This window comes from Synechococcus sp. Minos11 (genome assembly GCF_014279855.1).
GTDB lineage: Bacteria > Cyanobacteriota > Cyanobacteriia > PCC-6307 > Cyanobiaceae > RCC307.
Genome location: NZ_CP047953.1, coordinates 1,139,921 through 1,194,729, shown reverse-complemented (window position 1 = coordinate 1,194,729; position 54,809 = coordinate 1,139,921). Strand labels below are relative to the sequence as shown.

At 60.1% G+C, this 54,809-nt stretch carries 57 protein-coding genes and 2 pseudogenes (2 of these 59 running past the window's edge); 38 read left to right on the top strand and 21 right to left on the bottom strand.

Annotated elements, in window-relative coordinates; translation table 11 throughout:
• The 4 genes in view from secD to SynMINOS11_RS06620 are tightly spaced (each overlapping or abutting the next) and all read left to right on the top strand, a layout consistent with a single transcriptional unit that may run on beyond the window.
• Positions 1 to 1,287, top strand: partial view of a protein translocase subunit SecD gene (secD, locus tag SynMINOS11_RS06635; protein WP_186547446.1) — the 3' portion only. It extends 186 nt beyond the left edge of the window; only the last 1,287 of its 1,473 coding nucleotides appear in the window; its start codon lies beyond the left edge, outside the window; the stop codon is at positions 1,285 to 1,287.
• Complete coding sequence (gene secF, locus SynMINOS11_RS06630; protein ID WP_186547444.1) at positions 1,284 to 2,243, top strand: protein translocase subunit SecF; 960 nt, start codon at positions 1,284 to 1,286, stop codon at positions 2,241 to 2,243. Before secD ends, secF begins: the two co-directional genes overlap by 4 nt.
• Positions 2,240 to 2,446, top strand: a complete 207-nt coding sequence (locus SynMINOS11_RS06625) for a hypothetical protein (protein WP_186547442.1) — start codon at positions 2,240 to 2,242, stop codon at positions 2,444 to 2,446. The genes secF and SynMINOS11_RS06625 overlap by 4 nt, the downstream gene beginning before the upstream one ends.
• Positions 2,443 to 3,459, top strand: coding sequence for a Zn peptidase (locus SynMINOS11_RS06620; protein ID WP_186547439.1), 1,017 nt, complete (start codon positions 2,443 to 2,445; stop codon positions 3,457 to 3,459). The genes SynMINOS11_RS06625 and SynMINOS11_RS06620 overlap by 4 nt, the downstream gene beginning before the upstream one ends.
• On the opposite strand, the gene SynMINOS11_RS06615 is transcribed toward SynMINOS11_RS06620, so the two are convergent.
• The 5 genes from SynMINOS11_RS06615 to mnmH form a co-directional block, all read right to left on the bottom strand.
• Positions 3,445 to 4,191, bottom strand: a complete 747-nt coding sequence (locus SynMINOS11_RS06615) for a hypothetical protein (RefSeq protein ID WP_011935724.1) — start codon at positions 4,189 to 4,191, stop codon at positions 3,445 to 3,447. The two genes, SynMINOS11_RS06620 and SynMINOS11_RS06615, sit on opposite strands and share 15 nt — an antisense overlap.
• 198 nt (positions 4,192 to 4,389) lie before the next feature.
• Complete coding sequence (locus SynMINOS11_RS06610; RefSeq protein ID WP_011935723.1) at positions 4,390 to 5,427, bottom strand: AI-2E family transporter; 1,038 nt, start codon at positions 5,425 to 5,427, stop codon at positions 4,390 to 4,392.
• Complete coding sequence (locus SynMINOS11_RS06605) at positions 5,427 to 6,440, bottom strand: AI-2E family transporter (RefSeq protein ID WP_043738077.1); 1,014 nt, start codon at positions 6,438 to 6,440, stop codon at positions 5,427 to 5,429. Before SynMINOS11_RS06605 ends, SynMINOS11_RS06610 begins: the two co-directional genes overlap by 1 nt.
• A gap of 7 nt (positions 6,441 to 6,447) precedes the next feature.
• Positions 6,448 to 6,786 carry a photosystem II reaction center protein Psb28 gene (gene psb28 / locus SynMINOS11_RS06600; protein WP_011935721.1) on the bottom strand — a complete coding sequence of 113 codons (339 nt, stop codon included), beginning with the start codon at positions 6,784 to 6,786 and terminating at the stop codon, positions 6,448 to 6,450.
• Positions 6,787 to 6,813: 27 nt separating this feature from the next.
• A complete protein-coding gene (gene mnmH / locus SynMINOS11_RS06595; RefSeq protein WP_255445331.1) occupies positions 6,814 to 7,833 on the bottom strand; it encodes a tRNA 2-selenouridine(34) synthase MnmH in 1,020 nt (339 codons plus the stop codon).
• On the opposite strand from mnmH, the gene SynMINOS11_RS06590 reads away from it, so the two are divergent.
• Positions 7,832 to 8,617 (top strand): GUN4 domain-containing protein, encoded by a 786-nt coding sequence (locus SynMINOS11_RS06590; RefSeq protein ID WP_255445330.1) that lies wholly within the window; start codon positions 7,832 to 7,834, stop codon positions 8,615 to 8,617. The two genes, mnmH and SynMINOS11_RS06590, sit on opposite strands and share 2 nt — an antisense overlap.
• Entirely contained in the window at positions 8,568 to 9,050 is a 483-nt protein-coding gene (locus tag SynMINOS11_RS06585) for an ATP-binding protein (protein WP_255445329.1), read from the top strand. Before SynMINOS11_RS06590 ends, SynMINOS11_RS06585 begins: the two co-directional genes overlap by 50 nt.
• Here SynMINOS11_RS06585 and SynMINOS11_RS06580 read toward each other — a convergent pair.
• Entirely contained in the window at positions 9,047 to 9,310 is a 264-nt protein-coding gene (locus tag SynMINOS11_RS06580) for a DUF6439 family protein (protein WP_186547432.1), read from the bottom strand. The two genes, SynMINOS11_RS06585 and SynMINOS11_RS06580, sit on opposite strands and share 4 nt — an antisense overlap.
• Before the next feature lie 44 nt (positions 9,311 to 9,354).
• On the opposite strand from SynMINOS11_RS06580, the gene SynMINOS11_RS06575 reads away from it, so the two are divergent.
• Complete coding sequence (locus tag SynMINOS11_RS06575; protein WP_186547430.1) at positions 9,355 to 9,600, top strand: hypothetical protein; 246 nt, start codon at positions 9,355 to 9,357, stop codon at positions 9,598 to 9,600.
• On the opposite strand, the gene SynMINOS11_RS06570 is transcribed toward SynMINOS11_RS06575, so the two are convergent.
• From SynMINOS11_RS06570 to glnA, 3 genes are all read right to left on the bottom strand, one after another.
• Complete coding sequence (locus SynMINOS11_RS06570) at positions 9,562 to 9,912, bottom strand: hypothetical protein (RefSeq protein WP_186547428.1); 351 nt, start codon at positions 9,910 to 9,912, stop codon at positions 9,562 to 9,564. The two genes, SynMINOS11_RS06575 and SynMINOS11_RS06570, sit on opposite strands and share 39 nt — an antisense overlap.
• Positions 9,913 to 10,015: 103 nt before the next feature.
• Positions 10,016 to 11,065 (bottom strand): class I SAM-dependent methyltransferase, encoded by a 1,050-nt coding sequence (locus SynMINOS11_RS06565; RefSeq protein WP_186547426.1) that lies wholly within the window; start codon positions 11,063 to 11,065, stop codon positions 10,016 to 10,018.
• Positions 11,066 to 11,172: 107 nt separating this feature from the next.
• Positions 11,173 to 12,591 (bottom strand): type I glutamate--ammonia ligase, encoded by a 1,419-nt coding sequence (gene glnA / locus SynMINOS11_RS06560; RefSeq protein ID WP_011935713.1) that lies wholly within the window; start codon positions 12,589 to 12,591, stop codon positions 11,173 to 11,175.
• Between the two features lie 189 nt (positions 12,592 to 12,780).
• On the opposite strand from glnA, the gene SynMINOS11_RS06555 reads away from it, so the two are divergent.
• Complete coding sequence (locus SynMINOS11_RS06555) at positions 12,781 to 13,299, top strand: allophycocyanin subunit beta (protein WP_186547425.1); 519 nt, start codon at positions 12,781 to 12,783, stop codon at positions 13,297 to 13,299.
• An 81-nt stretch (positions 13,300 to 13,380) separates the two neighbouring features.
• A complete protein-coding gene (locus SynMINOS11_RS06550; protein WP_043738070.1) occupies positions 13,381 to 14,541 on the top strand; it encodes a pyridoxal-phosphate-dependent aminotransferase family protein in 1,161 nt (386 codons plus the stop codon).
• On the opposite strand, the gene SynMINOS11_RS06545 is transcribed toward SynMINOS11_RS06550, so the two are convergent.
• Positions 14,486 to 14,980 carry a nucleoside deaminase gene (locus tag SynMINOS11_RS06545; protein ID WP_186547423.1) on the bottom strand — a complete coding sequence of 165 codons (495 nt, stop codon included), beginning with the start codon at positions 14,978 to 14,980 and terminating at the stop codon, positions 14,486 to 14,488. The genes SynMINOS11_RS06550 and SynMINOS11_RS06545 overlap by 56 nt on opposite strands.
• Before the next feature lie 5 nt (positions 14,981 to 14,985).
• On the opposite strand from SynMINOS11_RS06545, the gene SynMINOS11_RS06540 reads away from it, so the two are divergent.
• Positions 14,986 to 16,407 carry a pyridoxal-dependent decarboxylase gene (locus SynMINOS11_RS06540; protein WP_186547421.1) on the top strand — a complete coding sequence of 474 codons (1,422 nt, stop codon included), beginning with the start codon at positions 14,986 to 14,988 and terminating at the stop codon, positions 16,405 to 16,407.
• 45 nt (positions 16,408 to 16,452) lie between these two features.
• Here SynMINOS11_RS06540 and SynMINOS11_RS06535 read toward each other — a convergent pair whose 3' ends face one another.
• From SynMINOS11_RS06535 to SynMINOS11_RS06520, 4 genes are read right to left on the bottom strand one after another with little or no spacing between them, the layout of a single operon-like run.
• Positions 16,453 to 18,060: a YcjF family protein gene (locus SynMINOS11_RS06535; RefSeq protein ID WP_186547419.1), complete on the bottom strand. Its 1,608-nt coding sequence runs from the start codon at positions 18,058 to 18,060 to the stop codon at positions 16,453 to 16,455.
• Positions 18,057 to 20,183 (bottom strand): transglycosylase domain-containing protein, encoded by a 2,127-nt coding sequence (locus tag SynMINOS11_RS06530; protein ID WP_186547417.1) that lies wholly within the window; start codon positions 20,181 to 20,183, stop codon positions 18,057 to 18,059. Before SynMINOS11_RS06530 ends, SynMINOS11_RS06535 begins: the two co-directional genes overlap by 4 nt.
• Complete coding sequence (lspA, locus tag SynMINOS11_RS06525; RefSeq protein ID WP_011935706.1) at positions 20,180 to 20,635, bottom strand: signal peptidase II; 456 nt, start codon at positions 20,633 to 20,635, stop codon at positions 20,180 to 20,182. Before lspA ends, SynMINOS11_RS06530 begins: the two co-directional genes overlap by 4 nt.
• Positions 20,636 to 20,638: 3 nt before the next feature.
• Positions 20,639 to 21,217, bottom strand: coding sequence for a biotin transporter BioY (locus SynMINOS11_RS06520; RefSeq protein ID WP_011935705.1), 579 nt, complete (start codon positions 21,215 to 21,217; stop codon positions 20,639 to 20,641).
• Between the two features lie 102 nt (positions 21,218 to 21,319).
• On the opposite strand from SynMINOS11_RS06520, the gene SynMINOS11_RS06515 reads away from it, so the two are divergent.
• Entirely contained in the window at positions 21,320 to 21,511 is a 192-nt protein-coding gene (locus tag SynMINOS11_RS06515; protein ID WP_370586197.1) for an NAD(P)H dehydrogenase assembly family protein, read from the top strand.
• On the opposite strand, the gene SynMINOS11_RS06510 is transcribed toward SynMINOS11_RS06515, so the two are convergent.
• Positions 21,480 to 22,733 carry a M16 family metallopeptidase gene (locus SynMINOS11_RS06510; protein ID WP_186547415.1) on the bottom strand — a complete coding sequence of 418 codons (1,254 nt, stop codon included), beginning with the start codon at positions 22,731 to 22,733 and terminating at the stop codon, positions 21,480 to 21,482. The two genes, SynMINOS11_RS06515 and SynMINOS11_RS06510, sit on opposite strands and share 32 nt — an antisense overlap.
• Entirely contained in the window at positions 22,730 to 23,986 is a 1,257-nt protein-coding gene (locus SynMINOS11_RS06505) for a M16 family metallopeptidase (RefSeq protein WP_255445325.1), read from the bottom strand. The genes SynMINOS11_RS06510 and SynMINOS11_RS06505 overlap by 4 nt, the downstream gene beginning before the upstream one ends.
• Before the next feature lie 77 nt (positions 23,987 to 24,063).
• On the opposite strand from SynMINOS11_RS06505, the gene SynMINOS11_RS06500 reads away from it, so the two are divergent.
• From SynMINOS11_RS06500 to SynMINOS11_RS06435, 14 genes are all read left to right on the top strand, one after another.
• Positions 24,064 to 24,801 carry a phycocyanobilin:ferredoxin oxidoreductase gene (locus SynMINOS11_RS06500; RefSeq protein WP_255445324.1) on the top strand — a complete coding sequence of 246 codons (738 nt, stop codon included), beginning with the start codon at positions 24,064 to 24,066 and terminating at the stop codon, positions 24,799 to 24,801.
• A 5-nt stretch (positions 24,802 to 24,806) separates the two neighbouring features.
• Complete coding sequence (locus SynMINOS11_RS06495; protein ID WP_370586196.1) at positions 24,807 to 25,721, top strand: efflux RND transporter periplasmic adaptor subunit; 915 nt, start codon at positions 24,807 to 24,809, stop codon at positions 25,719 to 25,721.
• Entirely contained in the window at positions 25,718 to 26,890 is a 1,173-nt protein-coding gene (gene devC, locus SynMINOS11_RS06490; RefSeq protein WP_011935699.1) for an ABC transporter permease DevC, read from the top strand. Before SynMINOS11_RS06495 ends, devC begins: the two co-directional genes overlap by 4 nt.
• A complete protein-coding gene (locus tag SynMINOS11_RS06485; protein WP_186547409.1) occupies positions 26,890 to 27,597 on the top strand; it encodes an ATP-binding cassette domain-containing protein in 708 nt (235 codons plus the stop codon). Before devC ends, SynMINOS11_RS06485 begins: the two co-directional genes overlap by 1 nt.
• A 33-nt stretch (positions 27,598 to 27,630) precedes the next feature.
• A complete protein-coding gene (locus tag SynMINOS11_RS06480; RefSeq protein ID WP_011935697.1) occupies positions 27,631 to 27,786 on the top strand; it encodes a hypothetical protein in 156 nt (51 codons plus the stop codon).
• Positions 27,787 to 27,897: 111 nt separating this feature from the next.
• On the top strand, positions 27,898 to 28,497 hold the full coding sequence (locus tag SynMINOS11_RS06475; protein WP_186547407.1) for a MotA/TolQ/ExbB proton channel family protein: 600 nt from the start codon (positions 27,898 to 27,900) through the stop codon (positions 28,495 to 28,497).
• Complete coding sequence (locus SynMINOS11_RS06470) at positions 28,490 to 28,891, top strand: biopolymer transporter ExbD (protein ID WP_186547405.1); 402 nt, start codon at positions 28,490 to 28,492, stop codon at positions 28,889 to 28,891. The genes SynMINOS11_RS06475 and SynMINOS11_RS06470 overlap by 8 nt, the downstream gene beginning before the upstream one ends.
• On the top strand, positions 28,888 to 29,253 hold the full coding sequence (locus SynMINOS11_RS06465; protein WP_186547403.1) for an ExbD/TolR family protein: 366 nt from the start codon (positions 28,888 to 28,890) through the stop codon (positions 29,251 to 29,253). Before SynMINOS11_RS06470 ends, SynMINOS11_RS06465 begins: the two co-directional genes overlap by 4 nt.
• Positions 29,254 to 29,970: 717 nt before the next feature.
• The gene (locus SynMINOS11_RS06460; protein ID WP_186547401.1) at positions 29,971 to 30,903 is read left to right on the top strand and encodes a glycosyltransferase family 2 protein; all 933 of its coding nucleotides are present in this window, start codon (positions 29,971 to 29,973) and stop codon (positions 30,901 to 30,903) included.
• Positions 30,904 to 31,038: 135 nt separating this feature from the next.
• Complete coding sequence (gene rpsB, locus SynMINOS11_RS06455; RefSeq protein ID WP_011935691.1) at positions 31,039 to 31,746, top strand: 30S ribosomal protein S2; 708 nt, start codon at positions 31,039 to 31,041, stop codon at positions 31,744 to 31,746.
• 55 nt (positions 31,747 to 31,801) lie between these two features.
• Positions 31,802 to 32,455, top strand: a complete 654-nt coding sequence (gene tsf, locus SynMINOS11_RS06450) for a translation elongation factor Ts (RefSeq protein WP_011935690.1) — start codon at positions 31,802 to 31,804, stop codon at positions 32,453 to 32,455.
• Positions 32,452 to 33,537, top strand: a complete 1,086-nt coding sequence (locus SynMINOS11_RS06445) for a hypothetical protein (RefSeq protein WP_186547399.1) — start codon at positions 32,452 to 32,454, stop codon at positions 33,535 to 33,537. Before tsf ends, SynMINOS11_RS06445 begins: the two co-directional genes overlap by 4 nt.
• Positions 33,495 to 36,005 carry an ATP-dependent DNA helicase RecG gene (gene recG / locus SynMINOS11_RS06440; protein ID WP_370586160.1) on the top strand — a complete coding sequence of 837 codons (2,511 nt, stop codon included), beginning with the start codon at positions 33,495 to 33,497 and terminating at the stop codon, positions 36,003 to 36,005. Before SynMINOS11_RS06445 ends, recG begins: the two co-directional genes overlap by 43 nt.
• Positions 36,005 to 36,658 (top strand): M15 family metallopeptidase, encoded by a 654-nt coding sequence (locus tag SynMINOS11_RS06435; protein ID WP_186547397.1) that lies wholly within the window; start codon positions 36,005 to 36,007, stop codon positions 36,656 to 36,658. The genes recG and SynMINOS11_RS06435 overlap by 1 nt, the downstream gene beginning before the upstream one ends.
• Here SynMINOS11_RS06435 and SynMINOS11_RS06430 read toward each other — a convergent pair.
• Positions 36,649 to 38,385 (bottom strand): NADPH-dependent assimilatory sulfite reductase hemoprotein subunit, encoded by a 1,737-nt coding sequence (locus tag SynMINOS11_RS06430; RefSeq protein ID WP_186547395.1) that lies wholly within the window; start codon positions 38,383 to 38,385, stop codon positions 36,649 to 36,651. The two genes, SynMINOS11_RS06435 and SynMINOS11_RS06430, sit on opposite strands and share 10 nt — an antisense overlap.
• 44 nt (positions 38,386 to 38,429) lie before the next feature.
• Here SynMINOS11_RS06430 and glyS point away from each other — a divergent pair, with 44 nt between their 5' ends.
• Positions 38,430 to 40,643, top strand: coding sequence for a glycine--tRNA ligase subunit beta (gene glyS / locus SynMINOS11_RS06425; protein WP_186547393.1), 2,214 nt, complete (start codon positions 38,430 to 38,432; stop codon positions 40,641 to 40,643).
• Here glyS and chlP read toward each other — a convergent pair.
• On the bottom strand, positions 40,633 to 42,036 hold the full coding sequence (chlP, locus tag SynMINOS11_RS06420; protein WP_011935684.1) for a geranylgeranyl reductase: 1,404 nt from the start codon (positions 42,034 to 42,036) through the stop codon (positions 40,633 to 40,635). The genes glyS and chlP overlap by 11 nt on opposite strands.
• A 117-nt stretch (positions 42,037 to 42,153) precedes the next feature.
• Here chlP and SynMINOS11_RS06415 point away from each other — a divergent pair, with 117 nt between their 5' ends.
• The 8 genes and pseudogenes from SynMINOS11_RS06415 to SynMINOS11_RS13130 form a co-directional block, all read left to right on the top strand.
• The gene (locus SynMINOS11_RS06415; protein WP_011935683.1) at positions 42,154 to 42,888 is read left to right on the top strand and encodes a M15 family metallopeptidase; all 735 of its coding nucleotides are present in this window, start codon (positions 42,154 to 42,156) and stop codon (positions 42,886 to 42,888) included.
• A gap of 64 nt (positions 42,889 to 42,952) precedes the next feature.
• The gene (gene typA, locus SynMINOS11_RS06410) at positions 42,953 to 44,761 is read left to right on the top strand and encodes a translational GTPase TypA (protein WP_011935682.1); all 1,809 of its coding nucleotides are present in this window, start codon (positions 42,953 to 42,955) and stop codon (positions 44,759 to 44,761) included.
• A 2-nt stretch (positions 44,762 to 44,763) separates the two neighbouring features.
• Positions 44,764 to 45,132, top strand: coding sequence for a DUF309 domain-containing protein (locus tag SynMINOS11_RS06405; protein ID WP_370586159.1), 369 nt, complete (start codon positions 44,764 to 44,766; stop codon positions 45,130 to 45,132).
• A gap of 38 nt (positions 45,133 to 45,170) precedes the next feature.
• Complete coding sequence (locus SynMINOS11_RS06400; protein WP_255445323.1) at positions 45,171 to 45,638, top strand: LptA/OstA family protein; 468 nt, start codon at positions 45,171 to 45,173, stop codon at positions 45,636 to 45,638.
• Entirely contained in the window at positions 45,635 to 46,363 is a 729-nt protein-coding gene (gene lptB / locus SynMINOS11_RS06395) for an LPS export ABC transporter ATP-binding protein (RefSeq protein WP_011935679.1), read from the top strand. Before SynMINOS11_RS06400 ends, lptB begins: the two co-directional genes overlap by 4 nt.
• A complete protein-coding gene (locus SynMINOS11_RS06390; protein ID WP_186547389.1) occupies positions 46,360 to 47,571 on the top strand; it encodes an LptF/LptG family permease in 1,212 nt (403 codons plus the stop codon). The genes lptB and SynMINOS11_RS06390 overlap by 4 nt, the downstream gene beginning before the upstream one ends.
• Positions 47,572 to 47,604: 33 nt before the next feature.
• Positions 47,605 to 48,534 carry a c-type cytochrome biogenesis protein CcsB gene (ccsB, locus tag SynMINOS11_RS06385; RefSeq protein WP_186547387.1) on the top strand — a complete coding sequence of 310 codons (930 nt, stop codon included), beginning with the start codon at positions 47,605 to 47,607 and terminating at the stop codon, positions 48,532 to 48,534.
• Positions 48,535 to 49,102: 568 nt separating this feature from the next.
• Positions 49,103 to 49,513, top strand: a pseudogene (locus SynMINOS11_RS13130) (hypothetical protein); the annotation flags it as partial.
• A 5-nt stretch (positions 49,514 to 49,518) separates the two neighbouring features.
• On the opposite strand, the gene SynMINOS11_RS12945 reads toward SynMINOS11_RS13130, so the two are convergent.
• On the bottom strand, positions 49,519 to 49,659 hold the full coding sequence (locus tag SynMINOS11_RS12945; protein WP_255445321.1) for a hypothetical protein: 141 nt from the start codon (positions 49,657 to 49,659) through the stop codon (positions 49,519 to 49,521).
• On the opposite strand from SynMINOS11_RS12945, the pseudogene SynMINOS11_RS13125 reads away from it, so the two are divergent.
• Both SynMINOS11_RS13125 and SynMINOS11_RS06380 read left to right on the top strand, forming a co-directional pair.
• Positions 49,616 to 49,972, top strand: a pseudogene (locus tag SynMINOS11_RS13125) (hypothetical protein); the annotation flags it as partial. The gene SynMINOS11_RS12945 and the pseudogene SynMINOS11_RS13125 sit on opposite strands and share 44 nt — an antisense overlap.
• Before the next feature lie 6 nt (positions 49,973 to 49,978).
• Positions 49,979 to 52,117 carry a YadA-like family protein gene (locus SynMINOS11_RS06380; protein WP_255445319.1) on the top strand — a complete coding sequence of 713 codons (2,139 nt, stop codon included), beginning with the start codon at positions 49,979 to 49,981 and terminating at the stop codon, positions 52,115 to 52,117.
• A 61-nt stretch (positions 52,118 to 52,178) separates the two neighbouring features.
• Here the strand turns inward: SynMINOS11_RS06380 and SynMINOS11_RS06375 are convergent, their stop codons facing one another.
• Positions 52,179 to 52,478, bottom strand: a complete 300-nt coding sequence (locus tag SynMINOS11_RS06375; RefSeq protein ID WP_186547384.1) for a hypothetical protein — start codon at positions 52,476 to 52,478, stop codon at positions 52,179 to 52,181.
• Positions 52,479 to 52,532: 54 nt separating this feature from the next.
• Positions 52,533 to 53,216: a ribulose-phosphate 3-epimerase gene (rpe, locus tag SynMINOS11_RS06370; RefSeq protein WP_043736891.1), complete on the bottom strand. Its 684-nt coding sequence runs from the start codon at positions 53,214 to 53,216 to the stop codon at positions 52,533 to 52,535.
• Between the two features lie 129 nt (positions 53,217 to 53,345).
• Between rpe and glpX the strand changes: the two genes are divergently transcribed.
• Both glpX and SynMINOS11_RS06360 read left to right on the top strand, forming a co-directional pair.
• On the top strand, positions 53,346 to 54,350 hold the full coding sequence (glpX, locus tag SynMINOS11_RS06365) for a class II fructose-bisphosphatase (protein WP_186550593.1): 1,005 nt from the start codon (positions 53,346 to 53,348) through the stop codon (positions 54,348 to 54,350).
• Positions 54,351 to 54,412: 62 nt separating this feature from the next.
• Positions 54,413 to 54,809: the 5' end (the start) of a glutamyl-tRNA reductase gene (locus SynMINOS11_RS06360; RefSeq protein ID WP_186550591.1), read on the top strand. 932 nt of this gene lie beyond the right edge of the window; the window shows 397 of its 1,329 coding nt (coding positions 1-397); the start codon lies at positions 54,413 to 54,415; its stop codon lies beyond the right edge, outside the window.

Sequence of the window (54,809 nt, the reverse complement as noted above, 5' to 3'; positions counted from 1 at the left end):
GTTCTTGAACGCCGCGTCAATGGCCTGGGTGTTTCGGAAGCCAGCGTCACCACTTCCGGCAGCGACCGGATCGTTGTGCAGCTGCCTGGGGTCCAAGATCCACGCCGCGCTGCTGAGGTGCTTGGCACCACGGCCCGCCTTGAATTTCGCGCGCAAAAGCCCGAGACCCAGCAAGAGCTCACCAACCTCACGCGCTTGAAGCGATTAATCGTGGCGCGCCAAGAGCAAATCGCTGGCCGCACGCAAACCAGCGATGGTGAGCAAGCTCCCGATGTCAGCGGTCCTCTCACCGACCTGCTGAAGCAACAGGGCATTGAGGCTCCAGCCAATGCCAGCGAAGAAGAGCAGCTCGAAGCGCTGTTAATCGAAACCGAACGGCGCATCACGCCATTGTTTGGTGAGCCTGAGCTCACCGGATCAGACCTGGTGGATGCTGGCCGTCAGCAACAACAGGGCAGCCAGAGCTGGGAGGTGACGCTGCGCTTTAGCCAGGCTGGTGGCGAGAAATTTGCAGACCTCACCAAGAGCATTGCCGGCACCAACCGCCTGCTGGGAATCATGTTGGATGGCCGCTCCATCAGTGAAGCCAGCGTTGGCCCGCAGTTCGCCACAGCTGGCATCACCGGCGGTGCCGCCACCATCACCGGTCGCTTTTCCGCCGATGAAGCGCGTGATCTAGAGGTTCAACTGCGTGGCGGTGCCTTGCCGCTCCCGGTTGAAATCATCGAAAACCGCTCGGTTGGTCCCACGCTCGGAGCCCAGAACATCCGCAACAGCCTGATTGCCGCCGGCTCGGGTACGGCGCTGGTGGGTGTGTTCATGGTGATCATCTACCGCCTTCCAGGAGCGGTGGCCCTGTTGGCCCTGTTGCTGTATTCGCTGTTCAACCTGGCGCTCTACGCCCTGATTCCCGTGACACTCACCCTTCCTGGGATCGCCGGTTTCATCCTCTCGGTGGGTATGGCTGTGGATGCCAACATCCTGATTTTTGAGCGCAGCAAAGAGGAGCTACGCGATGGCAACACCCTGTTCCGCTCGGTGGATACAGGCTTCTCCAGGGCGTTTTCCTCGATCTTTGATGGTCACCTCACCACCTTGATCAGCTGTGCTGCTTTGGGTTGGTTGGGTAGCGGCTTGGTGCGGGGCTTTGCGGTGACCCTGGCCATCGGCGTGCTGCTCAGCCTGTTCACCGCTTTGACCTGCACGCGCACCTTGATGCGTCTGGCCCTGAGTTACCCCGCCCTGCGTAAACCCTCCCTCTTCCTCGCCGCGTCTTCCCAGCCATGACTTCCTCCAGCGGCGCCATCCTGCGTGAACCCAGGTTGCGCATCAATCGCCATCGCCGGCTTTGCCTCAGCATCACCGCGGTTTTGGTGGGGCTCAGTGTTCTCGGTTTGGTGCTCTCATGGCTGTCTCCGATCAAGGCTCCTCTGAAGCCAGGCCTTGATTTCACCGGTGGAACCTCCATCCAGGTGGAGCGCAATTGCGGCGATCGCTGCGCTGAACTCACTGTCCAGCAAGTGCAAGACGCCTTGCCCGCTGCAGCGGTGGTGCAGCTTCTTGATGATGGCCAGGCCGTCAGCGTGCGCAGCTCAGCGCTGAGCCCTGCCGAAAGTGGCGCCTTTGTTGACGCGCTTGAGCAGGTGGCGGGTCCGCTGATCGCCACCGACACCCAGATCAACACCATCGGACCTGTGTTGGGCAAACAGCTGCTCTCCAGCAGCGTGTTGGCCTTGACCGTCAGCTTTGCGGCAGTGGCGCTTTACATCTCAGCTCGCTATGCCCGCCTCTATGCCGCCTTGGCCCTGTTGGCGTTAGCCCATGACGTGCTGATCACCAGTGGCTTGTTTGCTTGGCTGGGTTTGTTTGCTGGCGTGGAGGTCAACAGCCTCTTTGCCGTGGCGTTGCTCACCTTGGCCGGCTATTCCGTCAACGACACCGTGGTGGTGTTTGACCGTATTCGGGAACAGCAACGGCTCTTGCCTGATTTGAGTGTGGAAGACCAGGTGGATCGCGCCGTTGATGGCACCTTGACCCGATCGATCTACACCTCGCTCAGCACGGAGATCCCCATCTTGGCGTTGATCCTGTTTGGCGGCGCCAGCCTGCAGTGGTTTGCCGTTGCACTGTTTGTTGGCATTGCTGTGGGTGCATGGTCGAGTGTGGCGGTGGTGCCGCCGCTGTTGCCCTTGATGGGCGGCCGTTTGCCGCAACGGGCAGCAAGCTCTGGCGTGGTTGCATGAGAATTCCCGCTGCGGTGTTCTGGGTGGTGTTGGTGCTCGCCCTGTTGGAACTTCGCAGCGAGGTCAAGTTGTTGGCGCAGCACTTCACCTGGACGGGCCTGTTGTACGCCGTTATTCACCACAAGCTCGCCTGTCTGATTGTGGTGCTCAGCCCCTGGTGGTTGCTGAGCTCAACCCGCCATTCCGGTAGCCGATTCCCATGATTGGCGCCTGGTTCGCCTCGGCGGTGATGGTGCTGGCTGATCCGGCCCCGCCGCCCCCTTTGCCGTCCACAACCGCTTTGCTTGAGGAGCTGAACCAGAGCCCTGAGGGATCGGCCCAGCTGGCGATTCACCACCGCTTGCTGGGCCACTATTGGCGTGATGTGGCCAGTGATGGCGATCAGGCTTTGCCGGAGGTGGAGCTGCTCGCGCCTGGTGCGCGTTTCTCGGCTTGCGGTAAGGCACCAGCCAGCAATGCCTACTGCCCTGAATCAGCTCAGATCGGCATTGATGCCCGTGGCTTGCTATCCCGCTTGCGGCTGCAATCCTCACCAAGCACTGAGCTCACGGCGCTCACCGTGCTCGCCCATGAATGGGGCCATCACGTCAACCAAGCGATCGATCAAGGCCCCTTCAAGGGCCGGGAAGAGGATGCCGCTGACTGGCGCGCAGGCCGATATCTCGGCTGGTTGATGGCCAATCAGGCGTTGAGCGTTGAGCAGTTCACCGAAGCCGCCAACATCTTGTTTCGCATTGGCGACTATCACCAGCTCTCGCCGCATGGCTACCCCTTAACGCGCTACCGGGCCTTCACCGATGGGGTCAATGGTGAAATCACTCCTGGCACGCAATTCGACAGCTGGATGATGGACACGCCGGAGACGTTCTCTGAAGTTGTCGACTTCAACCCGCAGGAACCCTGGGTTGATGCGGTGATCAAGGTTTATCGCTTTGAGGTGGAGCGCGGCGGCCAGATTGCTGGCAACTTGTTTAGCGCCGCTTTGGGCGTGTTGAACTGCGGATTCGGCGGCTCTTCAAGAGCATGCGCCGGGGCTCTGACACGCCAAGGTCAAGCCAAGCCCGATGGTTGGTTTCGGCTGCGCAAGCTGCAGCTCAATTGCTACAACGGCGTCTTCGACATCCTTGGCGACGGCATCAAGAGGCAGCGGATTTCAGCGGATCGAAAAGGACAAGCTCAGCGGATTGCCCAACGCCTCTGTTCAGCTGCCCAGTAGTTGCTGCTGATCGGCATCAATGATCTCCTGCCGGCGGCGGCAGATGGGTTCGACAATCCCCTTGATGGTGCGTGGATTGCGCACGGTCCCCACCGTGTATTGCTCGGATCCTTTGATCAGCCACAGCGGTTGTTCAAAGCTGATCTGGCGGCGACTGAGCTCGTCTTCTACCCCCAGCATGCGAATCGCTTGGCTGTTGTTGTCGAGATCGATGATCAGCGGTGATCCCTGCGGTAGGGCGATCAGGGTGAACAGCGGCCGCCGCGTTTCCTCTTCGGTGTCGCATGTGATCCCCACTTCAGCGAGGGTGTATTCGACGGCATAGCCCTTGAGATCGGGCGGGCGATCAGTGCGATCACTGAGGTCACCCCAGCCAGCGGTGAGTTCAAAGACTGAGCCACCGGTGCTGGTGGGGAGCAATGAACTGGGAACAATGCAGCTGGAGCGTTTGAGCTTCATCAATTCATCACCGCGCCGCTTGATCTCCAGACCATCGGCGTATTGCTCGGTGAGGCCATTGATTTGGCAGTTGGGCTGCTCAAACGAGAGCCGTGGTGCCCAATAGCGCCAGTTTTCATAGAGCTGGCGATTTTTAGCGGTGGTGGCCAGTGCTGCGCGCAGCTGGGCCTGCGTTTCTGCTGGCTCCTTCTCCTGTTGCCATGGCGGATTGCCCCAGCTGCAGCCTGCCAAACCAGCGGCTAATGCCAAGGCGGCCCATCGGCTGCTGCGCACGGTTCATCCACAAGTTCTGCCCAGCCTGCCAGAAGTTTTGCTTGGCTTTCGCAGATGATGGACGCTGCAGAGCGAGCAGCTGGGCGGGCGCTAATGCCGATGTACCTGGGAGTGGTGTTGATCGGCTTGAGCATTGGTACAGCTTTGGCGATCGCTGCTGTGGTCGGATTTGAGCGCTGGAAACGCCGCAACGACTAATCAGCCGTTGCTGCTCTTCAGGGTCCAGCGGTCCATGATCTCTTTGACAAAGACCTCCTGCAGGAGCACTTGCAGCACCACCACCAAAGGCAGGGCCAGCAGCACACCGGGCAGACCGAGTAAGGCGCCCAGGCTCAGCTGCGCCATCAAGGCCACTGTGGGCAGCAGGTTGACCGTGCGCGAGAGCAACAGGGGCGTTAGCAAAAACGCCTCACCGTTTTGAAGGATCAAGCGCAGCACGATCACCTTCAAGCTCAGCTCCGGTGACACCACCAACGCCAGTGCGGTGGGCAGCAGCGTCGCCACCGTTGGGCCGATGGTGGGAACGAAGGTGAGGAGGCCGCAGACCAAACCACTCAGCAGGGCCAAAGGCACCTGCAACCAGGCCAGTCCAGCCCAGGTGAGCAGAAACACGCTGATGGCGGAAATGGTCATGCCCGCTAGCCAGCCACCGAGGGCATCACGGCATTGCTGCAGCAACCGGCGGCCTTGCGGGCGATAAAAGCGTGGTGTGGCAGCGATCAGCAGATTGATGTGGTGTTGCGGATCGAGGCACAGCAGCAACGCCAACAGCGCCATCAGCAACACCTGAATTGAGCTGTTGGCGGCTCCGCCAGCCAGGCCCAGCAATTGACTGCCCAACGGTTGCAGGGCTGAGAGACCACCAGAGGATTCGAGGCTGCTGCCAAGGGGGCCCACGCCGCGGATCTCCGAGAGAAAAGCACCCACCCGCTGCAATAGCTGCGGCAGTAACTCATTGAGGGTGGCGACCTGCTGCACCAATTCCGGCAACAACAAAAACCCCAATTCCCAGCCCAGCAGGACCAGCAAGCCAACCACCACCACCAGGGCCTGCGGACGATGCAGGGGAGTGCGCCGCATCAAGACCTGCACCGGTACATCGAGGGCCACGGCGAGCACCACAGCGCCAAAGAGCACCAAGAGGACCCAGCGCAGCTCCCACGCCAAGAGCCCAAGCACCACCAGGGCCAAGGTGCCGAGAATCGCTGGCCAGCTGACCAAGTTACGGCCTTCCATCAGCAGAACCTCCCCGGGCGCTTCCAGGTGTCGAGCACATCGCGAACGACGAGCTCACGCACCACCACCTGCAGGCAGACCGCTAAGGGAAGCGCCAACAGGAGTCCCTTAAAACCAAAGATCACCGTGAAGATCCCCTGTGCAGCCAGGGTCAACCCCGGGAGCAACTTGACCTGGTGATGCATCACCGACGGCGTGATGACGTAGCTCTCGAAGTTTTGGATCACCACATAGAGCGCCAAGACCGCCAGCGACATCCAGGGGGTGTCCAGCAGAGCCACGGCCATGGGGAACACCACACTCAAGGTGGGGCCAACGTTGGGGATCACATTGAGCATTCCCGCCAATAGGGCATTGGCGGTGGTCAGCTTGACCCCCAACAGGCTGAGGCCAACAAAGGCCATGAAGCCAACAGCAACCGAGCTGATCAGCACACCCACCATCCAACTGCTGAGTGCTTGCCCGCAGCTATCGAGCACGCCAGCAATTCGCCGGCGCAAGTAGGAAGGCGCCATCAACACGGCGACTTGGCGGTAATCCTCTGGCTGAACACTGAGCATCAGAGCGACTGCCACCACAAACACCAGCTGCACCAGGCCAATGCCGAAGTTTCCGGCCAGCTCCACCACACGGCTGAAGCTGTTGGCGAGATTCCACTTCTCTGGATTGGAGATATTGCTCTGGATTGCTGAGCTCAGATCACCACCAATGAGTTGTTGCAGTGCCTGAGCAGCCTGCGGCAATTGCTCGATCAGCTCTCGAAATTGCGCACTGAAGGGGGGGACCAGGGCGACCACCACAACGATCACCAGCACCACAACCAGAAGCAGCGAGAGCGCTAGCGATGGCCAGCGCCGCCAACCCAGGCGGCTCTGAACAGCGCGCACCAAGGTGCAGAAGGCCACAGCCAGAACAACCGAGCCAAACAGGTCTATTAGGACAAATCTCAGATCCCAGAGCAGAACCACCGCAGCGATCAGCGCTGCGAATCCAACCCAGCGACCAAAGGCTATTTGGCCGTCAGCTTTGGCTGAATCCAAGGTCGTGGCTGGCTGCGTAGCGCTCAGCAAAGCGCATGAAACGCTGGAAGTCAGCCTCGCTCTTCCAGGTGTAAGTGGCCTCCAATGCAAAGGCGACGCCGTTGACAAAGCGCGCGTTGACATCGCGGCTGGTCAGTTCGCCTTCCTCATCGACCATGAACATGCCGGTGATGTCGCCCATGGTTTCCGGGGCCAAGGCTTGAGGCTCCTCAAACACAAACTTGGCCTGGCCGGTCATCCCATCGCGCGAGCGGGTCAGCTTGATGTCGGGAATAACGGGCTCGTCAACGCCACGGAAAAACTGAATGGCTGCGCCCATCGCTGACTGCCCCGAAAGAGGGAGAGCTTACGCAGATTTCAGCTGCAATAGCTGGTGTGCCACGGCAGACGCACTTAAGCCCTCCACCGCCAACCTGGTGATGGGAGTGGAGCGCCGATTCAGCTCATAGCTGTAGCAGCGGTCGTAGTAATCAAGAATCACCGCGCAAGCGCTGCTGAGATCTCCAGATCGGATGCTGTCGGTGGCGTCTTTCGTTCGTTGCGGTCCAAGTCGCCGTTGTAATCGCTGGGTGGCTTCCAGCAATCCTCCATGGGCTTCGGCGCCGTAGAGGGCCACCAGCGCATCAATCCGTTCCTTCTGCGGCCGCTCCAACACCACCACAGGTGCCTGCTGCATTTGCTGCCAGAGCCCGTTGGGTAGGCGGCAACGGCCGATTTGAACGCTTTCGGCCTCAAGCCACAGAGGCGCTTGGCCTTCTAGAGCCACCAGCGCCACAGCGAGCTCGTTTTCAAACATCTCCGTGCTGGGTTGTTCAGGCTGCCCCAGCCCGCCAAAGCTGCTGCCGCGGTGATGCGCCAGCCCCTCGAGATCCACCATGGCCCCGCCCTGCTGGGCTAGGGCCAACAAAACGTCGGTTTTTCCGCTGCCGGTGCCGCCTCCGAGCAGTTGAACCGGCCAGGGCCTCTCGAATTGGCCGAGTACCCAGCGGCGAAAGCTCTTGTAGCCGCCCTCGAGCACCACGACATCGATATCCAGGGTGGAGGCCAGCCAGGCGACGCTGCCGCTGCGCATGCCGCCGCGCCAGCAGTAGATGCGCAAGGAACCGGGACCTTGCTGGGCGATCTGCTGCAGCTTGTGGCCCATGGCAGCGAGCTGGGGACCCACCAGTTCCAATCCCCGTTGGATGGCCTGCTGACGACCTTTTTGCTTGTACAGGGTGCCCACCTCAGCGCGCCCCTCGTCATCAAAAAGGGGCAGATTCACAGCGCCAGGCCAGTGCGCTTTGGTGAATTCACTGGGGCTGCGCACATCCACCAGAGCACCGGGTGAATGCATCAAGCTGTCGATGGCAAGCCGGTTGGTCATGGCTGCACTGCGATACTGGCGACTGGCCCCATCCGCCATGTTGTCTGGTTCACCCTCATCTGCTGCTTCCGGAGGTTCGGAGCAGGCCGTTGTTGAACCGGCCGCACTGTTGCAAGAGTTCCTCAAAGGCAATAGCCGCCAGCGACAGCGGCTCTGGAAGACATTGCCGGCCCAGGCGCCTGAACTGGTCGAGTCGATCTGGGATCTGCTGACCAACCAGAGCCGCCAGCCCGACGATTGGGCCATTGGCAGTTTGCTGCGCCTGCTGGCCGCTGATCCCGATCAGCTCGCCAAGCTGCAAACCACCTACCCCGTCGGTTGGCTTGTTGCCCCTGGGATTGGTGCTGACCGCTGCGCAGAACTGCAGTGTTGCCTGATGTGCGGTGAGCTGGAAGAGGCCGACCGCCTCACCACAGCCCAGTTGCGCGCCTTGGCCGGGCCAGCGGCCGAAGAGCGTGGATACGTGTACTTCAGTGAAGTGCCTGGCATGCCCATTGCTGAGCTCGCCCACCTCGATTCCCTCTGGTGGTTCTACAGCGGTGGCCGCTATGGATTCCGCATTCAACGCCAGAAGATTGAACGCTTGCGTTGGCGCTGGGAGCAGCTCTGGCCCCAAATCGGCTGGAAGAACGAAGGATCCTGGACCCGTTATCCCGGTGCCTTCACCTGGAGCCATGACGCCCCGGAGGGGCATATGCCCCTGGTCAATCAATTGCGTGGGGTGCGCCTGATGGATGCCTATCTCCGCCATCCAGCTATCGACCAAGCCCTCGAGGCTCCATAAGATCAGAACTCGGGAACCAGGCGGCAGGAACGTGCTCTTGAACCTGACAAAGCGATGTCGCTGGTTTGAGTTCATCACCCCATCCACCTTGGCTTTGCAGCCCTTGCTGGAGCTGCTGCTGCAGCCAGCGGCCAATGAGCATCGGGAATTGCTTCAGCTGGGCTTGCAGGAGGCGCTGGTCAACGCTGTGCGCCATGGCAACGGCAACGATCCAGCCAAGCTTGTGCGCATTCGCCGCATCCACAGTCCGCAGTGGTTGATTTGGCAAGTGCAAGATCAAGGCCCTGGGCTGCAGCCTGAGCAGCGTTTGGCCTTACTGCCGGATGAATTGGACGCCATCTCCGGTCGTGGGCTGTTTTTGATGCATCAATGCTTCGACGATGTGCGCTGGAGTCCGCGCGGTAATCGCGTGCAACTGGCGAAGCGGCGTTAGGACGAGCGCCTGCCGTGATCTGGGCAGCCGGGGTCCCGTTGCTCCCGCTGGATCCAACGCTGCGCACTCTCCAGCAAGGCCACCACATCCCCATCCGCCTGGGCGCCATTGCGCAGCAGCAGCAATAGCGCTGCTGAGAGCTGCTCAGCAGCGCGCCGGTGACGGTCGCTTTTGAGGCGATGCCAATCCCGTTCCTTGATGGCGAGATGGCGTTGCAAGGTTTCGGCCAGCTGCACCTGGTCTTCGCTGAGCCCTTGCATGGAGAACTGGCAACAATGGGAATTGTCCTGCTTGGAAGCACGCCGTGCCCCGTCCGCTGCGCTGGATGCATCACCTCAGCCCAGTGCTGCAAATCAGTTTGGCCAAAGCGGAACGCCAACCATCGGTTGCCGGGCGCCGACAACAGCAACGCCAACGGCTTCTTTTAGAGCTGCTCAGCTCGGCTGAGCTTCCCCTCACCGGTGGGGATGGTCGCTTCTGGCGTGCTTTGCGCTGGGGAGGTGCTGGATTGCTACTGGGACAGGCCCTGCATCACTTCCTCCCGCGGTGAGATGGCGGGCTCCAGCTGCTGAGCGCTGCGGATCAAGTTGTCCTGCAGCGTCAGCTCTTCGCCGCGTTCAACATCAAGCACGGTGTTGAGCAGATGCATCGGGCCACGCTTCCAGGCATTGCGCAGCGACCGCCGCAGCCTGTCTTCTTCGAGCACCAAGCGATCGGCTGCTTCGGTGGGGGATTCGCCCTGGACAATCACAGCCCGCAGGCAAACCCCGAAGCCATAGGCCTCAATCGTCGGTTGTCCCCCTTGCAGAACGGTCTGGAAGGTCCAACCTTCGAGCCATCGCACCCGAAATGGGTTAGTCATCAACGGCCCCTGTTACAGCCCCATTGGAGCTAAGAATCGTTCAAGTTACAACTTTCTTCCACTTTATGTTGCGATCTGAATATCTACCGCATATAGGTTTATATCAACCAGATTTACGAGCTGTCCAAACTCTCGTCATAAAATAAGATTTGGCTTCAATGACCTCAAAGCCACTGCGCTGCAGCCTTTCTGGAATGTTATCGGCAATGTAATCGCGGTAATAAGGCTCATGGAAAACGCGCCTGAAGTTCTCCATCACGGCGCCAAATGTAGGGCTGTCATCCAGCTGAATCGAATCCGCTAGCACCAGCACACCACCGGGCTCCAGCACGCGCCAAGCCTCATCCAGCACCTTTTGGCGGGCCTCACCAGGAAGCTCATGGAACAGGAACACACAGGTCGCCGCCTGCATCACCTCGTTGGCGAAGGGAAGCTCCTCACCATTGCCTTGGACCAGCTGCGGTAATTCGCCAGGAATCTCTGACAGCCAACGGCTGGCTTGACGCAGGTAGGAGGAGGAGAGATCCAGGCCCACCAACTGCGCTTTCGGCAACGCTCCCCGCAGCTGGCGCAAGGTGCGACCGGTGCCGGTGGCAATGTCCAGCACGCGAATGGCATCGTCACGACGGCCACCCAGCTGATTGATCAATGGGCGGATTAGGCGACGCCGCATCGCATCAGCAGTGCCATTGAACAGAATTTCCACCTGCAGGTCATACAGCTCTGCTGAGCGATCACTCAGGTAGCCATCGGTTTGGTGGTGGAAGTTTTGGAGGTAATAGTCCGGGTAATCCTTGGGGTTGATCTCCACCGGTAGATCGGTCACATCCCGCCGCGTGCGGCGCTGCCAGATGGAGGGCAGATCCAGCCAGACCAGGGGGTATCGAACAGCCCAATCGAGCCAGGGAGCGTCAAACAGCAACGAAGTGGGATAGAGACCCTGCTGCGCTTCTTTCCAATCCAGCTCCAGCAGCTCGTTCATGCTGCTGCGCAGCTCCCCCAACATTTCGGGGGGCACAGGCACTGTGCTGGCGCTGGCCTGGGGAGCGACCAGATCCATCAGGCGAGTGCTCACCTCTTTATGGGCCAAACCCAGCAGGCTTTTGCCCTGCTGCATGGTTTGGTACGCCAGCTTGGTGACGGGGTCGCTCATGGCCCTTTCTGGGGATCACCCATTTCAACCGATCCAGACTAAAAACGTGGCCTAGACACAAAAAAAGGGGGCCCTTCGGCCCCCTTGGGATGAAACGTCGCCAGTGATCAGGCGTCGTAGTACATGGTGAACTCGTGGGGATGCGGGCGCTGACGGAGTTGCTGGACTTCCTCGTACTTGAGATCAATCCAGTTCTCGATGAAGTCTTCAGTGAAGACGCCACCGGCCAGCAGGTAGTCCTTATCGGCATCGAGAGCCTGCAGGGCCCCATTGAGGGATGAGGGCACTGTGGAGATCTTGGCCAGTTGCTCGGCGGGCAGTTCGAACAGGTCGACGTCGGTGCCGTCACCGGGATCGATCTGATTCTTGATGCCGTCGAGGCCAGCCATGAGCATGGCGCTGAAGGCCAGATAAGGGTTGGCCAGGGCATCGCCGGAGCGGAACTCCAGGCGCTTGGCTTTCGGGCTGGGGCCGGTGAGTGGGATCCGCACAGCAGCGGAGCGGTTGCCCTGGGAATACACCAGGTTCACCGGGGCCTCAAAACCGGGCACCAGGCGCTTGTAGCTGTTGGTGGTGGGGTTGGTGAAGGCAAGGAAGCTGGGGGCGTGCTTGAGCAGGCCGCCGATGTACCAGCGGGCGGTTTGGGACAGGTTGGCGTAGGTGCCCTCACCGAAGAACAAGGGCTGGCCACCTTTCCACAGGCTCTGGTGCACGTGCATGCCGCTGCCGTTATCGGCAAAGACAGGCTTTGGCATGAACGTGGCGGTGCGGCCGTATTTACGGGCCACGTTGCGCACGACGTACTTGTAAATCATCACGTTGTCCGCCGCGCTGATCAGATCGGCGAACTTCATGCCGAGCTCGTGTTGGGCGGTGGCCACCTCGTGGTGGTGCTTCTCAATAGGGATTCCCAGGTTGGCCATGGTGAGCAGCATTTCGCTGCGCATGTCCTGCATGGTGTCGTTGGGGGCGACGGGGAAGTACCCCTCTTTCAGCTGGATCTTGTAGGCCAGGTTGCCGCCTTCTTCTTGGCGGGCACTGTTCCAGGGAGCCTCAACTGAATCGCAGCTGTAGAAGCTGCTGCCGTTGCCGGAGTTGTAGCGGACGTCATCAAAGATGAAGAATTCTGGCTCGGGGCCAAAGAAGGCGGTGTCAGCCAGGCCGGTGCTTGCCAGGTGATTGATGGCCTTCTGGGCCAAGGCACGGGGGCAGCGCTCATAGGGCTGGCCGCTGCGGGGCTCCTGAATCGAGCAGATCAGGCTGAGGGTTTTTTCGCCATAGAACGGATCGACCCAGGCGGTGCTGGCATCGGGCACCATCGCCATGTCGGATTCGTTGATGGCCTTCCAGCCGCGGATGGAGGAGCCGTCAAAGGCCAGGCCTTCGGTGAAGGATTCCTCTTCAACGAGGTCCTTGTGCACAGTCAGGTGCTGCCACTTGCCATGGACGTCGGCAAATTTCAGATCAATGAGTTCGATTCCTTCGTCCTTGATCTGGCGAAGGATGTCCTGCGGTGTCTTGGCCATGGACGACGTAGTGGACGAAGAGCAGAAAGCTGAACGTACGGAGCACTTTGGACCCTCTGTGTATCAGCTGATACAAAAAAACGGACCTTCCGTTCAGGTGACGGTTTCTGTCAAATCGTGGGAATCCAATTGGGAACTGGCTTTGCGCTGGTTCAGAAGTGCTAGTTTCCGCCCACTACCCAGGGATGCATGCAGGACGCAGTCACCGGTCTGATCGGTCGCTACGACCAGCAGGGTCGCTATCTCGATCGCTTGGCGATTGAGCAGATCGATGCCTACTTCGTGGAGGCTGACCTTCGCTTGGCGGCTGTTGCGTTGATCAATCGCGAAGCGGCAGAGATTGTTCGCGAGGCCAGTCAGCGCCTCTGGCTTGCCGATCCGGAATTGTTGTTGCCCGGCGGCAATGCCTACACGACCCGCCGTTTGGCGGCCTGCTTGCGCGACCTCGACTATTTCCTTCGTTATGCCTCCTACGCCTTGGTGGCGGCTGATTGGAAAATGCTGGATGAGCGGGTCTTGAACGGACTCAACGACACCTATAAGAGTCTCGGTGTTCCGACAGGCCCCACGGCACGGGGCATCTTGCTGCTTTCTGAGGTGGTGCAAGAAATGCTCTCTGCTGAGGGCGTGCAGTCGGCCGACGTGGTTCGTGCTCCCTTTGAGCACATGGCCAGGGCCTTGGCGGAAACGAATATCAGCGGTCGCTGATTCCGACTCCACGAACTTCTAACCTCTGCACATCAAACCTTTTCTCGTCACGTGACTGTCTCGTCGCTTTCTTCCGCAGCACTGTCCGTGAACGAGGCTCATCGTCTGCGCCTGGATCCCATCGCAACGCCTGATCGGTTGCTGCTTGGTCCCGGTCCTTCCAATGCTGATCCGCGGGTTCTGCAAGCCATCGCGAGGCCTCCGCTCAGTCACCTTGATCCGCTCTATCTCGAGCTGATGAATGAGGTGCAGGAAATGCTGCGCTACGCCTGGCAAACCGATAACCGCTTCACCATTCCCGTGAGCGGAACCGGCAGTGCCGCCATGGAGGCCACCATCGCCAACACCGTGGAACCCGGCGAAACGGTGGTTGTCGGCGTGATCGGTTATTTCGGCAAGCGCCTGGTCGACATGTGCGGCCGCTACGGGGCCAAGGTCGTTGAGGTGTCGGCTCCTTGGGGTGAAGCCCTCAGCCTTGACACCCTCACCCAAGCGGTGGAGCAGCACAAGCCTGCTGTGCTGGCCTTGGTCCACGCTGAAACCTCCACCGGCGTTCAGCAGCCCCTCGATGGCATCGGTGATCTCTGCCGCGCCCACGACTGCCTCTTGCTGCTCGACACCGTCACCTCTTTAGGGGGTGTTCCGCTGAAACTGGATGAGGCCAAGGTTGATCTGGCCTACAGCTGCAGCCAAAAGGGTCTGAGCTGTCCTCCAGGACTGGGTCCTTTCACAATGGGTCCTCGGGCGGAGGAAAAGCTGGATCGCCGCAGCGGCAAGGTGCCCAACTGGTACCTGGACATGTCAGGTCTGAAGTCCTATTGGGGCAGCCAGCGCACTTATCACCACACGGCGCCGGTGAATATGAACTATGGATTGCGCGAAGCGCTTCGGCTGCTGTGTGAGGAAGGTTTGGAAAATTCCTGGGCCCGCCACCGCCGCAACAGCGAGGAGCTGTGGGCTGGTTTGGAGCGCATGGGTCTTGAGCTGCACGTGCCCCTCTCCCACAGGCTTCCCACCCTCACCACTGTGAAGATCCCTGATGGTGTCGATGGCAAAGCCTTCGCGACCCATCTGCTGAACAAGCACGGCGTTGAGATCGGTAATGGCCTTGGTGATCTGGCTGGTCGCGTCTGGCGTGTTGGCCTGATGGGCACCAATTCCAAGCCTGAAAACGTTGAGCGCCTGCTCAACCTGTTGGATCTTGAGCTGCCAGCTTTCCGTCAGGGTTCCGCTGCTGCCTAAACCAGGCCTGTAGCTGTTCACGGCAGGCTTCGCCGCGCACACCGCCGATCACCTCCATGTGGTGATGGGCAGAAGCATCGGTGCTGAGATTCAGGCATCCGCCCAGAGCCCCGCGCTTGGGATCCGATGCGCCGAACACCACGCGGCCCATGCGCGCCTGGACCAAGGCGCCCGCACACATTGGGCACGGCTCAAGGGTGACCAGCAGGGTGTGCTGATTGAATCGCCAGTCACGGCGCAAGCTGCTGGCTTGGCGGAGAGCCACAAGCTCCGCATGCCCGAGGGGATCTTGTGCAGCCTCGCGTCGGTTGCTGCCCCAGCCAATGGCTCGACCGCGTGGATCGAGCACGACCGCCGCCACAGGCACTTCGCCCCGCTGCCCCGCCTTGGCGGCCAGCCGCAGCAGGCGATCCATCCACGACTGATAGAGGGTTTCCATCAGCAGTGAGAATGACCCATCAACGGACGCGCTGCTTGCAGGTCCTTTCCAGCCCATTTCCAGAGGGTCTCCCCCTGTTCCCTGGCCCTGGGGCGGTGGATCCCAAGCTGCAAGCGGTGTTGAAGCACAGCGTTGAGTTGCTTTGTCGTTGGTATGGGGACTCCCATCAGCATGGTCCTCGCCCCCATCTGAGTTTGGTGCCTGGGGCTGCACCGCTTGAGCAAGGGCGCTCTCCGGACGCCTTGCTCGACGATTTGCGCACGGTGATGGCGGGCGCCTTCCGGCCCAACCATCCCGGCGCCTTGGCCCACTTGGATCCGCCGCCGTTGGCGATCTCGGTGGTGGCTGATTTGGTGGCCTCAGGCCTCAACAACAATCTGCTCGCCGAAGAGCTCTCGCCTTCGCTCACCCGCTTGGAGCGGCAATTGTGCCGCTGGCTTGCTGATCGCATTGGGCTCGGCCCTGACGCCGGTGGTGTTCCTGCCAGTGGCGGCAGCCTCAGCAACCTGATGGCGCTGGTGTGTGCCCGCAAGCAAGCCGGCCTGCAGACCAGAACGGATGCGGTGGTGTTGGCCGGCTCTGCAGTCCATGTGTCGTTTCTCAAGGCCCTAACGGTGATGGGCTTGCCGCCTGAGGCCCTGCGCACGCTGCCGCTGGATCAAGCCGGGCGCCTTTGCCCTGACACGCTGCGGCAGGCTCTGCAGCTGGCCCAACAGCAAGGGCGGCCTGTGCTGGCCGTGGTGGGTGTAGCTGGCACCACCATCCAAGGGGCCATCGATCCGCTTGCGGAGCTTGGCGCGCTCTGCCGTGAGTTCGGCGTGTGGTTTCACGTGGATGCGGCCATCGGCGGGGTTTGCGGCCTCAGTGATCAGCACCGCTGGCGGGTGGCTGGCTTAGAGCTAGCCGATTCGGTTTGCCTCAATCCCCAAAAGCTCCTGGGAATCAGCAAACCCTCCTCGGTGTTGTTGGTCCGCCGCAGCGAGAGTCTCGCCGACACCTTCTCCACAGCGCTGCCCTACATGGAGGAAACGGCGAGTCCCCAAGGTGGTGATTTGGGTTTGCAGGGCACCCGAGGCGCTGAGGTTTTAAAGCTCTGGCTGGGGTTGCAGCATCTCGGCCTGGAGGGCATTGATGCGGTGATTTCTGCTGCTCTTGAGCGCCGCCAGTGCCTGTTGCAGTTGCTGGAGCCACTGCAGCTCACGCTGCTCCCTGGCGATCTGCACCTGCTGAGCTTCCGCCATGCCTCGCTTGCTGGCGAGGCGGCCATGGGCTGGCGGGATCGCGTCCATCAGGCCCTGCTCGAACACAACCTCTGGCTGTCGAAACCAAACCTCAATGGCCAACCCTTGCTCAAGGCCGTGCTGGGCAATCCATTCACAGGTGAGCGCGAGTTGCAGCAGATTGCTGCGGTGCTCCAAGCCTCATGAGTGAGTCCTCTCCCCGTGGTCGCTGGGTCGCCATTGCGACCGGGGTTATTTCGGTGCTCTTGGCCTTGGCCTATTTGGCCCTGGTGATGGTTCTGGATCGTCAAGGTCCACTGCGTCCACCACCGCCTGAGGCCTTTGCGGCGGCAGGCGCCGTCCCCGGCGCAGCGGCTCCACCACCTTCGCCAGAGCTTGCTCCAGAAAACGGCTGAGATCGAGGTCGCGACGATCCAGGTCGTATTGACGTCGCACCACTTCGCCGATACCGCCATCACCCCAGGTCTGCTGCTGGCTGAAGTAGGTGATGAAGCTTTTGCCCGCCAGTCGTGTCAGCCAGGCGGCGGTGACCGCTTGAATCGCTTTGCCCGCAATCAACGTGGGCAATTGGCTGCTGAGTGCAGCCCCCAGCAGGCTGGCTCCCCCTTTGACAACGCCCAAGCTGGCCAAGGTGCGTCCCAGGGAGAGGGCCAATTGCTGCCCTTGCTCGCGGGTGATGCTGACGCCATAGACCTGAGCAATCTCCACCACCATCTGCGCGTTGACGGCGGCGGTGGCCAGAAGATCAACCCCGGGCAGTGGCGTGACGGCGATCACCCCAGCGCCGATCCAGCCGTAGCGCTCTACCACTGCCATTGCCTGCAAGCCCCGTTGACGATCCAGCAGGCTTTGGGAGGTTTCGGCCAGGCGGCTGCTTTGCAACAAGATGTTGTCGGCCAGGAGTTCTTCACCGTCGGCGCGCAAAACAGCGGCCAGCCGGCGCAGCAACCGCTCAATCTCGGCTGGTGGTTGCCATGGCCGCTCGCCCGGCCTGGGCACGCTTTGCGGTGCAGCGCTGGCACTGACAACGTCTTGGGACTCCACCAGGCCTGTGCAGCGGCGCCGCAACAGCTGCAGCAGGCGTTGCTCTTCGGTCTCACCGCGCAGGTCGCATTTGTTGAGCACCAGCAGGGTGCGTTTGCCTACTTCGGCCAGGCTACGCAGCACGCTGAATTCGCTGCTGCGTAGATCGCCGTCCACAACAAACAAGATCAGATCGGCCAGCACGGCTTCCGAGCGAGCATCCCGTTCACGGTCGCTGCCCTGCTCACCGGCTTCGAGGATTCCTGGGGTATCGCGCAATTGGATCGAGCGACCCAGACCGGCCAAGCGCAGCCGATAGCTGTTGGTGCTGGTGGTGGAGCCCATCGCTGCGCCCACCGAACCCACTTGGTCATTGAGGAGGGCGCGAATCAGCGAGGTCTTGCCGCTGGAGCCGCTGCCAAAGACCACCACCCTGAAATCACCCCGCTCCAAGGATTCCTGTACCTGTTGACGCTGTTGTTGCAGGGCTTGACGCGCGACGTCATCACTGAGTTGCGCCAGTTGCTGATCAATGGAGTCGAGATTGCGGCGGGCCGCTTCTTGACGGTTGCTGGGTGGTGCAGGTTGGCCCGCTTTGGCTTGGCCTCGTTTCCCGCGGATCAACGGTTCCACCAGCGGCAGCAGGGCCAGCACCAGGGCGCCAACCAACAGCAACAGGATGGGGCCCACCAGCCATCCAGGTAGCCAATAACTCAACTGCCAAATCAAGCTGTTGATCGCTTGCATCACGATCGACAGCACCACAACCACCACCAGCAGACCGCCAAGAATCAGCCAGAGGCGCGTGCGTTTCATGGCCGGCCCTCCGCATCAGCAGTGCCCTGGCCTGCAGTCCGCATGATCTCCCACCACAAACCAGCAGCGGCGGCGCTGGTTTGGCCCGTGGGGCTGTTGTCGTCATTGCCTAGCCAAACGCCCATCACCCAATGGCGCTTGGGTTCGTAGCCAATAAAGGTCAAATCGCGACCTTCATTCGTCGTTCCCGTTTTTCCTCCCTCGTTGCCGCCCAGGTAGGCAGCACGGCCCGTGCCGGATTGGATCACCGATCGCAACAGTGTTTGCATCACCAAGGCTTGATCGGTGGGCAAGACCCGGCGGCTGCGTTGGCTGGCCAGGGAGCGCTGGGCACAATCGCTGGGATCGAGTGGACAGGTTTCGGTGTCAGTGAGTCGGCGAATCGTGCTCGGTGAGGTCCAGATGCCCCCATTGGCCACGGCCGCATAGGCCGCCGTGAGCTCCAGCAACAGTGTTTCTGATTGCCCAAGCACCAAACCCGGGACCGCTGCCATCGGTGTCGTGATGCCGAAGTCGCGTGCTTTGCGAACCACAGCATCAAGGCTGTAGCGGCGTGCCAGATGCAAGGCAGCACAGTTGTCGCTGGATGCGAAGGCCTGCTTCAGGCTGCTGCTGCCGCGGCAACCTTGGCTGTAACGCAGGCCCCCCCACTCGATTGGCGATGCCGAGACAGGTGTTGTTGGCCTAACGCCTCGATCAATGGCCACTAAATAAGGGAAGAGTTTGAACACGCTTCCGGGCTGCCTCAGGGCTTGGCTGGCGCGGTTGTATTGGCTGGTGCTGTAGTCGCGCCCCCCCACCAGGCTGAGGATTCCGCCGGTGCGGCTATCGAGCACCACAACGGCCCCTTGGTTGATGCCGCTGGTGCTGTTGGCTCGTAGAAATCGCTGCAGGGTCACTTCAACGACCTCTTGCAGCGTTGGGTCGAGATGGGTTTCCACGATGAAGTTCCCCTCAGCGGCCACATCGTCACCAACGAGCTTCTGCAGATCGCGCTCCACTTGATCGCTGTAGAAGGGAGCTGGTCTGCGGGCGACACCGGTGCAGGCTTCAGGCGCCAGTTGAATCGGAGTTCGCCGGGCGATGCGTCCTTGATCAGCCGAGAGGCGACCTTCCCGCACCATTTTGTTGAGCACACCATTGCGTGCCGCCAGCGCAGCTTCCGGATAGCGGCAGGGGTCGTGGCCATTGGGCGATGGCAGTAGCCCCACCAGCAGCGCCGCCTGCGGCAAGGTCAATGCACTCGCTGAGTGGTTGAAGTAGGCCTGCGCGGCATCTTCAAAGCCCCACCCGACGCCGAGATACACCCGATTGAGGTAGCTCAACAGCAGCGTTTGCTTGCTGAAGCGCGCTTCCAATTGCAACGCGACCAGCAGTTCATTCCATTTGCGCTGCAGCGTGTCGCCCTCGCCCACCTCGTTGGGATAGAGGCTCCGGGCCAGCTGTTGGGTGAGGGTGCTGCCGCCCTCCAGCACTTGGCCGCCAGCAATGTTGACGAGCAAGGCACGGGTGATGCCAATCGGATCGACCCCTGGATGCCACCAGAAGCGGGTGTCTTCGCTTGAAAGCAAAGCCGCCCTAAGCGATGGCGCGAAATCGGCAACACGCTCCTTTTCGCGGTGGTTCGTATCAAAGCCACTGTTAATCGGTGTGCCGCTGCGGTCGTAGAGCACCAAGGGCCCGCGCACTGGAGCCAAACTGCCGCGCACCGGCACGCTGACGGCGCCGAAACCGAGCACCAACAGACCAGCCCCGGCCAGGCTCAATAGGCCTGAACTGAGTGCCTTCCTCCAGGGGAGCCGTTGACGGCGGGAGCTGGGCTCAAGGAACTCCAGCACTGGTAGCGATGGATCAGCCTCTGGTCCAAGGCGAATGCGATCCCCATCGCGTAGGGCCAAGAGCTGCACCGATCGGCCCTTCCAGCTCAAGCCATTGGTGGAGCCTTGGTCCCTGAGCTGCCAGTGGCCATGGCGGCGCTCCAGCAAGGCATGGCGCTTGCTGATCGCAGGGTGCTGGATCACGATTTCGGCGTCGGGATCGCGCCCCAGTCGATACACCTCCCCCAGCAGCTGGATCTCCCTGCTGGGTTCACCGTTGATGTGAAGGCGTAGGGATGGGCTCATCGCTGGCGGATGGCTTCGATCAACAGACACAACACGGCCAAGTTGATCGCAACGTCGGCCAAATTGAAGACGGGAAATGAGAATGGCACCAGTTCAAGGCCATCGATCACCGCTCCATAGCGCCAGCGATCGATGCCATTGCCGACGCTTCCTGCCAGCAGGAATGCGGCAGCTGCGGCTTGCCAGCGGGACCACTGCCGCCCACGGCGCCCAATCCAGATCAACAGGCCAACGCTGACTAGCAGGCTGATCCAGCCCAGCCACTGCGAGCCACTGCGAAACAGGCTGAAGGCGGCGCCATCGTTCCAGACCAGCCTCAGGTTGAGTAGTCCAGGAATCCAGCTCTGGCTGACGCCAGGTGGCAGGTTTTGCAGCCACCACTGCTTGCTGAGCTGATCCAGCAGCAACAGCCCAGCAGCACTCAGCAGGATCCAGAAACGTTTGCCAGCCATGACCTAGTGGTTGACCGTCAGCAGTGGTCGCAGCAGCCGGCTCACCACAGCAACGACTGCGCAGAGCAAGATCTGGCCTCCCAGGGGAAGCAGTCCATAACTGAGCAGCAGCTGCGGTAATGGTTCGGCCCAGCGGCCTGCCCAATGGCCCACCACCAGATTGAGGCCGCCGCAGAGTTGAACGGTCAATACCCCCAACAGGGCAATGGCCATCAAGTGTTCGAGTTGATTGACGTCATCGCGTTGGGCCAGCCGGCCGCAGAGCCAAGCAGCTGGCAAGAAGCCAGCGATGTAGCCAAAGGCCGGAAGCTGCAGGTAGCTCAAGCCCCCTCCGCTGTGGAACACCATCAACACGCCGCTGAGGCCGAGGGCGAGGTAGGCAATGGCAGCCATCAAGGCTGGGCGCGGGCCGCAGATCAGGGCTGTCAGCAACAGAGCGGGGAGCTGCGCTGTGACGCCCAAATTGATGCTCTGCCATCCGCTGGTGTCACTCCATTGCAACCAAGCTGGATGCAGCAGTCCCCCAGTGATCAGTAGCAGCAGGCCGGCCAGGGCACCACTCCAGTTCAACAGGGCCCGCACTGCTGCTCTTGTGCTCTCTGGCTGTCATCCTGCAACACGTTCCCCAGTCCAACAACGGTGTCTGAGCCAGCTTCAAGCGCGTGCCCTGTTGGCGCCAGTGTGGTGTTGTCTGAACAACAGCCTTATCTGAAGACGGCCGATGCCATGCCGATGTTGCGGCCTGGCGATCTGGTGAGTGCCGGAGAAGAGGGGGAAGTGATTTCCCTGCTGCCCAAGGATCAGCGCGGCGTGCGCTTTCGGCGCGGCAGTTTTGTGGTGCCGCTTAGTGCCCTGCAGGAGATAGGCAGCGACTGAGCCGCTGCTGCCAACGTTGCTCAACCCTGTGCAGGCTGGCCGCTGGACCACTGCCACTGAGGCACGGTTGCTGCAGCCAACGATGAGCCACCTGCTGCAACTGCATCGCGCTGATGCTGTCCAGTTGCTTCATGGCCTGGGCATGGAAATCGCTGGGCAGCCCATAGGCCTGGCAAAAGGCCTGCCGTTCTGCCCGCTGGGCACCGGTTTGCCGGCCCATGGCTTCTTGGCCGCGCAATTTCGCTTTGGATAACTCAAGTTGGCTTGTTGCCAGGGGTTCATCGAGCAGCCGTTGCCATTCATCCAGTAAGGCCTCAAGGGCACTGCTGGCTTGATCGGCACTGGTGGAGAGATGCCAGATGAATGGAGAATCAAACCGGCGCATGGCCAGCTCGGCGCCAACGTCGTAGACGAGTCCCAGCTCTTCGCGCAGTCGCAGAAACAGCCGGCAACTCATGCCCAAGCCGAGATGCACCTGAAGCAGCCTCAAACCCAAGGCATCGGCATGCTGAACGGGCAGGCTGCGAAACCCCAACATCAGCACGGTTTGCTCAGTGTCGAGGGGATCAGCGCTCCAACCGCAATCGCCCTGCGCCAATGGCTGAGGCGCTTTGACGCTGTCGTGGGCAAAGCGCTGCAAACGTCGCTCAAGACCATCGGCTAAGGCTTGATCGTGGGCCGCGCTCACCACCAGAAACGCCTGGCGATTGGCTAACCGCGGCCGTTGGTTGACGACGTCTTGGCTGCTCAGTCGTTGCAGCGATGCGGTTGTCCCTAGGGGGTCATGGCCGTAGGGGCCATCGCCAAACATCAGCTGCCGCAGACGGTCTTGGGCGCGGCTGAAGGGGTCTTCTTCCAAGCGCTGCAGGGTTTGAAGGTTGAGGTCCCGCTCGAGCTCGATTTGGTCATCGCTGGCAGCGGGCTGCTCCACCATTTCGAGCAACTGCGGCAACAGGACATGGCGATCGCTACCCACCCCTTTCAGCATGATTTGCAGATGGTCATCGCCAGCTTCACAACGCAGGCTGGCCCCCTGGTTTTCGATCCACTCGGCAAAGGAGCGCGCATCGTGGCTGCCGCAGCCGCGGGTGAGCGAACCGGCTAGGAGCTGGTGCAGTCCGGCTTGGCCCGGTGGATCAGCAGCACTGCCCAGCGGCAGCACCAAGCGAGCCGCCATCACATCGCCGAAGCCCGGCTCAAGCCATTGCAGCCTTGTGCTCATTTCGGCCTCACCAGCAGGGTGCAGGCCAGATCTGGATCGAGATCGCGGGAGAGCTGCTGAAGATCCTCCGCTTGCCATTGGTGCCAGCGCGACAGGGGCTCTTCGAGGGGTTCCAATCGCTTCATCAAGGTGGCTTGCCCCAAGTGTTGGGCCAGTGAGCCAATCCCCTCCATGGCAAAACGGTGCCCATGGTCGAGCAGGCGTTTCGCACGCTTGAGCTCTGTGGCGCGGGGGTCTTGCTGCTGCAGTTGACGCAAGATCGCGCTGACGTCTTGATGCACCTCGTTCAGCCGGTCACTTGGGCAGATCGCTTCGAGGATCACCAAGCTGCCCTGCTCCAAGGCATGCACATCCATATCGATGGATTCGACCACTTGCTTCTCTTCGCGCAGGCAGCGCACCAGGCGGCTGCTGCGCCCCTCGGCCAGAACGGTGGTGAGCAGATCGGTGCCGCTTAAGGCCATCAATTCCTTCGCCGGCGGTGCCGACCACAGCATCAGCAGCCGGGCCGACTCGAGCCGTGGAAGCTCCAGCGCATGCAGGCCCGGTTGAACCTTCAGCCCTGGCTGCTGTGGATCGATCCCAGTGGTGCCTGGGAGCTCGGCGAAGGGGCTGGCCTCGAGCAGTTGTTGAACATGGCCCAGGTCAAAACCACCACTGAGGCTCACAGCACAGGACTGCGCCCGGTAATGACGCTGTTGAAAGGCCAGCATCTGCTGAGGTGTTTGCTGCAGCAGTTGCTCGCGAACTCCCAGGATTGGCCTGCCATAGGCATGCTCACCGCAGGCCAAGGCCAGGAGCTGTTGGAAGGCTTGCTCCTCGGGTTGGTCTTCGCTTTGGGCCAACTCCTCGAGCACCACCTGGCGTTCGAGGACAAAATCCTCAGCCCTGATCTCGGGCTGCAGCACCAGTTGCGGCAACAACTCACAGGCCAAAGGCAAGGCCTCTTTGGGCATCAACACGTGATAGTGGACGTCATCAAAGCCGGTGGCGGCATTGCTGATTCCGCCACTGGCTTCCACCTGCCAATCAAAGGCTCCAGCCGGGAGTTGTTCATTGCCTTTGAACACCATGTGTTCCAGGAAATGGGCCATGCCGTGCTCCTGGGCCTGCTCAACCGCACTGCCGGCGCTGCACCAGAACTGAAGACAGGCCACGGGTGAATCGGGCACCGGCAGCAGGCTCAACGGCAAACCGTTGCTCAGCGCGGTGGTGTGTGGGGTGCTGTAGCCAAGCCCTGCGGGCTGATCCAACGCATCAAGGCAGCTGATCTCCTCACTATGGCGATCCAGCCTTGGGTCTGCGCCATTTAGGGTGTTGGGCTGCTCCGTTGGCCGCCTGTTTGCGCGCTTTTCACCCCCTGATCCCGGTCATCGCTTCGGGCCTCAGGGGTGCCTGGCAGCAGCTGATGGAGCTGCAACCCCTGGCATTGCCTGCCGGCTTGGCCGAGATCCGTGGTGAGCTCGAAGGGGACGCCATGGCCATCGACAACGAGCTGTTGTGTTGCCCTGGGCTGCGCAAGATGCACCTGGAAACGGCCCAGGTGGGGGCTCGATTGGACATCCTCCACTGCGTGTTGTTTCCAGACCCGCGTTACAACCTGCCGCTGTTTGGCGCTGATGTGGTGGCTGGCCCTGCTGGTGTTTCAGCAGCGATTGTTGATCTCTCTCCCACCGGCGAGAGCTTGCCGCCACCTCTGATTGAGGCATTGGAGGGTTTGCCGCAACGCCCCTACAGCGAGCGCCGGGAGGTGCCCGCCTGGGGCTCGATCTTTTCCAAACAGGTCTTGTTTGCCCGTCTCACCAATGCCGAAGAAGAGCGTTGGTTTGAGGCTGATCTGCTGGCCTTTCACCGCATTTTTCTGCAGGCGGTGAGCGCCGCAACGCCAGAGCCAGCCGGCAGTGACGCTGTGCAACAGCGCTGGCGCAGGCAACAGCACTACTGCGCTCAACAACGCCGCAACGACAAGACCAGGCGCGTTCTTGAAGTGGCCTTCGATCCACAGTGGGCCGATAACTACATCCAGAATCTGCTCTTCGACGATCCACCACCCCCCTGCGATCCGTGACCTTGATGCCTCCCATCAGTGGTCGTCGTGGCTTGGTGGTTCTCTCGGCAGTCCTTGGAACCGTTGCTGTTGTGGCGGTGTGGAGCTGGCGCTCGCGTCCACAGCCCGAGCCGATGGCCGCACCAATCAGTGCTCAGTCGCCGCAACCTCGTGGTGTGTCTGCCTTAGGCCGGCTGAATCCAGCTGGCAATGTGCGCCGGCTGGATGCTCCCTCCGGTGCGATGGGTTCATCGCCGCGGGTTGAAACCTTGCTGGTGGAGGAGGGTGATCGCGTCGAGGCCGGCCAGGTCCTGGCTCAATTCGACACCCGCCCCGACCAGCTGGCTGACTTCGAGGTCGCCAAAGCCACGATTGCAACGCTGGAGCAACGCCAAGCTCTGCTTCAGCGCGAGGTGCAGCGCTACGAACGGCTACTGCGTAGCGGCGCGATTTCCGCGGAAACGCTTGATGTCCGCAAAATCAAGCTGCTCACCGTGCAGCAGGAGCTGCGCAAGGCCAAAGCTGAGTTGCAGCGCCAGCGCATCAAGTTGCCCGATGGCGAGCTGGTGGCCCCCTTCAGTGGCACGGTGCTGGAAATTTTTGCTCGCCCCGGTGAGCGTCCCGGCTCCGATGGCGTGCTGTCCATCGGCCGCAGCGATCAGATGGAAGCGGTGTTGGAGGTGTATGAGAGCGATATCGGCCGTGTACGCGTTGGTCAGCGGGTGCTGCTCTTGAGCGAAAACGGTGGCTTTGATGGCGAGCTTCAAGGCCGCGTGCGTCGCATCAACCCACTGGTTCAGCAGCGTGATGTGCTCAGCACTGATCCAACAGCTGACACCGATGCCCGCGTGGTGGAGGTGTACGTCACCCTTGATCCAGCTGATGCTCGGCGCGTTCGCCAGCTCACTGGCTTGAAACTAATCGGCCGGCTGCAGCCATGATCCAAGCGCTTTGGCGCCGGCGCGGCGTTCCCTTGGCTTGGTTGCTGCTGAGTCGTCAACCGGTGCGGCTGCTGATTGCTCTGGCCGGCATCAGCTTTGCCGGGATCTTGATGTTCATGCAGCTGGGCTTTCGTGATGGCCTGTTCGACGCCAGCGTCACGATTCATCGCCTGTTTGATGCCGATCTGGTGTTGATGAGTCCGCGCTCGATGAGCTCGATCAGCATGGCCGGTTTCCCCGAGCGGCGGCTGATTCAGACCATGGCGGAGCCAGCGGTTGAGAGCGTCAGCCCGGTGCACTGGAATTTTGTGCTGTGGCGCAATCCCGAGACCCGCTCGACCCGCTCACTGTTGGCTTTGGGGTTTGAGCCGGATGACGCCTTGTTTGTGGATTCGATGCTGGCTGATCAATCGGCCAGCCTGCGCCAGAAAGGCCGCGTCTTGTTTGATGCGCGCTCGAGGCCTGAATTTGGTCCTGTGGCTGAGCGCTTCAATGCCGGCCAGGTGGTGGAAAGTGAGGTGGCTGGTCAGCGCGTGCGGGTCTCGGGTCTGGTGGAGTTGGGCCCCTCGTTTGGTGCTGACGGCAACCTGATCACCAGCCGTGAAACCTTCCGCTCGCTGCTGCCCTCCACGTCTCGCGGCAGCATTGAGCTTGGCTTGATTCGCCTGCGCGATGGTGCTGATCCTGAGGCTGTTGCTGAGCGACTTCGCGCTTGGCTTCCCAATGACGTGAGCGTCTTCACCAAGAAGGCGTTCATTGAGTTCGAGAAGAACTACTGGCGCAGCAGCACAGCCATCGGGTTCATCTTCAGCCTCGGCGCTGCCATGGGTTTTGTGGTGGGTTGTGTGATCGTTTATCAGATCCTCTACGGCGATGTCAGTGACCATCTGCCGGAGTACGCCACCTTGATGGCGATGGGATATCCCCTGAGGGATCTGCTTGCTGTTGTGGTCCGTGAAGGCTTAATGCTGGCCCTGGTGGGGTATGTGCCGGCCTATGCCGCTGGCGAGGGTTTGTATGCCCTGATTCGTGGTTCCACCCAGTTGCCGGTTGGCATGTCGCCGCAACGGGCGGTGCTGGTGTTCAGCCTGATCTTGGTGATGTGCATGGGTTCGGCCCTGGTGGCCATGCGCAAACTGGCGGACGCCGATCCCGCTGAGATCTTCTGATGGCGGATCCAGCTCCCATCGTTGCAACCAACGTCAGCCACAGCTACGGCACCGGTTCGATGCGCCGTGAGGTCTTGCAGGACATCAACTTCCGGGTGGATCCCGGTGAGGTGGTGCTGCTGACGGGACCGTCCGGGTGCGGCAAAACAACCCTGCTCACCCTGGTGGGGGCGCTGCGGAGCTTGCAACACGGAGAGCTGAAGGTGCTGGGGGTGCCCTTGGCCCAAGCTGGCCGGGGTGATCGCCGTCGCCTGCGGCAACGCATCGGCATGATTTTTCAAGGGCACAACCTCTTGCGTTGCCTCACTGCCGAGCAAAACGTGCAGATGGGCGCCGATCTGCTGCCCGGCCTCAGCTATGCCCAGCGGCGTGGTCAAGCCCGCGAATGGCTTCGGGCCGTGGGCTTGGGGGATCAGCTCAGCAAAGTGCCCCACGATCTATCGGGCGGACAAAAGCAACGGGTGGCGATTGCTCGCGCCTTGGCGGCGCACCCCCGCTTGCTCTTGGCTGATGAGCCCACCGCGGCCCTTGATGGCCGTACCGGCCGTGAAATCGTTGAGCTCTTGCAGCGGCTGGCGCGTGAACAGGGTTGCGGGGTACTGATGGTGACCCATGACCCACGGATCCTTGATTTGGCTGATCGCCTCTTGGCCATGGAAGACGGCCGTTTGATTGAGAACAGGGTGGCTTCAATGCCCGCCGGGTAAGGTGAGAGGAGATTTTCCAGGCTTGATCGATTTATGGCCAAGCGCCGCAACCTGAAACGCGAGAAGCAAGAACGCAACCGCGCCTACGCCCGCAAGTTCAAAAAGCGCAAGCTGCGTGGTGATGGTCGCGGAGAAGGTGCTGGTAATGGTGTGACCGGAACGGCCAACAACGGCGGTGCTGCTGACTAAGTCGTTCGTCTGACCGAACCAAAGATCTGAGGGACCTGATCGGTTTTTAACCGATCAGGTTTTTTTGATGGATTGTGACTAGTTTGAAATTGCCCGAGCTCGTTCCCAATCGTGCTCCAGCAGTTTTTGCTTGGAGGCCCTGTGATGGTGCCTCTGCTGTTGCTTTCGATCGCCGTTGCCGCTGTTGGGGTTGATCGCTTTCGCTTTTGGCGGCGGTTGGGGTCCCCAACCGATCGCCGATGGCGTCTGATCGAGAACCAACTGCTTGAGGGAAGCTCCCCAACAGGGGTTCCCTCGTCCAGCCCAGTGGGGCACTTGATGCGTCAGTTGACTGCTGCCGATGGTCCAGCGGCGCGTCAGCTGGAACTTCAGTTGATTCTTCAATCCCAAGCTGCGGCCATGGCCCGTGGTGAGCGAATTTTGGAAGCTGCAGCGGCCTTGGGGCCATTGCTGGGTCTGTTGGGAACGGTGACGGGTTTGATCCGTACCTTTGCCGCCCTTGGTCGTGAGGTTGGTTCGGCCTCAATGGATCGTGTGGCGCTGGGTATTTCCGAGGTTCTGATCTCCACCGCCACGGGGATCTTGGTGGCCCTCTTCGCCATGGTTGTGTTGAAAATCAACATGGCTTACCGCAGTAGCTACCTCGCTCTGCTGGAGCGCTTGGCTCTCAGCTTTGAGCGCAACACCCATCAGCTCGTTTGTCGTGGCTGACCACACAACGTCAGGCAGCACCAACGATGTCTTGGTGCCCCTCATTGATGTGCTGTTGGTGGTGTTGTGTTTTGTGCTTTGGGCTGGTGTCACTCACGTCAAGATGCCCCTGAAAACCGCTGCACCGCAGGAGAGTTCAGCGGTTGCTCGGCCCCTTGTGCGGATCGAAATGCAACCGCGTGGTTTCTGGACTTGGAACGGACGCCCCTTACGTGATGAGGAGCTTCGTGGCCGGCTTCAAGAGCAGAACCTGCAAGGCAAATCCCCCACCCTTGTGTTGATTCCAAGTGATGAATTGACACTGCTTGAAGTCAGCCAACGGTTCAACTCTCTGGAGGTCTTGGCTGGTGATCGCTTGCAGTTGCAATTGCCAAGTCAGCCGCTGAAGTCATGAATCTCCATCGTTCAGATACTCCCCTCACTTCGAGTCAGTGGTTGCCGCTGGCTGATGTTCTGTTGGTGCTGATTGCCTCCAGCACCTTGTTGATTCCGCTGCACCAGTGGTTCAGCAAGCCTTCGATGGCACCGGTGTTGCTGGTTGAAATCCCAAGCGCCGAGCAGATCGTGATCCAAGGCCGCACCATTCCCTTGGATCGGATGTCATCTGTTGCCAGGGCTTATGCCGCCCAAGAACCCGATGGTCGCTTGCGGATCAAGCCATCGAAGCGTTTGCGCTGGGGCGAGTTGCGGACCGTTTTGACGGCCATGAGGGGATCCCCCGTGGCCATTGAGCTCAAGCTGCCCAACACCCGATGAGCAACTACTCAGTCCCCCTTTTGATCAGGCGTCGCTGGCAGGCCAGGTCCGTCTGGACCTCGCCGGTGGCCATTGCCCTTGGTCTGCATGCGCTGCTATTGGCTGCTCCTGGTGGTTTTGAGCCTCTGCACAACGCCGCTTCCCTTGGCCCGGCGTCCCGAGGTGCTCTGGTTGATCTCAGTGATCAATTGGGCCTGCCGGCCTCGGGCTCCACTGCGCTTCAACCGCTGCGGCTGCCAGGTGTCAACAGTCTTCCTTTGCCAGCCCATGAGCTGCCGCAATTGCAGGCTCCCTCCCTGCCACCGGTGATCAACCCCGTCGAACCAGCAGACAATCGTGCTGATGCTCAGCTGATCACATTGGATCCAGCTTCAGAGGCTCCCCAGTCCCAGCCACTGGACTCCAAGCCATCGCGTCCGAGCCTCGAAACGCTTTTGAACAGCATTACCAGTGCGGACCAACCCCTGGGGTTCTCGCCTGTTGCCCCCAGCTCGTACGCCTTGGACCACCTTGACGCCGATGAGCGAACCCAATGGTTGAAGTCGCTCAGGGGTTTGGCATTCGCCACGAGATGGTTTCAACGTCCCTTGAATTCTTGGGAGCTGCAGCGACCGGCCCCGAAGGACCTGGTTTGGCCCGATTCGTTCAGGACGATGTTCCGTCTCCGGCTAAGTCCCTAACGGAATCAGCGATCATGGGAACACCTTGGATCCAGCTGTGCTCGTCAGCGTTGTTATTCCCACCTACAACCGCCTGCCGATCCTGCAGCAGTGCCTCAGGGCCTTAGAAGCCCAGCTGCCTCTCGATCCTGGGGATGATTTTGAGGTCGTGTTGGTGGATGACGGCTCCACCGACGGCACGGTCGAGTGGATTCAACAGGAGGCTGCTGAACTGCCCCATGTCCGCCTGATCTGCCAAGAACATGGAGGCCCTGCGATCGGCCGCAACCTTGGCGTTGATCACGCCAACGGTGAGGTGATCATTTTTATCGACAGTGATTTGGTGGTGGTGCCGGACTTTTTGCAGCACCACCTGCGTTCGCTTCGCCAAGCCTGGCAGCGGGATGGCGACCGTCTCTGTTTCACCTATGGGGCGGTGATCAATACCCACAACTTCGAGTCCCCAGAGAGCGAACCCCACAAACTCAGCGATCTGTCGTGGGCCTATTTCGCCACCGGCAATGTGGCCATCGACAAGACGGTGTTGCAGGAATCAGGGTTGTTTGATCCCTCCTTCCAGCTCTACGGCTGGGAAGATTTGGAGCTCGGTGAGCGCCTCCGCCGCATGGGGGTCCGTTTGGTGCGTTGCCCTGCGGCTGCTGGCTATCACTGGCATCCTCCGCTCAACTTGGAGCAGGTTCCCGAGCTGGTTCGCAAGGAGCGGGAGCGGGCCAAGATGGGGTTGGTGTTTTACAAAAAGCACCCCACCCGGCGGGTTCGCTTCATCATTCAATTCACCATCTGGCATCGGCTGCTCTGGGAGCTGCTCACCTTGGGTGGCTTGCTCAACGAGCGCAGCTTGCGGCCTTTGCTGGCCTGGTTGATCCGCCGCGGTCACCCTGGCGTCGCCATGGAGCTGCTGCGCTTGCCCCTCAATCGCATCAGTGTTGTGGCGATGCAGCGTGAAGCGCAGGCCGCTGGAATCGCCTGAACCCAGGCCAGGACACGGCCTGATAGGTTGGGACGTCCCTTCAAAACCGCACACCCGCACGTTTCGGGTGAGGACATTGGCCGATTTGGGCCGTCCTCCCTGGCGGGTGGTGGCCAACCCGAAACCCCCAACAACATGGCAGTTGTCACGCTCTCCGAAATGATGGAGGCCGGTGCCCACTTTGGACACCAAACCCGCCGCTGGAATCCGAAGATGCAGCGGTATATCCACTGCGCTCGCAACGGCGTTCACATCATCGATTTGGTGCAGACCGCCGTCTGCATGAACAACGCCTACAAGTGGGTGCGCAGTGCTGCTCGTAGCGGCAAGCGCTTCCTCTTTGTCGGCACCAAAAAGCAAGCCGCTGAGGTGGTGGCCCTCGAGGCCAGCCGTTGTGGCGCCAGCTACGTGAACCAGCGCTGGCTGGGCGGCATGCTCACCAACTGGAGCACCATGCGCGCCCGCATCGAGCGCCTCAAGGACCTCGAGCGCATGGAGAGCTCCGGTGCGATTGCGATGCGTCCCAAGAAGGAAGCCTCGGTTCTGCGCCGCGAGCTGGATCGTCTGCAGAAATATCTGGGCGGTCTGAAGAACATGCGCCGCCTGCCTGATGTGGTGGTGTTGATCGACCAGAAGCGCGAATACAACGCCGTTCTGGAATGCCAGAAGCTCGACATTCCGGTTGTGTCGATGCTGGATACCAACTGCGATCCCGACCTCTGCGACGTGCCGATCCCCTGCAACGACGACGCTGTGCGTTCGGTGCAGTTGATCATTGGACGTCTGGCTGACGCCATCAACGAAGGTCGCCACGGTTCAAACGACCAAGGGGATGAGGGCTAAGGCCCTCCCCCCGCTGTTTACACTCCCCCCGCTTTTCACTTCCCCGCACCCCGTCATGGCCGAGATTTCCGCCAAGCTCGTCAAGGAGCTCCGCGACCAAACCGGTGCGGGGATGATGGACTGCAAGAAGGCCCTTAACGAGACCTCTGGCGATCTCACCAAAGCCACCGAGTGGCTGCGTCAGAAGGGCATTGCTTCGGCTGAAAAGAAAGCTGGTCGCACCGCGGCTGAAGGTGCCGTTGGCAGCTACATCCACACCGGCGCCCGTGTGGGTGTGCTGGTGGAAGTCAACTGCGAAACCGACTTCGTGGCCCGCGGTGACGCGTTCCAAGAGCTGGTGCGCAATGTGGCTATGCAAATTGCTGCTTGCCCCAACGTGGAGTTCGTCACCACCGATGACATCCCTGCCGATGTCAAAGAGCGCGAAACCAACATCGAGATGGGTCGCGATGACCTGGGCAACAAGCCTGAGGCCATGAAGGCCAAGATCGTTGAAGGCCGCGTCAACAAGCGCCTCAAGGAACTCGCCCTGCTGGAGCAGCCTTTCATCAAAGACAGCTCCCTGTCAGTGGCCGAGATGGTCAAGCAGCTCGCCGGCAAGATCGGCGAAAACATTCAAGTGCGGCGCTTCACCCGTTACACCCTGGGTGAAGGCATTGAAGTCAAGCAAGAGGATTTCGCGGCAGAAGTCGCCGCCATGACTGCTTGAACTCCACGGAGGGGGCAACGGCCGAACAGGCGCGTCAAGAACTTGACGCGCTCGATGCTTTGAGTGATCGGGCTGCCATCAAGCTCTACAGCTTGCTGCAGGACTACCTCGAGCAACTACGCCTTGAGTTGCCCCATCAATTGCTGCAGGCGGTGTTCCACCTCTGCACCAAGCTCCAGCCGGAGGCGTTCAATGCCATGGCCGAGAGCCAGCGCCATGTCATGCGCGAACGCCTCCTCCATCTCACCCAGCGCTGCAGCTCGCTGCTGACCATTGAGCAACTGGCGCAACTTGGCAGTCGCCTGCTGAACGCCGATGACACGGCCGACCCCGAAGCTGATGAGCAGGCCCCTGGCGATGACTCGGTTGAGCCACTGATGGTCTCTGCTGATCTTGATCCTGGCGCCGGACTGCAATTCAGCCTCGAGATGCCCTCGTTGCTGGGCAACTTTGACCCAGCGCAGTTCTGCTCCACCCTGTCCTCTGAAACCCCGGGATTGGTGGATGAGGAGGTGTCGTCCCAGTCCCTGGATCACGAGCAGGCCTTGAATTGGCTGCGGCAAATGGCCAGCGGCAGCCTGTTGGGTTCATCCCTGAGTCCCGACGATCCGATCAGCAGCCCATTCCCGTTGCCGCGCGATCCCCAGCAGTTGCGCGTGTGGCTTGGGGTCTGGGATCAGGCGCTGCAGCGCCGACTTCGCAACCTCAGCCACGCCATCAATGTCGAACTGCTGCGCAGCGGACTGTGCCAAAGCCTGATGCCCCTGCCCCTGCTGGATGCCTCATTGGCCGGCCAGGTGGAGCAACAGGGTGTGGCCCCCAACGTATTGACGGTGCGGCTGCCCATACCCGATGGCCTGACCAGCGGTGAGTTGCAGCTCAACGGCTTGTTGATCCGTGTTTCAGAACTGGAGCATGCGCTGCCCCACTTGCGCGACCTGCGCAATGCATTGCACAAGCTCGATGGCAATCTGCGCAAAATGGAGCGTCGAATTCAGCACTGGCAGCAACGGCTCGCCGTTCTGCAGGCGCAACAGCTGTGGTCGCAGGACAACAACCCCACCGTGCAACCCCAGATCTGAGCCCAGCTCCGCTGAATGCGGAGCTGGATCGCTGGCTGCGTCAACTGCAGCGCAGCCTCAGCCTGGAAGCTGATTCAGGGTTTCAAGATCTCCAGGGCCAGCGGTCGCGATTTAGTGCCTTCCTGGAGCAGCAATGCCGCTCACCCTCACCGCAGCTGCCAGCGAAGGACTGTCAGCTGCTGGCCCCGTTTGCTGCTCAATTTTCTCGATATTCAGAGGCCAGCCCAGCGCAGCGCCGTTACTTGGTGACGCAGCTGCGTCAGCACTTGCATCAATTGCGCCGTCAGCTCGATCCACCTGCACCGCTCTCCCCGCCTCGGCTGCGGCTCACAGACTCCCCTGCCTCGGCAAGAGCTGGCCGCAGCACTGCTGATCTACCGCTCTCAGAGCTCAAGGGCATTGGCCCCAAACTCGCCACCCGCTTGGCGCAGCTGGGCTTGTTCTGTCTCGAGGATTTGATCGGCTACTACCCGCGCGATTACGTCGATTATTCGCGTTTGGTGCGGATCCAAGCCTTGGTCCCTGGGGAAACCGCCACGGTGGTTGCCACCGTGCGCCGGGTGCACGCCTTCGCCAGCCCCAAAAACCCCAACCTGGCGATCTTGGAATTGCAATTGCAGGACCCCAGTGGCCGGCTGCGGATCAGCAAGTTCATGGCGGGTAAGCGTTTCACCTCCTCTGGCTGGTTGCACCAACAGCAGCGCTTGTACCCGCTGGGCGCCACGATCGCTGCCAGTGGCCTGGTCAAAGAAAACCGCTTTGGCATCAGCCTGCATGACCCCCTGTTGGAGGTATTGGAAGGACCGGCCAGCCAGGTGCAATCCCCTGAAATCGGCCGATTGGTCCCCATCTATGCCCTCACCGAGGGGTTAACCGCCGAACGGCTCCGCCAAGCTGTGGCGGCGGCGTTAGCAGCCGTTCGCCCTGGCCCTGACCCCTTGCCAGAACCCTGGCGCCAACAGCTGACGTTGGTGGCCAAGGCCGATGCCCGCAGCGGAATTCATCAACCCAGCAACCGGGATCATCTCGATGCTTGCCGCCGCCGCTTGGTGTTTGACGAGTTTCTGCTGTTGCAACTGAATCTGGCTCAGCGGCGTTTGCAGTACCGCCAGCGTCAGGCCCCAGCGGTGCCGGCGGGGGCCGTCGGTGAACGGCTCAAGGCCTTTCGGAACCTGTTGCCTTTTCAATTCACAGGCGCTCAAGAGCGGGTGCTCAACGAGCTGCTCGCCGATATGGGCCAGCCCAAGCCGATGGCCCGATTGGTGCAAGGGGATGTGGGTAGCGGCAAGACGGTGGTGGCGATCGCTGCCCTCTTGGCCGCCATTGATGCAGGGTTGCAGGGGGCGTTCATGGCGCCCACCGAGGTGCTTGCCCAGCAGCACTACGCCAAGCTCTGCGAGTGGATGCCGCAGCTGCACGTCAATGTGGCGCTGTTGACCGGCTCCACGCCGGCCAAGCAACGCCGCGCCCTGCTGCAGGACTTGGCCAATGGCCAGCTGCACCTCTTGGTGGGTACCCATGCGGTGCTGGAGGACCCGGTTGATTTCGCCCGCTTGGGCTTGGTGGTGGTCGATGAACAACACCGCTTTGGTGTTGGCCAGCGCAATCGCTTGCTCAGCAAAGGCTTGCAGCCCCATTTGCTGACGATGACCGCCACGCCGATTCCCCGCACCCTGGCGCTCTCAATCCATGGCGATTTGGATGTCAGCCAAATTGATGCGTTGCCGCCTGGCCGCCAACCGATCAAGACCGCCGTGTTGAGTTCAGCCCAGCGGCCCAAGGCTGATGCGTTGATTCGCGAGCAAATCAACGAAGGCCGTCAGGCCTATGTGGTGTTGCCGTTGGTGGAGGAGTCCGAAAAGTTGGATTTGCGTTCGGCTGTTGATGAGCACAGCCGGCTTCAGCAGGAGGTCTTTCCTGACTTGCAGGTGGGTCTGCTGCATGGCCGGCTCAGCAGCGCTGAAAAACAACAGGCGATTGAGGCCTTCAGCCGCGGAGAGATCCAACTCTTGGTGTCGACAACGGTGGTGGAGGTTGGCGTTGATGTTCCCAACGCCACGGTGATGTTGATCGATCACGCCGAGCGCTTTGGTTTGGCCCAGTTGCACCAGTTGCGCGGCCGTGTGGGCCGAGGTGCTGCGGCCTCCCATTGCCTGTTGGTGAACGACAGCAGTTCGGCGGTGGCGAAACAACGCTTGGAGGTGCTGGCCCGCAGCAACGATGGCTTTGAAATCGCTGAGATGGATTTGCGGTTGCGGGGCCCCGGTGAAGTGCTGGGGACCCGCCAATCGGGATTGCCTGATTTGGCCCTCGCCAGCCTCAGTGATGATGGATCGGTGCTCGATGAAGCGCGGCAAACCGCTCAAGCGATTCTCGATGCCGATCCAACCTTGGAGCAGCATCCCCATTTGGCGCAGTGTTTGGAAGCCCAGCGCCGCAGCCTCACCGCCTCCGCTCGCCTCAATTGATGGGCCGTCCCTGGCATCCGATCCCAATCGTCGACAACGGTGAGCCGTTGCTGGCGTTACCCCCAGCGTTCTTGCGCTGGCAGCCCCACCCCTACCAAGCCCTTGGTGCTCCCTATCCAGCCGGCACTGATCCGTTTCAGTTGCGCCAGAGCGTTGTGGAGCGTCTGCTGCAAGTGCAGCAGGTGTTGCGGGATCAACCCGCGCCGCTGCAATTGCTGATCTTTGATGCCTTCCGGCCCCTGGCCGTGCAGCAATTCATGGTGGATCACACCCGCGCGCAGCCCGGGGTGAGCGAAGAGCAAGTGCTGGCGCTCTGGGCTGAGCCAAGCTCTGATCCCACCACACCACCGCCCCACAGCACGGGAGCGGCCGTTGATCTCACCTTGGCCACCCCCCAAGGCGAGCCCCTGGAGATGGGCGGTGATATTGATGCGATCGGCCCGATTGGTCACCCCAATCACTTTGCCGCTGCCGATCCAGCCTCTGCTGAAGGCCGCTATCACCAGCGGCGCTGCCTGTTGCATCGCGCCATGGAATCAGCTGGATTTGTTAGGCACCCCAAAGAGTGGTGGCATTTCAGCTGGGGCGATCAGCTCTGGGCTTGGAGCAGTGAGGCCCCTTGCGCCCATTACGGCCGCAGTGCTCAGGCTTGAAGCGTCGCCTCGAGTTGATCGCCGAGTGAATGGCAGTAGTCGCCAAAGCTTTGCGAGGGAGCCTGCTCCTGCCACTGCTTCAACAGCGGGCGCAGGGTGGATTCCATCTCAGCCAGCGGCATTTTTTGCAGCACCGGCCGTGCCAAACGGGTTAATCCAGGACTGCCGCCGAGCCAGAGCTGGTATTGCTCAACCCCACTTCCCACCATGCCGAGTTCAGCCATGTAGGGACGGGCGCAGCCGTTGGGGCAACCGGTCATCCGCACAAGGATCGGTGAGTCGATCTTGAGTTCTTCCAACAGCGTTTCCAGGCGCCCCAAAACATGGGGAAGGATGCGCTCCGATTCAGTCACCGCTAACCCGCAGGTGGGCAGCGCCGGGCAAGCGATGGCGTGGCGGCTGAGCAGCGAGGTATGCGATGGATCGGCCCAGCCCATGGCATCGAGCTGTTCTGTGATCTCTTGCTTTTGGTTTTTGGCGATGTTGCAGAGCAACAGGTCCTGATTGGGTGTGAGGCGGATCTCGGGTTTGTAGGTCTCAACCAGCTGGCGCATCTGCCCTTTGAGATCGCCTTCGAGGCGCCCGCAGAGCAAGGGCAGGCCCACAAACCACAGCCCATCACCCTGCTGGTGCCAGCCGAGGTAATCCAGCAGCTCGGGCTTTTGTTCGGTGCGGGCTGGCTTGATCTCACCGCTGAAATAACGGCTGATCTCCTTGCGGAACCACTCAATTCCGTTGTCGTGCAAGAGATATTTCATGCGGGCATGACGCCGCACCTTGCGGTCGCCATGGTCGCGCTGCAGGGCCACCACGGCTTGAACCAACGGCAGCACGTCGGTGCCTTTGATGTAGCCGAGGCAATCAGCCGTGCGGGCGAAGGTTTCTTCTTTGTTGTGGGTGCGCCCCATGCCGCCACCGACATAGACGTTGCAGCCCCGTAGCCGACCACCCATATCGGTGAAGGCCACCAGGCCCACGTCTTGGGTGAGCAGATCGACGGAGTTATCGCCCGGGACAGTGACAGCCACCTTGAATTTGCGTGGCATGAACGTGTCGCCGTAAAGCGGCTCATCGCTGTCGCCGCTGAACACCTCACCGTGCTGCTGTTGTTTTTTGAAGCGGCTCGCCAGCACGGAGGGGCGAATTTTGTAGCGCTTCTCGCCATCCACCCAGAGCTCGAGATAGACCCCTGCAGCAGCTTTGGGTGCCAGCAGATCGGCAATGTCATCAGCCAGGCGCCGGGCCACGGGATAGCCGTGCTGCTGGAAGGGCGCCGCCGGTGCCATCACGTTGCGGTTGATGTCACCGCAGGCCGCCAGGGTGGAGCCCATGTTGCGCACGATGGTGCCCACCACGGTGCGTAGATCGTCTTTGGGGATGCCGTGGAGTTGGAAGGCTTGGCGCGTCGTGGCCCGGATGCTGCCGTTGCCGTATTGATTGGAGAGATCGTCGAGCGCTAAGTAGAGCTGGGCTGGGATCCGTCCTCCCGGGCTGCGCAGGCGCAGCATCATTCCCCAATCCTTCGATTCGCCTTTGCGCCTGTTGTCGCGGTTGTCCTGTTGATAGCTGCCGTGAAACTTCAGGATCTGAACCGCATCGTCGGTGAAATACGGCAGATCGTTTTCCAGCTCCGTGGCCAGAGGCTCGCGCAAGTAGGCGCTATTGACCTTGAGCTGTTCGAACTTGCTGCGCTCAGCCGTTTTCTTCCCTTCGGGCGCAATCGTCACGATTGATGCAGCAGCGGCGGACAGAGATGCTTCGACCCTAGGCAATGGAGGGGTTCGGCGGATTCATAAAGTCACAACCTGCTCGTAAAGCTTCTGTGGCCAGCTTCCTGCTCGAAATCGGCACTGAGGAATTGCCCGCTGATTTCGCCGCTCAGGTGTTGGCTCAGCTGGAGCCAATGGTGCGGCGTGATCTCAGTGAGCAGCGCCTGGCCTGTGAGGGCCTGAGCTGCACGAGTACTCCGCGCCGGATCGCTGTCTGCATCGATGGTTTGGCGCCATCAGCCAGCGACCTTCAAGAAGAGCGCAAAGGTCCCCCTGCTGCCCAAGCTTTCCAAGACGGCGTGCCGACCAAGGCGGCGCTTGGCTTTGCCCAACGCTGCGGACTCCAGCCTGAAGAGCTGGAAATCCGTGAGACCCCCAAAGGTCCCTTTGTGTTTGCTTCGGTGCTGGAGAAGGGACGCCAGGCCTCCGATCTGCTCGCTGAGCTCATCCCTGGCTGGATTGCTGCCCTGCAAGGCCGCCGCTTCATGCGCTGGGGCGCTGGCGAGCGGCGCTTTTCGCGGCCGATTCGCTGGTTGGTGGCCCTTCTTGATGAGCAGGTGGTGGAGCTGAGCTTGGAGGGCAGCGATCCGCCTGTGCAATCAGGCCGCACCAGTTTTGGCCACCGCTTGGTGGCAGCTGAGGTCTCCATACCAGCGGCGTCGGCCTATGGCGACTGCTTGGCGAGTGCCGGTGTGATGGTGAACCGCCAGCAGCGCCGCCAGCTCATTGCTGATGCCATTGCGGCAGGCGCCAGCAAGCGCGACGCTCGCGCTGATCTGCCTGACGAACTGCTCGAAGAGCTCACCGATCTGGTGGAGCGTCCCAGCTTGATTGAGGGTTCCATTGACGATGGATCCTTGGATCTTCCTGCTGAGGTGCTCAGCACCGTGATGCGTAGCCATCAGCGTTATGTGCCGCTGTATCGGCGTAGCGCTGAGGTGGATCCGCTCAGCCTGCAGGCACGCGGTTGCTTGTTGCCCCAATTCCTCTGCATCGCCAATGGGCTCGATGGGGCTGAAGACTCAATCCGCCGCGGCAACGAGCGGGTGCTGAAGGCGCGACTGGCTGATGCGGCCTTTTTCTTGGATGCTGATCGCGCCGTGGCCAGTGAGCAACGACGGGCTCAGTTGAGCCGGGTCACCTTTGCCGAAGGGCTGGGCAGCTTGCTGGATCGTTGTGAGCGCCTGGAGTGGCTCGCTCAAACCTTGGGCCGCTGTCTGGCTCTTGATGCTGCAGCCCAAGCCGATGCCTGCCGCGGCGCCCACCTCTGCAAACACGATCTCGTCAGCCAGATGGTGGGTGAGTTCCCTGAACTGCAGGGTTTGATGGGCGGCAAATACCTGCTGGCCGAGGGGGAGCCAGCGTCGGTGGCCTTGGCGGTGCAAGAGCACTACCTGCCCCGTGGCGCCGATGATGTGTTGCCCAGCTCGGATGCCGGAGCGGTGGTGGCCCTAGCGGAGCGCCTGGAGCTCTTGCTCAGCATCTTTGCCAAGGGTCAACGACCCACCGGGTCATCGGATCCCTATGCCCTGCGCCGCGCTGGTAACGGCATCCTGCAGATCCTCTGGGAGCGTCAGTGGCGCCTCGATTTGCAGGATCTCTTGCAGCAGGCTTGCAACCACTGGGCGGAGCTGTTGCCTGGTTTTGCAATCGATGCTTCCCAGCTGCTGGCGGATTTGCACGAGTTCCTGCGCCAACGCTTGATCAGCCAATTGGAAGAGCAGGGCGAAGCCGTGGATTTGGTGCAGGCCGTGACGCCCCAGAGCGCTAATCAGCGCCTGCTGCGTGATCCCCTCGATGCACTCGATCGTCTGCGCTTGCTGGAGCAGCTGCGCTCAGCTGGGGAGTTGGCTCCGGTGCAAGCGGCGGTGCAACGCGCTGTTCGCCTGGCTGAAAAAGGCGATTTGGCAGCTGATGTGCTCAGCAGCACTGGGGTGGTGGATGCATCGCTGTTCGAGCAACCCAGCGAAGCAGCCATGCTCAAAGTTGTCGATCAACTCTCCGGGATCGTTGGCCAGCAGGGGGCTGATCGTTATTCGAAGCTATGTGAGGCACTAGCGGCCAGTAGCAGCACCCTCGCGGCCTTCTTTGATGGCGACACCAGCGTGATGGTGATGGCTGATGACATGGCGGTGCGCCGCAACCGCCTGAACCTGCTGGCCGTGTTGGGCAACCAGGCGGCGGTGTTGGCTGATTTCGCCGCAATTAGCGGCTGAGCACCACGTCGCGCTCTTCAGTTGGGGCCTTGGCGTCGGCTTGCGACTCCGCTGCAGCTTCGGCTTGCGCAGCGGCTTCGCGGCCAGCCTTCAATCCGCCGCGGATGCCACCTTCTGCCAGCAAACGATCGGCTTCATCTTCGCTTCGCACAGCACTGGGTACTGCCTTGTAAGTGCCTGGTGCCAGGGCGTTCCCGCGCAGCACAGCACCAACGGTGAGGAAGGTGAGTTTCAGTTGCTGCCAGGGGTTCATGGTCACCACCCGCTTGTACAGGTAGCTGTCGAAGGTGAGCCGTTGAACATCCTTGTCATCGCACATCTCAACGAAGGCTTCGCGGGCTGCATCGTTCCGGTAGAAGATGTTTTGCAGGAGTTCCAGCACCTTGTAGGTAGCGCCGTACTTGCGGTCCCATTTGCGCAGGTAGCCCTTGAGATCCTTCTCGGTAGGAACGCGCTGACCGCTGCCGCTGGCGGCCACGATTTCTTCAGCGCACATGCGCCCGCTTTTGGCAGCGAAGTAAATCCCTTCGCCTGAGCTCTTGGTGACATACCCAGCGGCATCGCCCACCAGCGCCATACCGCCGACCACGCGACGGGGGCGGGGGTGCTCGGGAATTGGATGAGCTTCTACCTTGATCACTTCACCTTTGATCAAGCGCTTGCGGGCTCGCTGACGGATGCCGACTTGTAAGTCTTTGATCAGGGCTTGGTTTTCCTGCATGGTGCCGGTGCCGACAGCCACGTGGTCGTATTTGGGGAACACCCAGGCGTAGAAGTCAGGCGAGACATCGGTGCCGACATACATCTCGGCCAAGTTCTCGTAGTAGCTCATCTCCTCGGCCGGGAGCTTGATCCGCTCTTGAAAGGCGATGGCCACGTTGTAGTCGCCAGCATCCATGGCTTTGGCGACGCGGCTGTTGGCACCATCAGCGCCAATGATCAGATCCACCTCAAGGCTCTTGGCGGTACCGGTGGCTGCGCCATCGCTGTAATCGGTGTACTGGAGGGTGTAAGGCCCTTGGCGCTTGGGCCCGGTCTCGATCTTGGTGACCAGGCCATTAATCAGGTTGGCTCCGAGGTCGGCGGCTCGGTTGCGCAGGAAGGAATCCATCACTTCCCGGCGGCACATGCCGATGTATTCGTTCTCGTTGTCGAGATTGATCTCCACTTCACGGTTGGAGGGGGAGATCATCCGCATATTGCGGACCTTGCGGTCGATGATGTTCTCGGGAAGGTCGAACTCTTCGACCATGCAGAGGGGAATGGCGCCACCGCAGGGCTTGGCGTTGTCGAGCTTGCGCTCAAAGATCCAGGTCTGAATTCCTGCTTTCGCCAAAACTTCTGCAGCACAGGAGCCACTGGGCCCTCCGCCGACAACGGCAACACGCAACATTCCTGGGATCCCGGGTGGGCACAGACAGTTCTTTGAAACTAACACTGCAAGCCGGTTGAATGCTGGTGAAATCCATTCCTGCGACTAGGATCTGACAATTCGAAACTCTTAGCTTCGATGCTGCGCACCCGTGAGGATCTGCCTGTAGCGCGGCGTCAGCAAGCCACGAGGAGGCCAAGGCCTTTCCCCATTGGCCCCGTGGTGCTCAGCGTCAGCCTGGCTCTGGGGGGTGGCTTGGCCGCGTTGTTCCTGTTGCAGGAGCAGCTCTTGGAGCGTTGGATTCCTCCTGCGGGACTGGTGGAGGGAATCGAGGCGCGGCCTGATGGCGATGGCCGCTTGTTGGGGCACTTCCCCTATCCAGAGGCTGCTGAGTCGGAATTGGTGGAGATCTGGCCTGGAATTCGCCTGCAGCGCGATGCCGCCGCGGAATTGCGGCGTCTGCTGGCCGATGCACGCCGTGATGGCATTCGTCTCACCGTGGTGAGTGCCTTTCGTTCAGTCGATATCCAGAACGAGGTTTTCTTCAATATGAAGTCGCTGCGTAATCAGAGCGCCGAAGAAAGGGCCAAAGTCAGTGCTCCACCGGGCTATTCGGAGCACAGCACAGGCTTTGCTGTCGATTTCGCCGATCTCACCAGGCCGCAAACCGAGCTCTCAGAAAGCTTTGAATCCACTCCTGGTTTCGCCTGGTTGAAGAACAACGCCCACCGCTATCACTTCACCCTGTCGTTCCCGCGGGCCAATGCTCAAGGGCTCAGTTTTGAGCCTTGGCACTGGCGTTTTGAAGGTTCAGCCAAGGCTTTGGAGCAATTTGAGGCCGTGCAACGTTTCCAACGTTCCGCGAGACGATAAAGTCTCACACTCCACCGCTTGTCTCATTCTGAGCCGGAGCGGCCGTTACCAGGATCTAACCCCAATGAGCGCCAGCACTACGCGCGCCGCGATTCGCAACATTGCGATCATCGCCCACGTTGACCATGGCAAAACCACCCTGGTGGATGCCCTGCTGGCCCAGTCGGGCATTTTCCGCGAAGGCGAGGCAGTGCCCACCTGCGTGTTGGACTCCAACGACCTGGAGCGTGAGCGTGGCATCACGATCCTGTCGAAGAACACCGCGGTTGATTACGAAGACACCCGCATCAACATCGTTGATACCCCTGGTCACGCTGACTTCGGTGGTGAGGTCGAGCGTGTGCTCGGCATGGTGGACGGCTGTTTGCTGATCGTTGATGCCAACGAGGGGCCCATGCCCCAAACCCGATTTGTGCTGAAGAAGGCCCTGGAAAAAGGCCTGCGGCCGATTGTGTTCGTCAACAAGATCGACCGTCCCCGGGCTGACCCCGAAGTGGCCGTCAGCAAGGTGCTCGATTTGTTTATCGAGCTCGGCGCTGATGACGACCAGTGCGACTTCCCTTACCTCTTTGGCAGTGGCTTAGGTGGTTTTGCCAAACCCGACATGGCCACCGACAGCGAGAACATGCGTCCGCTGTTCGACGCGATCCTGCGCCATGTTCCGCCGCCGGTTGGTGATGTCAACAAGCCCCTGCAGCTGCAGGTGACCACCCTCGACTATTCCGACTTCCTGGGTCGCATTGTGATCGGCAAGATTCACAACGGCTCGATCAAGGCGGGCCAGCAGGCGGCGTTGATCAAAGACGACGGCAGCATCAAGCGCGGCCGCATCTCCAAGTTGCTGGGCTTCCAGGGCCTGCAACGGGTGGAAGTTGAGGCAGCTCACGCTGGCGATCTCGTTGCGATTGCTGGTTTTGATGAGGTGAACATCGGCGAAACCGTCGCTTGCCCGGACAACCCTGAGGCGCTGCCCCTGATCAAGGTGGATGAGCCCACCTTGCAGATGACCTTTGTGGTCAACGACTCGCCATTCGCTGGTAAAGAAGGCAAGTTCGTGACCAGCCGCCAGGTGCGTGATCGCCTGCAGAAGGAATTGCTCACCAATGTGGCGTTGCGGGTGGAAGACACCGATTCCCCAGACCGCTTTGCGGTGAGCGGACGCGGCGAACTTCACCTCGGCATCTTGATCGAGACGATGCGCCGCGAGGGCTATGAATTCCAGGTGTCACAGCCGCAGGTGATCTTCCGCACCATCGATGGCACCCCCTGTGAGCCCTTTGAAACCCTGGTGCTCGATGTGCCCGAGGCTGCTGTGGGCAGCTGCATTGAGCGGCTGGGAACCCGCAAAGGTGAGATGCAGAACATGGAAAACGGCGAGGACGGCCGCACCCAGATGGAATTTGTCGTGCCCTCCAGGGGCCTGATCGGTTTCCGTGGTGACTTCATTCGTGCCACCCGCGGGGAAGGAATCATGAGCCACTCTTTCTTGGAATACCGCAAGATGCAGGGCGACTTCGATACCCGACGCAATGGTGTGTTGATCTCCTTTGAAGAAGGCACCGCCACCTTCTATGCCCTCAAGAACGCGGAAGACCGCGGCCAGTTCTTCATCAGCCCAGGCACCAAGGTCTACAAGGGCATGATCATTGGCGAAAACAACCGGCCCCAGGACCTCGAGATCAACGTCTGCAAGACCAAGCAGCTCACCAACATGCGCTCCGCTGGTGCTGAAGAGCTCGACACCCTGCAGTCCCCCGTTCAGATGACCTTGGAGCGGGCCCTCGAGTACATCGGACCCGATGAAATGCTCGAAGTGACCCCGGAATCGATCCGCCTGCGCAAGTTGCCCTCCAAGAAGACGGCCAAGCGCTGAGCTTGGATCCATTCCGCGATCCCCGCTTCAGCAGCGGTGTTGAGCTCTTCAATGGTGGTGAGTGGTACGCCGCTCATGACGTTTTTGAAGAGCTCTGGCATGACACGGCCGAGCCAGAACGGCGATGGCTGCAAGGGGCTGTGCAGGTTGCCGTGGCGATGGTTCACCTTGGACGCGACAACCTCAACGGAGCTGCAATTCTTTTGGGCGAAGGAACCGGCCGCTTGATGCGCTCGCAAGCTTCACCGCCGGGCTGGCAAGCGGCTGCATTGCTGGACCCCTGCCGTCAGCTGCAGCAGCAATTGCAAGGCCCCGAGCCCCTCGCTTCTGATCACCCGTGCCCCCGTTTGGTTTTTGATCTGAGCGAATGACTTCCGTAAACTCAAACGTCCTAACCCTGGGCGTATCGATGGGCCGTTGGCTTGCTCTTGCGGTGGCAATGGCCCTAGCGCCAGTGGTTGCTGAGTCCCAATCAGCTCCAGTCAGCGAGCAGCTCAGCCCAACAGGGACAGCACCAGCCCTACGCGCAGAGCCTGCTGCTGAAGGAGAGCCATCGGGTTTGGTCACCGTCGAATCAGACCTGCAGCAGGCAGACAACGTCACTGGGGTGGTGACTGCCACGGGCAACGTGAAAATCTCCTATCCGCCCAAGCAAGTGCAAGCCTGGGCCCGGCAAGCGCAGTACTTCACCAAAGAAGAGCGCATCGTGCTCACTGGCGATGTGGATGTGATCCAAAACGGTGGCAACAGGCTCAAGGCCGAGCGCATCACCTATCTCGTCTTGGAAGACCGCATGATTGCTGATCCGGCTCCGGGTGATCAGGTCTTCAGCAACTACCGCATCCAACGGACGGCCCCGCTGGAGGCGTCGCCATGAGCCTCAAATTGGATGCGGTTCATCTGAGCTTTGCTGGACGCCCTGTTGTTCAGGGCGTGTCGTTGGAACTCCACCCTGGTGAAGTGGTTGGATTGCTTGGCCCCAATGGCGCTGGCAAAACCACCACCTTCAACTTGGTGACGGGGATGCTTCAGCCCGATCGGGGCGATGTGTTGCTTGATGGCTCTTCGATCAGCGAGCTCTCGATGCCAGAGCGCTCCAGGCGCGGCATTGGCTACCTACCGCAAGAAGCCAGTGTTTTCCGCAATCTCAGCGTTCGCGACAACCTGCTGCTGGCGATGCAGGAAAGTGGTTTCCCCGACCAGTTGCGCCGCGAACGCTTGCAGGAACTAGTTGATGACTTTCAACTGGAGCGTTTTTTGCACCGCAAGGGGTTTCAGCTTTCTGGTGGAGAACGGCGCCGAACCGAAGTGGCTCGGGCTCTGGCGGTTGGCCCCAACGGCCCTCGCTTTCTGCTGTTGGATGAACCCTTTGCCGGCGTCGATCCGCTCGCTGTGAGCGATCTTCAGCAGCTGATCAGCAGCCTGCGCGATCGCGGTGTTGGCATGTTGATCACCGACCACAACGTCAGGGAAACCCTGAGCATCACCGATTACGCCTGCATCCTCACCGATGGTCAAATCTTGGCCTCAGGCACTGCCGATGAGCTGGCTGCCGATGCTCAGGTGAAGCAGTACTACCTCGGGGAGGACTTCCGGCTGTGACTGTGAGTTCCACGTCCTTCTTGCAGGAGTCCGCAAATTTGGTCCGCCGCGGTCAGAGCCAGGCGATTCGCCAATGGCGCCGGCTGCCCCTGATGGATCGCTGGCTGACCGGTGAATTACTGGGCCCGTTGCTGTTTGGCATTGCGGCCTTCACCGCGGTGACCCTCTCGGTTGGGGTGCTGTTTGAGCTGGTTCGCAAGGTGGCCGAAGCCGGGCTGCCCATGGGCGTGGCCGTCCAGGTGTTGTTTTTGCGGTTGCCGGGCTTCTTGGTGCTGTCGTTCCCGATGGCCACCCTGATTGCCACCTTGCTGGCCTACAGCCGCCTCTCCGGCGGCAGCGAGCTCACCGCACTGCGCAGCATTGGTGTGGCCACCTACCGGTTCGTGATTCCAGGCCTGGTGCTAGCCGGCTTGATGAGTGTGCTCACCTTTGTCTTTAACGACGTTCTGGTGCCGCCAGCCAACCGCGCTGGCTACGTGATGCTGCACAAGTCCTTGGGACGCAGCATCGATTCAGAAAAAGGCGGAAACATCATTTACCCCCGCTATGGGCGTGTGACCGATGGGCCCAAGGACAACAAAGAGCGATTGATCCAGCTCTTCTATGCCAAGGAATTCAAAGACGGAAAAATGATGGACGTCACGCTGATCGATTTCAGCCGTGCCGGCCAGAAACAACTTCTCAGTGCCGAAGAGGCCGTGTTCATGGAAGGTCGCGGCACCTGGGAATTCCGCCGCGGCAGCATCATCAATGTGGCCGATCGCGGCGGGCGCAACACCACCGCTGACTTCAACACCTATTACTACCCACTTGGTGAAGGCCCACTGGATTTGGCGTCTCTGCCCAAGGACGTCAATGTGATGTCGGTAGCCGAAGCCAATCAGGCTTTGGAGATCATTGAAGAAGCCGGTGATCGCAAGGCTGCCCGCAAGATGCGGGTGCGCCTTCAAGAGAAGTTCTCCTTCCCGGCCATCTGCTTGGTGTTTGGTTTGATCGGAGCGAGCTTGGGCTCGAGGCCCAACACCCGCACCAGCCGCAGTCAGGGCTTTGGCATCAGCGTGCTGCTGATCTTTGTCTATTACCTGCTGGCTTTTGTGTTCAGCTCCTTGGGCGTCAAAGGCACCCTCACCCCCTTCCTCTCGGCATGGACTCCGGTGCTGATCGGTTTGGGTGGCGGTTTGCTTCTACTCAGGCAAGCCAGCCGCTGATCCCAGCTGGGATGTCCTAAACCTGAGGTGGTGATGACAGGGCTTTTGAACGATCCAGTTCTGCTGCTTGGGCTGATGGCTTTTGGAGCGTTGCTCCTCGCCTTGCCGTTGGCCTTTTGGAATCTCAGCGGTGAGCCGCGCTCCAGCACCAGCCGCGTGGTGCAGCTGTTGGTGGTGGCTGCAAACTTGCTGCTCACGGCCCAATTGCTCTGGCGCTGGCTGGATTCGGGGCATTTCCCGATCAGCAACCTCTACGAATCGCTCTGCTTCTTGGCCTGGGGTTGCACCTTCACCCAGTTGTTTGTGGAACGCAGTTGGCCTTCGCCCCTGGTGCCGGCAGCCACCACACCCATGGCTCTGGTCTGCGTGGCCTTTGCCAGCTTTGCCCTTCCAGACACGCTGCAAAACCCAGCACCGCTGGTGCCAGCGCTCCGGTCCAGCTGGCTGGTGATGCACGTCAGCGTGATCATGATGAGTTATGCCGCTTTGTTGGTGGGCTCGTTGTTATCAGCTGCGGTGCTGTTCACGCAGCCGGGCCAAGCCATGGAGCTGCGTAGCAGTTCGATTGGCAGCGGAAGTTTTCAAAAGGCTGGCCTGCAAACCGATGGAGGCACGGTTGTTTTGGAGGCTGCCCCCATTGCCCTGAGCGAACGCCTCGACAACCTCAGCTACCGGACGATCACTGTGGGCTTTCTGCTGCTCACCGTCGGCATTATTAGTGGTGCCGTGTGGGCCAATGAAGCCTGGGGGAGCTGGTGGAGCTGGGACCCCAAAGAAACCTGGGCTCTGATCTGTTGGTTGGTGTACGCCGCCTATTTGCACACACGCCTGAGCCGCGGCTGGCAGGGACGCCGACCCGCTTGGGTGGCGGTGAGTGGCTTGTTTGTGATCAGCGTTTGCTACATCGGCGTGAATCTGCTGGGCATTGGTTTGCACAGCTATGGCTGGTTTTTTGACAGCTAATTGAGACCAACACCGGCAAGACACTGCGATGTGTTGATTCTTGGTTGTTCAATATTGAGACGAAAGATTTTGTTTCGTGTTGGCTGCTCGCTTTGATCAACATTGAGTAATTGGTTTTAGCCTCAGTCAGTTCTCGTCTCATCTAGGGACTTGAGAGACCTGTGAGATATGGATTCGGTTGGATGAAATGCGACTGAGAAATGACTAAAAAGTTACGAGTAATGCATGGTCCGTGAAAGCACGCCGTTCAGCCAAGGTTGCATTCATCGCATCTGTGATCGCAGCAACACCAGTTGCGACCACCATCAGTGCTCAAGCTGGTGCGTTAACAGGTACGTGCTCGACAGGCACTGACAACACCACGAGAACGATCACCCTCAACGGCGCCGGGAGTAGCACCTTGAGTGGTACCGCAAGCGGTTCAACTTCTAGCCTCGCTGTGGGTGGCAGTGCGTCGAGTTTATCTGTTGCTGCAGGAACACCGGCTTCTGCAGTTGGAACGTCGACTTTGCTGACTATCGGTGGTACTGCAACGACTTTTAGCTCCAGTCTTTCTGGTACACAGACAATGACTTCATGGAGCCAGGCCTGGAGTGGCACTGGTTCAGAAACTGATATCTCTCTGAATACTTGCGGTACTTCCACTAACGACGGTCTTGCTGATCTCTACGGCACAGCTTCTGCAGCCAATGCCGTTTCGATTGGTAATGGATCAACTGCAGTAGCTGCTAATGCTGTTGCGTTAGGCCAAAACGCTGATGGTGGCGGCACCAATGCTGTGGCTATTGGTGTTGATTCCGATGCCAACGGTGCTGGAAGTGTTGCGATTGGCTCCAACGTCCTTGCAGATACCTTGGGCTCGATTGCTATCGGCGAGAACGCCGTTGCCAATGGAACTCAAAGGTCTCTAGCCGTTGGTTGGAGAAGCCAATCAACGGGATTGGTTTCTACTGCAATTGGTGATCAAGCTGTAGCCCAATCAAATCAATCAACAGCAATTGGTTGGACAGCTAACGCCGCTGGGTTTTCTGGTTTTGCAATTGGATCGGCTGCAAATGCAGCAGGTGGCAACAGCACTGCTATAGGTACCCTCGCAACAGCATCCGCAGCAAATTCAACTGCCATTGGTTACAACTCAGATGCCACTGCAGCGAATTCTTTTGCAGCGGGCACTGATTCATTGGCAAATGATGTCAATGCTTTAGCTGTCGGCGTTAAAGCGCAGGCGAATGCCGTCAACGCTTCCGCTATTGGCGTTAATGCAATAGCGAATGACGTCAATGCGCAGGCCTTTGGCGTTGACTCTCTTGCTAACGCAGCTAATTCAGTGGCGATTGGTGTTAAGTCCAGATCAGAAGCTGCTAATGCAATTGCAATTGGTTCAACTTCAAATTCCACCAAAGCCAACGGTGTTGCCATCGGCACCCTCTCAACTGCTGATGGGGTGAATGCAACTGCCATTGGTACTGATGCAGGTGCTACGGCAGTCAACACAACAGCAATTGGTCCTGGCAGCCGTGCTTCACGACCCAATGCAATTGGTGTGGGCTATCTAGCCAACGCTATAGACGTCAACTCGATCGCCATTGGTTCTTGCTCCAATGCCGTTGGCCATAACTCGACTGCCATCGGCGCCGATGCCAATGCCAATGGTGTGAACTCCTTTGCTGCTGGCTACAAAGCAAGGGCTAATGGAGGCAACACAACCGCTGTTGGTCTCAACGCTCTAGCCAATGGTTTTAACGCCCAGGCCTTTGGACGTGATTCAGTTGCTAACGGAACTGATTCCTATGCCGGTGGTGTGAATGCGGTCGCTTGCGGCACCAATGCGTTTGCCTTTGGCCGTGATGCCCATGCCAATGGCGATGATTCCTTTGCCTTTGGTGATGGTGCACGTGCCACAACCACTGCCCTGAACTCCTCAACCTTTGGCACCGATGCCAACGTCAATGCTCCTTGCAGTATGGCGTTTGGTATGGGCTCAAGAGTTCTCACTGGCGCGAATTCAACAGCAGCTGGTACGAATTCAACAGCTAATCAGCACAATGCCGTTGCTGTTGGCACCCTTTCTAACGCCAATGCAAATAATGCAGCTGCTTTTGGCGCTTGCTCAGTGTCATCGGGTGTTAACGCTTTTGCCTTTGGTTCCCAGTCGACGGCGAGTGCAGTTAATAGCACCGCATTTGGTGCGAGTTCTGTTGCCAATGCAGTGAATTCCTATGCGATGGGTTCCAATTCCGATGCAGTGGCAACTAACGCCTATGCCTATGGCTCCAATGCATTGGCCAATGGCATCAATTCATCTGCCTTTGGTGCAGATTCGAGGTCAATTGGCCTGAACTCAATGGCCTTCGGTGTCCGTTCCACGTCACTTGGTGTGAATAGTTCCGCTGAAGGCACCGATGCCACAGCCAATGGTTCCAATGCCTATGCCTACGGTGCGTTTGCACGCTCCAATGGTCCCAATGCTTATGCCTTTGGTGCCGGCTCGCAGGCTTACAACACCAATTCCATTGCCTTTGGCTCTGGCAGCGTTGCCTCTGGTTGGCAGGCCACGGCCTTTGGTACTGGAGCTACGGCTTTCGATACCAGCTCCCTGGCTGTTGGTCCTTATTCCAGTGCCACTGCTCCCTATTCATCAGCCTTTGGTGCAGGAGCCGTCGCTAAGGCAGCTGGCGCCACAGCGATTGGTGCCGGTGCTGTTGCTGATCGCGCCTATCAAATGACTTTGGGTACGAAGGCCTCGTCTTACAAACTGCCTGGCCTTTCGCGTAATGGTTTTGTTGGCAGCCGCTATCAGAACTCAGGCAGCAAGCGCATCGTCACCACCGATAACGACGGCACCATTGGCACCACGGACTACAGCATCACCAAGCTGGAAAACTCCATCGGAGCTGTCGGTGCGTTGAGCGCTGCTTTGGGTGCGATGCCCACCGAAACGCTCTTGCCCAATGAAACCTTCCGCTGCGGCGTCGGCGGTGCTGGTTATGCCGGCCAGTACGCAGGCGCTCTGGGTTGTGTTGCCAAAGTTGGTAATCGCGTGTATTTCAACGGCGGTATCGCCGGCACGCCTACTCAAACGGTGAATAACGGCGATGTGATGGGCCGGATCGGATTCACTTTCGGTTTTGGTGGCAATGTGCTCAAGCAGCTGCCAGCAGAGGTGGCATCGGTTCAGTCCATGTCCAGTGCTGAAACAATGTTCAGTGTTGGTAGCGGTGGTTCTGCTTCTCCAGCCCAAGCTGAGGTGCTGATGGCCAAGTCCACCTCAGTTGATGCTTCAACAACCCAGTTAATCGATCAAAAGGCTGACTCTGAGGATGTTGATGCTCTCCGTGAACGCCTAGCTGAACTGGAAGCTGAGATCACCACATTGCGTGATACTGCTGCTGCAACAGATGTAGATAGCGACGACTCAGAGCTGAAAGCGGCCTACGACCATGCCATGACAACCATCGATGATCTCCTGGCTGAGAAGGAGGAGGTCGAAGAGGCCTTGCTGGCAAGGATTGAAAAGCAGGATCAGCGCATTGCTGATCTTGAGGCCATGGTCAAAAAGCTGATTGCAAGTTCTGAGAACTAGATTCGTTATCTAACAGTTCATGAAAAAGCCCATCGTTTCGATGGGCTTTTTTTGTGCTCGGTTAGTTATCACCAGTGGTGTCTTTGCAGTTCTTGCCGATTTGCGAATGGATCACGAGAAACATGTCATTGGCTTCTGTGTCCTTTAAAAGGTTAAAGATGGCCACCAGTTGTTTGTCGTTGTACTGACTCGTGACTTGCTTGGCGTAGCAGCTGCACATTTCAGGGGTTTCCTGGGCCTCGCAGGCTGTTGTTAACGCTGCCTCGAATCTTTCGCTTGTTTCAGAGGCATTGGCAGAAAGATTGAGCCCGATCGGTACAACCGCAGCGGCCAGCAGTAGAACCCGAAGGCTGATCTTCATGGCACAAAAAAGGGGCACTCAGCGTACCCCTGTTTCATTTTTATGTGGACCGTTTCAAGCAGCTGCCAGTTCAGGGCGCTTGCTGTTGCGGATGCCTTCGATGGCTTCGGCGTAACTGGGCTGATTGAAGACGCCCGAGCCGGAAACAATGGCATTGGCGCCAGCTTCGATCACTTTCCAGGCATTGCCAGCTTTGATCCCCCCGTCAACTTCGATCCATGGATCGAGGCCGCGCTCGTCGCACATGCGGCGCAGGTCGCGGATCTTGTCGACCTGATTCTCGATGAAGCTTTGGCCGCCAAACCCAGGGTTGACGCTCATCACCAACACCAAGTCGCAGAGCTCGAGGCAGTATTCGAGGGTGTCGATTGGGGTGCCGGGGTTCAGCACTGCACCAGCTTTTTTGCCCAGGTCTTTGATCTGAGCCAGGTTGCGGTGCAGATGGGGGCAGGCTTCCACTTGGACGCTGATGATGTCTGCGCCAGCTTTGGCGAAGTCCTCGACGTATTTCTCGGGCTCAACAATCATCAAGTGCACATCCAGCGGCTTGCTGGTCACCGGCCGCAAGGCCTTAACAATCATTGGACCGATGGTGATGTTGGGCACAAAGCGGCCATCCATCACATCGACGTGAATCCAGTCAGCGCCGGCCTGGTCAACCGCCCGCACGTCCTCTCCAAGCTTGGAAAAGTCCGCGGAAAGAATCGAGGGGGAAATAACCAGGGATTTCTGGGACATGGCCTGAACTGATGGGCCGGTGATTGTAGGAGACCCTTTCCCGGCCGTTAGCCACAGCAGCACTGATAAAGTCCTGCCCGCTTTAGCCGTCTGAGCGGCTGGGGCCTTGTTCTTTACCGCCGCCTCACATTGGACCGCACGCTCATCCAGGAAATTCTCGAGGTCGTCGAGCAGGCCGCCATTGCCTCGGCAAAACTCACCGGCTGTGGCCTCAAAAACGAAGCTGATGCGGCTGCCGTTGAGGCCATGCGCGACCGCATGGGCAAGATCAATATGCGCGGGCGCATCGTGATCGGCGAAGGCGAGCGGGACGAAGCTCCGATGCTTTACATCGGTGAAGAAGTGGGCAGCGGCACCGGCCCCGGCGTTGATTTCGCTGTGGACCCTTGCGAAGGCACCAACCTCTGCGCCAACAGCCAGCGCGGTTCGATGGCTGTTCTGGCGGCTTCTGAAACCGGCGGTTTGTTCAATGCCCCTGACTTCTATATGAAGAAGCTGGCTGCTCCTCCGGCCGCCAAGGGCAAGGTTGACATCAACAAGAGCGCCACTGAAAACATCAGTATCCTCAGCGAATGCCTTGGCATTGCTGTGTCTGACCTGGTGATCGTGGTCATGGACCGCGCCCGCCACAAGGACCTGATCGCTGAAATCCGCACCACCGGTGCCCGCGTGCAGCCCATCTCCGATGGTGATGTGCAGGCCGCCATTGCCTGTGGTTTTGCTGGTACCGGCACCCACTGCCTGATGGGCATTGGCGCCGCCCCTGAGGGTGTGATCTCCGCCGCCGCTTTGCGTGCCCTCGGTGGTCACTTCCAAGGACAGCTGGTTTATGACCCGGCTGTGGCTCAAACCAAGGAGTGGGAAGGCCTGACCCGTGAGGGCAACCTGGCTCGTTTGGCTGAGATGGGCATCAGCGATCCCGACAAGGTCTATGAAGCCAATGAGCTGGCTTCTGGCGAGAACGTGGTGTTCGCCGGCAGCGGCATCACCGACGGCCTGCTGTTTGGCGGCGTCAAGTTCGAACGCGACTGTGTGCGCACCAGCAGCCTGGTGATCAGCACCCTGGATAACTCGGCCCGCTTCACTGACACAGTTCATATCAAGCCTGGCGCCCAGAGCATTGCTCTGCGCTGAGCTCTGGCATAGTCGGGGTTGGGCCTAGGCCTGGCCCCGTTTTGATCACTCTGAACTGACGTATGCATCTCGCCGTCGTCGGCCTTAGCCATCGAACGGCGCCTGTTGAGGTCCGCGAGCGGCTAAGCATTCCGGAACACCATCTGGAGACCTCACTCCAGTCGTTGCGCTCCCATGAGCAGGTCCTTGAGACCTCAATTCTGAGTACCTGTAATCGCCTCGAGATCTACTCCTTGTTGCGCCATCCTGAGGATGGTGTGGAGGCGATTCGCGATTTTCTGGCCAATCACAGTGGCCTGGCTGACCCCGACCTGCAGCCGCACCTGTTTGCGCTCCACCACGAGGAAGCCATCCAACACCTGCTGCGGGTGAGTGCTGGCCTCGACAGCTTGGTGCTCGGCGAGGGGCAGATCCTCAGCCAGGTCAAAAAGATGTACCGGTTGGGTCAGGACCACAAGT

Coding starts and splice junctions, on each gene's coding strand:
- glyS (WP_186547393.1), top strand. CDS start 38,430: ATGGAGGGGTTCGGCGGATTCATAAAGTCACAACCTGCTCGTAAAGCT.
- lspA (WP_011935706.1), bottom strand. CDS start 20,635: ATGGCTGGCAAACGTTTCTGGATCCTGCTGAGTGCTGCTGGGCTGTTG.
- SynMINOS11_RS06510 (WP_186547415.1), bottom strand. CDS start 22,733: ATGAGCACAAGGCTGCAATGGCTTGAGCCGGGCTTCGGCGATGTGATG.
- SynMINOS11_RS06495 (WP_370586196.1), top strand. CDS start 24,807: ATGCCTCCCATCAGTGGTCGTCGTGGCTTGGTGGTTCTCTCGGCAGTC.
- SynMINOS11_RS06570 (WP_186547428.1), bottom strand. CDS start 9,912: ATGACTAACCCATTTCGGGTGCGATGGCTCGAAGGTTGGACCTTCCAG.
- SynMINOS11_RS06375 (WP_186547384.1), bottom strand. CDS start 52,478: ATGAAGATCAGCCTTCGGGTTCTACTGCTGGCCGCTGCGGTTGTACCG.
- SynMINOS11_RS06620 (WP_186547439.1), top strand. CDS start 2,443: ATGATTGGCGCCTGGTTCGCCTCGGCGGTGATGGTGCTGGCTGATCCG.
- SynMINOS11_RS06625 (WP_186547442.1), top strand. CDS start 2,240: ATGAGAATTCCCGCTGCGGTGTTCTGGGTGGTGTTGGTGCTCGCCCTG.
- lptB (WP_011935679.1), top strand. CDS start 45,635: ATGAGCCTCAAATTGGATGCGGTTCATCTGAGCTTTGCTGGACGCCCT.
- SynMINOS11_RS06415 (WP_011935683.1), top strand. CDS start 42,154: ATGCTGCGCACCCGTGAGGATCTGCCTGTAGCGCGGCGTCAGCAAGCC.
- SynMINOS11_RS06610 (WP_011935723.1), bottom strand. CDS start 5,427: ATGGAAGGCCGTAACTTGGTCAGCTGGCCAGCGATTCTCGGCACCTTG.
- ccsB (WP_186547387.1), top strand. CDS start 47,605: ATGACAGGGCTTTTGAACGATCCAGTTCTGCTGCTTGGGCTGATGGCT.
- SynMINOS11_RS06585 (WP_255445329.1), top strand. CDS start 8,568: ATGCCTATCTCCGCCATCCAGCTATCGACCAAGCCCTCGAGGCTCCAT.
- devC (WP_011935699.1), top strand. CDS start 25,718: ATGATCCAAGCGCTTTGGCGCCGGCGCGGCGTTCCCTTGGCTTGGTTG.
- SynMINOS11_RS06530 (WP_186547417.1), bottom strand. CDS start 20,183: ATGAGCCCATCCCTACGCCTTCACATCAACGGTGAACCCAGCAGGGAG.
- SynMINOS11_RS06535 (WP_186547419.1), bottom strand. CDS start 18,060: ATGAAACGCACGCGCCTCTGGCTGATTCTTGGCGGTCTGCTGGTGGTG.
- tsf (WP_011935690.1), top strand. CDS start 31,802: ATGGCCGAGATTTCCGCCAAGCTCGTCAAGGAGCTCCGCGACCAAACC.
- SynMINOS11_RS06485 (WP_186547409.1), top strand. CDS start 26,890: ATGGCGGATCCAGCTCCCATCGTTGCAACCAACGTCAGCCACAGCTAC.
- chlP (WP_011935684.1), bottom strand. CDS start 42,036: ATGTTGCGTGTTGCCGTTGTCGGCGGAGGGCCCAGTGGCTCCTGTGCT.
- SynMINOS11_RS06480 (WP_011935697.1), top strand. CDS start 27,631: ATGGCCAAGCGCCGCAACCTGAAACGCGAGAAGCAAGAACGCAACCGC.
- SynMINOS11_RS06565 (WP_186547426.1), bottom strand. CDS start 11,065: ATGAGCGACCCCGTCACCAAGCTGGCGTACCAAACCATGCAGCAGGGC.
- glnA (WP_011935713.1), bottom strand. CDS start 12,591: ATGGCCAAGACACCGCAGGACATCCTTCGCCAGATCAAGGACGAAGGA.
- secF (WP_186547444.1), top strand. CDS start 1,284: ATGACTTCCTCCAGCGGCGCCATCCTGCGTGAACCCAGGTTGCGCATC.
- SynMINOS11_RS06590 (WP_255445330.1), top strand. CDS start 7,832: ATGGCTGCACTGCGATACTGGCGACTGGCCCCATCCGCCATGTTGTCT.
- SynMINOS11_RS12945 (WP_255445321.1), bottom strand. CDS start 49,659: ATGGCAGTTGAATTTGCTGCGGATGCTGTTGCGAGGGTACCTATAGCA.
- typA (WP_011935682.1), top strand. CDS start 42,953: ATGAGCGCCAGCACTACGCGCGCCGCGATTCGCAACATTGCGATCATC.
- SynMINOS11_RS06555 (WP_186547425.1), top strand. CDS start 12,781: ATGCAGGACGCAGTCACCGGTCTGATCGGTCGCTACGACCAGCAGGGT.
- SynMINOS11_RS06545 (WP_186547423.1), bottom strand. CDS start 14,980: ATGGAAACCCTCTATCAGTCGTGGATGGATCGCCTGCTGCGGCTGGCC.
- SynMINOS11_RS06465 (WP_186547403.1), top strand. CDS start 28,888: ATGAATCTCCATCGTTCAGATACTCCCCTCACTTCGAGTCAGTGGTTG.
- rpsB (WP_011935691.1), top strand. CDS start 31,039: ATGGCAGTTGTCACGCTCTCCGAAATGATGGAGGCCGGTGCCCACTTT.
- rpe (WP_043736891.1), bottom strand. CDS start 53,216: ATGTCCCAGAAATCCCTGGTTATTTCCCCCTCGATTCTTTCCGCGGAC.
- mnmH (WP_255445331.1), bottom strand. CDS start 7,833: ATGACCAACCGGCTTGCCATCGACAGCTTGATGCATTCACCCGGTGCT.
- SynMINOS11_RS06400 (WP_255445323.1), top strand. CDS start 45,171: ATGGGCCGTTGGCTTGCTCTTGCGGTGGCAATGGCCCTAGCGCCAGTG.
- SynMINOS11_RS06435 (WP_186547397.1), top strand. CDS start 36,005: ATGGGCCGTCCCTGGCATCCGATCCCAATCGTCGACAACGGTGAGCCG.
- psb28 (WP_011935721.1), bottom strand. CDS start 6,786: ATGGGCGCAGCCATTCAGTTTTTCCGTGGCGTTGACGAGCCCGTTATT.
- SynMINOS11_RS06580 (WP_186547432.1), bottom strand. CDS start 9,310: ATGCAAGGGCTCAGCGAAGACCAGGTGCAGCTGGCCGAAACCTTGCAA.